General features: G+C 61.9%; 51 protein-coding genes and 1 pseudogene (1 of these 52 cut by a window edge). 25 read left to right on the plus strand and 27 right to left on the minus strand.

Translation table 11 applies throughout. The features are described 5' to 3' along the window. Together CFE428DRAFT_RS17150 and CFE428DRAFT_RS17155 are read right to left on the minus strand one after the other, a co-directional pair. Positions 1-246: the 5' portion of a hypothetical protein gene (locus CFE428DRAFT_RS17150; protein ID WP_006980873.1), read on the minus strand. Its footprint begins 69 nt before the window's first position; 246 of the gene's 315 nt are visible here — the first part of the coding sequence; its start codon is at positions 244-246; the stop codon falls past the left edge of the window. Between the two features lie 17 nt (positions 247-263). Next, positions 264-2081: a glycosyltransferase gene (locus CFE428DRAFT_RS17155; protein ID WP_006980874.1), complete on the minus strand. Its 1818-nt coding sequence runs from the start codon at positions 2079-2081 to the stop codon at positions 264-266. 31 nt (positions 2082-2112) lie between these two features. On the opposite strand from CFE428DRAFT_RS17155, the gene CFE428DRAFT_RS17160 reads away from it, so the two are divergent. Continuing rightward, the gene (locus CFE428DRAFT_RS17160; RefSeq protein WP_006980875.1) at positions 2113-2676 is read left to right on the plus strand and encodes a hypothetical protein; all 564 of its coding nucleotides are present in this window, start codon (positions 2113-2115) and stop codon (positions 2674-2676) included. Between the two features lie 34 nt (positions 2677-2710). On the opposite strand, the gene CFE428DRAFT_RS17165 is transcribed toward CFE428DRAFT_RS17160, so the two are convergent. Next, the gene (locus CFE428DRAFT_RS17165; RefSeq protein ID WP_006980876.1) at positions 2711-3484 is read right to left on the minus strand and encodes a polysaccharide deacetylase family protein; all 774 of its coding nucleotides are present in this window, start codon (positions 3482-3484) and stop codon (positions 2711-2713) included. Between the two features lie 239 nt (positions 3485-3723). Here CFE428DRAFT_RS17165 and CFE428DRAFT_RS17170 point away from each other — a divergent pair, with 239 nt between their 5' ends. From CFE428DRAFT_RS17170 to CFE428DRAFT_RS17180, 3 genes are all read left to right on the plus strand, one after another. Next, entirely contained in the window at positions 3724-4563 is an 840-nt protein-coding gene (locus CFE428DRAFT_RS17170; protein ID WP_006980877.1) for a hypothetical protein, read from the plus strand. A 263-nt stretch (positions 4564-4826) separates the two neighbouring features. Next, a complete protein-coding gene (locus CFE428DRAFT_RS17175; protein ID WP_042725200.1) occupies positions 4827-5546 on the plus strand; it encodes a response regulator in 720 nt (239 codons plus the stop codon). Between the two features lie 78 nt (positions 5547-5624). Beyond that, a complete protein-coding gene (locus CFE428DRAFT_RS17180) occupies positions 5625-7310 on the plus strand; it encodes a glycoside hydrolase family protein (protein ID WP_165920083.1) in 1686 nt (561 codons plus the stop codon). A gap of 62 nt (positions 7311-7372) precedes the next feature. Here the strand turns inward: CFE428DRAFT_RS17180 and can are convergent, their stop codons facing one another. From can to CFE428DRAFT_RS17210, 6 genes are all read right to left on the minus strand, one after another. Further along, positions 7373-8014: a carbonate dehydratase gene (can, locus tag CFE428DRAFT_RS17185; protein WP_042725201.1), complete on the minus strand. Its 642-nt coding sequence runs from the start codon at positions 8012-8014 to the stop codon at positions 7373-7375. Positions 8015-8201: 187 nt separating this feature from the next. After that, a complete protein-coding gene (locus CFE428DRAFT_RS17190) occupies positions 8202-10352 on the minus strand; it encodes a polyribonucleotide nucleotidyltransferase (protein WP_006980881.1) in 2151 nt (716 codons plus the stop codon). Between the two features lie 312 nt (positions 10353-10664). Beyond that, positions 10665-10919, minus strand: a complete 255-nt coding sequence (rpsO, locus tag CFE428DRAFT_RS17195; RefSeq protein ID WP_006980883.1) for a 30S ribosomal protein S15 — start codon at positions 10917-10919, stop codon at positions 10665-10667. 69 nt (positions 10920-10988) lie between these two features. Then, positions 10989-12158: a hypothetical protein gene (locus CFE428DRAFT_RS17200; protein WP_006980884.1), complete on the minus strand. Its 1170-nt coding sequence runs from the start codon at positions 12156-12158 to the stop codon at positions 10989-10991. Positions 12159-12332: 174 nt separating this feature from the next. Then, a complete protein-coding gene (locus tag CFE428DRAFT_RS17205) occupies positions 12333-13559 on the minus strand; it encodes a C39 family peptidase (RefSeq protein ID WP_157447555.1) in 1227 nt (408 codons plus the stop codon). Continuing rightward, complete coding sequence (locus tag CFE428DRAFT_RS17210; protein ID WP_006980886.1) at positions 13552-14022, minus strand: hypothetical protein; 471 nt, start codon at positions 14020-14022, stop codon at positions 13552-13554. The genes CFE428DRAFT_RS17205 and CFE428DRAFT_RS17210 overlap by 8 nt, the downstream gene beginning before the upstream one ends. A 178-nt stretch (positions 14023-14200) precedes the next feature. On the opposite strand from CFE428DRAFT_RS17210, the gene CFE428DRAFT_RS17215 reads away from it, so the two are divergent. Continuing rightward, positions 14201-15421, plus strand: a complete 1221-nt coding sequence (locus tag CFE428DRAFT_RS17215; RefSeq protein WP_006980887.1) for a type II secretion system F family protein — start codon at positions 14201-14203, stop codon at positions 15419-15421. Between the two features lie 9 nt (positions 15422-15430). Here the strand turns inward: CFE428DRAFT_RS17215 and CFE428DRAFT_RS17220 are convergent, their stop codons facing one another. After that, on the minus strand, positions 15431-15994 hold the full coding sequence (locus CFE428DRAFT_RS17220) for a hypothetical protein (protein WP_006980888.1): 564 nt from the start codon (positions 15992-15994) through the stop codon (positions 15431-15433). Between the two features lie 186 nt (positions 15995-16180). On the opposite strand from CFE428DRAFT_RS17220, the gene CFE428DRAFT_RS17225 reads away from it, so the two are divergent. After that, positions 16181-16639 (plus strand): SRPBCC family protein, encoded by a 459-nt coding sequence (locus tag CFE428DRAFT_RS17225; protein WP_006980889.1) that lies wholly within the window; start codon positions 16181-16183, stop codon positions 16637-16639. A 6-nt stretch (positions 16640-16645) separates the two neighbouring features. Here the strand turns inward: CFE428DRAFT_RS17225 and CFE428DRAFT_RS17230 are convergent, their stop codons facing one another. After that, entirely contained in the window at positions 16646-17503 is an 858-nt protein-coding gene (locus CFE428DRAFT_RS17230; RefSeq protein ID WP_042725203.1) for a PEP-CTERM sorting domain-containing protein, read from the minus strand. 96 nt (positions 17504-17599) lie between these two features. Then, complete coding sequence (locus CFE428DRAFT_RS17235) at positions 17600-18484, minus strand: MBL fold metallo-hydrolase (protein ID WP_157447556.1); 885 nt, start codon at positions 18482-18484, stop codon at positions 17600-17602. Between the two features lie 130 nt (positions 18485-18614). Here CFE428DRAFT_RS17235 and CFE428DRAFT_RS17240 point away from each other — a divergent pair, with 130 nt between their 5' ends. Beyond that, entirely contained in the window at positions 18615-20219 is a 1605-nt protein-coding gene (locus CFE428DRAFT_RS17240) for an ATP-binding protein (RefSeq protein ID WP_006980892.1), read from the plus strand. A gap of 6 nt (positions 20220-20225) precedes the next feature. Here CFE428DRAFT_RS17240 and CFE428DRAFT_RS36665 read toward each other — a convergent pair whose 3' ends face one another. The 3 genes from CFE428DRAFT_RS36665 to CFE428DRAFT_RS17250 are packed head-to-tail and all read right to left on the minus strand — an operon-like array spanning position 20226 to position 21692. Beyond that, entirely contained in the window at positions 20226-20426 is a 201-nt protein-coding gene (locus tag CFE428DRAFT_RS36665; RefSeq protein WP_006980893.1) for a hypothetical protein, read from the minus strand. Beyond that, entirely contained in the window at positions 20423-21265 is an 843-nt protein-coding gene (locus CFE428DRAFT_RS17245; RefSeq protein WP_006980894.1) for a polyamine ABC transporter substrate-binding protein, read from the minus strand. Before CFE428DRAFT_RS17245 ends, CFE428DRAFT_RS36665 begins: the two co-directional genes overlap by 4 nt. 1 nt (position 21266) lies before the next feature. After that, positions 21267-21692: a DUF5069 domain-containing protein gene (locus CFE428DRAFT_RS17250; RefSeq protein WP_042725204.1), complete on the minus strand. Its 426-nt coding sequence runs from the start codon at positions 21690-21692 to the stop codon at positions 21267-21269. Positions 21693-21838: 146 nt separating this feature from the next. Here CFE428DRAFT_RS17250 and CFE428DRAFT_RS17255 point away from each other — a divergent pair, with 146 nt between their 5' ends. Genes CFE428DRAFT_RS17255 through CFE428DRAFT_RS17265 form a run of 3 tightly spaced genes read left to right on the plus strand, consistent with a single transcriptional unit; the run spans position 21839 to position 23781 of the window. After that, positions 21839-22324, plus strand: coding sequence for an RNA polymerase sigma factor (locus CFE428DRAFT_RS17255; protein WP_006980896.1), 486 nt, complete (start codon positions 21839-21841; stop codon positions 22322-22324). Next, entirely contained in the window at positions 22321-22752 is a 432-nt protein-coding gene (locus CFE428DRAFT_RS17260; RefSeq protein WP_006980897.1) for a hypothetical protein, read from the plus strand. The genes CFE428DRAFT_RS17255 and CFE428DRAFT_RS17260 overlap by 4 nt, the downstream gene beginning before the upstream one ends. Positions 22753-22764: 12 nt before the next feature. Continuing rightward, positions 22765-23781, plus strand: coding sequence for a S1C family serine protease (locus tag CFE428DRAFT_RS17265; RefSeq protein ID WP_006980898.1), 1017 nt, complete (start codon positions 22765-22767; stop codon positions 23779-23781). Between the two features lie 56 nt (positions 23782-23837). Here CFE428DRAFT_RS17265 and CFE428DRAFT_RS17270 read toward each other — a convergent pair. Together CFE428DRAFT_RS17270 and CFE428DRAFT_RS17275 are read right to left on the minus strand one after the other, a co-directional pair. Continuing rightward, positions 23838-24300 (minus strand): annotated as a pseudogene (locus tag CFE428DRAFT_RS17270) (OsmC family protein). Positions 24301-24482: 182 nt separating this feature from the next. After that, entirely contained in the window at positions 24483-24668 is a 186-nt protein-coding gene (locus CFE428DRAFT_RS17275; RefSeq protein WP_042725205.1) for a hypothetical protein, read from the minus strand. Positions 24669-24795: 127 nt separating this feature from the next. Here CFE428DRAFT_RS17275 and CFE428DRAFT_RS17280 point away from each other — a divergent pair, with 127 nt between their 5' ends. After that, the gene (locus tag CFE428DRAFT_RS17280; protein WP_006980901.1) at positions 24796-26433 is read left to right on the plus strand and encodes an ArnT family glycosyltransferase; all 1638 of its coding nucleotides are present in this window, start codon (positions 24796-24798) and stop codon (positions 26431-26433) included. 14 nt (positions 26434-26447) lie between these two features. Here CFE428DRAFT_RS17280 and CFE428DRAFT_RS17285 read toward each other — a convergent pair whose 3' ends face one another. Beyond that, a complete protein-coding gene (locus CFE428DRAFT_RS17285; RefSeq protein WP_006980902.1) occupies positions 26448-27554 on the minus strand; it encodes a dienelactone hydrolase family protein in 1107 nt (368 codons plus the stop codon). A gap of 117 nt (positions 27555-27671) precedes the next feature. Here CFE428DRAFT_RS17285 and CFE428DRAFT_RS17290 point away from each other — a divergent pair, with 117 nt between their 5' ends. From CFE428DRAFT_RS17290 to CFE428DRAFT_RS17305, 4 genes are all read left to right on the plus strand, one after another. Beyond that, positions 27672-29075 carry a sulfatase-like hydrolase/transferase gene (locus CFE428DRAFT_RS17290; protein ID WP_006980903.1) on the plus strand — a complete coding sequence of 468 codons (1404 nt, stop codon included), beginning with the start codon at positions 27672-27674 and terminating at the stop codon, positions 29073-29075. Between the two features lie 182 nt (positions 29076-29257). Next, positions 29258-32020: a DUF1549 domain-containing protein gene (locus tag CFE428DRAFT_RS33910; protein ID WP_049975673.1), complete on the plus strand. Its 2763-nt coding sequence runs from the start codon at positions 29258-29260 to the stop codon at positions 32018-32020. Positions 32021-32031: 11 nt separating this feature from the next. After that, on the plus strand, positions 32032-33528 hold the full coding sequence (locus CFE428DRAFT_RS17300) for a DUF1501 domain-containing protein (RefSeq protein WP_006980905.1): 1497 nt from the start codon (positions 32032-32034) through the stop codon (positions 33526-33528). Between the two features lie 144 nt (positions 33529-33672). After that, complete coding sequence (locus CFE428DRAFT_RS17305; RefSeq protein ID WP_006980906.1) at positions 33673-34227, plus strand: protease inhibitor I42 family protein; 555 nt, start codon at positions 33673-33675, stop codon at positions 34225-34227. Between the two features lie 12 nt (positions 34228-34239). Here the strand turns inward: CFE428DRAFT_RS17305 and CFE428DRAFT_RS38960 are convergent, their stop codons facing one another. The 3 genes from CFE428DRAFT_RS38960 to CFE428DRAFT_RS17315 form a co-directional block, all read right to left on the minus strand. Beyond that, positions 34240-34620, minus strand: a complete 381-nt coding sequence (locus CFE428DRAFT_RS38960; protein ID WP_006980907.1) for a sensor histidine kinase — start codon at positions 34618-34620, stop codon at positions 34240-34242. Continuing rightward, positions 34586-35845, minus strand: a complete 1260-nt coding sequence (locus tag CFE428DRAFT_RS17310) for a response regulator (protein ID WP_006980908.1) — start codon at positions 35843-35845, stop codon at positions 34586-34588. Before CFE428DRAFT_RS17310 ends, CFE428DRAFT_RS38960 begins: the two co-directional genes overlap by 35 nt. 84 nt (positions 35846-35929) lie before the next feature. Next, complete coding sequence (locus tag CFE428DRAFT_RS17315) at positions 35930-37138, minus strand: Tm-1-like ATP-binding domain-containing protein (protein WP_006980909.1); 1209 nt, start codon at positions 37136-37138, stop codon at positions 35930-35932. 150 nt (positions 37139-37288) lie between these two features. Between CFE428DRAFT_RS17315 and CFE428DRAFT_RS17320 the strand changes: the two genes are divergently transcribed. The 3 genes from CFE428DRAFT_RS17320 to CFE428DRAFT_RS35820 all read left to right on the plus strand — a co-directional run bounded on the left by CFE428DRAFT_RS17320 (position 37289) and on the right by CFE428DRAFT_RS35820 (position 39296). Further along, positions 37289-37705 carry a cupin domain-containing protein gene (locus CFE428DRAFT_RS17320; protein ID WP_157447558.1) on the plus strand — a complete coding sequence of 139 codons (417 nt, stop codon included), beginning with the start codon at positions 37289-37291 and terminating at the stop codon, positions 37703-37705. Between the two features lie 381 nt (positions 37706-38086). Continuing rightward, positions 38087-38494 carry a hypothetical protein gene (locus CFE428DRAFT_RS17325; RefSeq protein WP_131989300.1) on the plus strand — a complete coding sequence of 136 codons (408 nt, stop codon included), beginning with the start codon at positions 38087-38089 and terminating at the stop codon, positions 38492-38494. 421 nt (positions 38495-38915) lie between these two features. Next, the gene (locus CFE428DRAFT_RS35820; protein ID WP_006980913.1) at positions 38916-39296 is read left to right on the plus strand and encodes a hypothetical protein; all 381 of its coding nucleotides are present in this window, start codon (positions 38916-38918) and stop codon (positions 39294-39296) included. Between the two features lie 56 nt (positions 39297-39352). Here CFE428DRAFT_RS35820 and CFE428DRAFT_RS17335 read toward each other — a convergent pair whose 3' ends face one another. From CFE428DRAFT_RS17335 to CFE428DRAFT_RS17345, 3 genes are all read right to left on the minus strand, one after another. Further along, entirely contained in the window at positions 39353-39841 is a 489-nt protein-coding gene (locus CFE428DRAFT_RS17335) for a hypothetical protein (RefSeq protein ID WP_006980914.1), read from the minus strand. Positions 39842-39904: 63 nt separating this feature from the next. Beyond that, the gene (locus CFE428DRAFT_RS17340) at positions 39905-44338 is read right to left on the minus strand and encodes a PVC-type heme-binding CxxCH protein (protein ID WP_006980915.1); all 4434 of its coding nucleotides are present in this window, start codon (positions 44336-44338) and stop codon (positions 39905-39907) included. 224 nt (positions 44339-44562) lie between these two features. Further along, positions 44563-45087 carry a MarR family winged helix-turn-helix transcriptional regulator gene (locus CFE428DRAFT_RS17345; protein WP_006980916.1) on the minus strand — a complete coding sequence of 175 codons (525 nt, stop codon included), beginning with the start codon at positions 45085-45087 and terminating at the stop codon, positions 44563-44565. 94 nt (positions 45088-45181) lie between these two features. Here CFE428DRAFT_RS17345 and CFE428DRAFT_RS17350 point away from each other — a divergent pair, with 94 nt between their 5' ends. The 7 genes from CFE428DRAFT_RS17350 to CFE428DRAFT_RS17380 all read left to right on the plus strand — a co-directional run bounded on the left by CFE428DRAFT_RS17350 (position 45182) and on the right by CFE428DRAFT_RS17380 (position 51012). Further along, entirely contained in the window at positions 45182-46981 is a 1800-nt protein-coding gene (locus tag CFE428DRAFT_RS17350) for a PQQ-like beta-propeller repeat protein (RefSeq protein ID WP_006980917.1), read from the plus strand. An 81-nt stretch (positions 46982-47062) separates the two neighbouring features. Next, a complete protein-coding gene (locus CFE428DRAFT_RS17355) occupies positions 47063-47860 on the plus strand; it encodes a DUF4253 domain-containing protein (protein ID WP_042725208.1) in 798 nt (265 codons plus the stop codon). Positions 47861-47869: 9 nt separating this feature from the next. Then, on the plus strand, positions 47870-48838 hold the full coding sequence (locus CFE428DRAFT_RS17360; protein ID WP_006980919.1) for a helix-turn-helix transcriptional regulator: 969 nt from the start codon (positions 47870-47872) through the stop codon (positions 48836-48838). A gap of 247 nt (positions 48839-49085) precedes the next feature. Continuing rightward, entirely contained in the window at positions 49086-49469 is a 384-nt protein-coding gene (locus CFE428DRAFT_RS17365) for a VOC family protein (RefSeq protein WP_006980920.1), read from the plus strand. Between the two features lie 67 nt (positions 49470-49536). Beyond that, the gene (locus tag CFE428DRAFT_RS17370; RefSeq protein WP_006980921.1) at positions 49537-49899 is read left to right on the plus strand and encodes a VOC family protein; all 363 of its coding nucleotides are present in this window, start codon (positions 49537-49539) and stop codon (positions 49897-49899) included. Positions 49900-50003: 104 nt separating this feature from the next. Then, on the plus strand, positions 50004-50336 hold the full coding sequence (locus CFE428DRAFT_RS17375) for a PadR family transcriptional regulator (protein WP_006980922.1): 333 nt from the start codon (positions 50004-50006) through the stop codon (positions 50334-50336). Then, positions 50329-51012 carry a hypothetical protein gene (locus CFE428DRAFT_RS17380; protein WP_006980923.1) on the plus strand — a complete coding sequence of 228 codons (684 nt, stop codon included), beginning with the start codon at positions 50329-50331 and terminating at the stop codon, positions 51010-51012. Before CFE428DRAFT_RS17375 ends, CFE428DRAFT_RS17380 begins: the two co-directional genes overlap by 8 nt. Before the next feature lie 39 nt (positions 51013-51051). Here CFE428DRAFT_RS17380 and CFE428DRAFT_RS17385 read toward each other — a convergent pair whose 3' ends face one another. The 3 genes from CFE428DRAFT_RS17385 to CFE428DRAFT_RS17395 all read right to left on the minus strand — a co-directional run bounded on the left by CFE428DRAFT_RS17385 (position 51052) and on the right by CFE428DRAFT_RS17395 (position 55106). Continuing rightward, positions 51052-51987, minus strand: coding sequence for a ThuA domain-containing protein (locus CFE428DRAFT_RS17385; RefSeq protein ID WP_006980924.1), 936 nt, complete (start codon positions 51985-51987; stop codon positions 51052-51054). Positions 51988-52082: 95 nt separating this feature from the next. Next, a complete protein-coding gene (locus CFE428DRAFT_RS17390; protein ID WP_006980925.1) occupies positions 52083-52730 on the minus strand; it encodes an SGNH/GDSL hydrolase family protein in 648 nt (215 codons plus the stop codon). Between the two features lie 177 nt (positions 52731-52907). Beyond that, on the minus strand, positions 52908-55106 hold the full coding sequence (locus tag CFE428DRAFT_RS17395; protein ID WP_006980926.1) for a hypothetical protein: 2199 nt from the start codon (positions 55104-55106) through the stop codon (positions 52908-52910). Positions 55107-55316 lie beyond the last annotated feature (210 nt).

The raw sequence follows: 55316 nt of genomic DNA on the forward strand, positions 1-55316 counted from the left end.
AGTGAACCAGTAGTGGGGACGCAGGTAATTTTTGTCCAATGCGTGGACCGGCGCGAAGACGCTCTCGGGAATGCCGCGATAGTCGGCGATGAGTTCGCCGTTGATTTCGAGATATTTGGTTTCGATGACGGCCGAGTTGCTGACCGGTCGGCGGAGATGAAATCCTGAGGGCAACGAAAGCACGGTGAAATAGGCGCCGATGTAGAGGGCCAGGATGAGCAGGACACTCGGGAGGACGTATTTCATGTGCCGGGGGATTCGATCTAGTCGTCCGACATCGCCCAGAACATCCGGGCGGCTTCGCTCCAATCGCGATCCTGCACGGTGCGATGGGCTTCGGCGCTCATTGCCTGGCGCAAATTGGGATCTTCGCTGAGTTGTTGCACACGCTTCGAGAAATCCTCGGCGTCGAGGGCGTGGGTGATGAAACCGGTCTTCCCGTGTTCGATGAGGTCCTTGGGGCCGCCTTGATCGGAGACGACACATGGGATGCCGGAGGCGAGAGCTTCGAGGATGACGTTGCCGAAGGTGTCGGTGGTGCTGGGAAAAAGGAAGACGTCGGATGAGGCGTAGGCGCGGGCGAGTTCCACGCCGGCGAGGTAGCCCGTGAAAGCGGCGTCGGGCACGAGGGTGCGCAATTCCTTGAGATACGGGCCATCGCCGACGAAGGCCAGCGCGGTGCCGTTGCGGCCGAGCTTCGACCACGCTTGCACGATGATATCGAGGTCTTTCTCCTTCGACACACGGCCGACGTAGAGCAGCACGGTTTTGTCGCGCGGGATGCCATGCTGTTGCCAGAACTCCGGATCGCGTCGCGTGGGCGTGAAGAGCGTGGTGTCGAGTCCACGTGGGAGGATACGGATGCGCTCGGGCCGGATGCCGCGATCGATCCATGCGCGGCGGTAGCCTTCGCTGTTCACGTAGAGCAGGTCGAGTTGCTCGTAGAACCACTTCATGAAGCTCCAGGTGAGCGTCTCGAGGAAATTGTCGTCGGTGAGGATGCGGACGTATTGCGGGAAATCCGTGTGATAAATCCCGCTGGTGCGCAGACCGAGGATCTTGCCTGCGAGCAGCGCGGTGAGTCCGATCGGGCCAGGGGTGCTAATGATGAGTTCGGTAAAACCCTCCCGCTGGATGTAATCGATCATTTGCAGGATCGGCGGGAAGCTCAGCTTCTGCAGTTCGTATTCCGGCAGTTCGAATTCGCCGACGGGCGCGAGATTCTTGATGGGGATGCCGGTGATGGTGATCGTCGAACGCGACGTCACGACGGTGAGATCGCTGCCCTGGGCCACGCAGGCGGCGGTGAGCTTGCGGATGGTATTGGCGACCCCGTTCACATCCTCCAGCGTGTCGGTGAACCACGCGCGCTTGCGGTTGCGCAGGCCATCCGGCTTGTCGCCAGTGAGCGCGGTACTCACTTCCGTCAGCCAACGGCGATCCGGCGCCTGGCTGCGGAAGGCGTAAACGTAGGGCGCGAGCGGCGCGAGGATGGGCAGCAGCACGCTGATGTCCTGGATGGCTTCGATGATATTGCCGCTGGAGATCTGCTGGATGAAGGTGGTGAAAAAGCGGAACGCGAGCTGATTGATGAAGAAGTTCGCGATGACGAAGGCGCGGCGCTCCGGTTCGACGATGCCCTCGGTCTCACGGGCGAGCAGCGACTTGATTTCGCTGCCACTGAAAGTCGTGGAAAATTGTTTCCACAGCGAGGCATTGGCGGGCTTGGCCAGCTCGAAGATCTTCCCGCTGGCAATGCCCTCCGCGAGGAAGCCCAGCTTGTCCGTCCATGAAAATTCCGTCGGGTCCTCGCCCTCCATGAAACGCGAGAACGCCTTGCCCAGCAGGCTGGAGCTTTTCGCGCCGGCAACTTTGCTGCCGATGAATTGACGCAGATTGTTGTAGAGACTGTGCGAGGCGGCGAGCGGTGTGCCGCCGGCGCCGTGCATGGTGCAGCGGCCTTCGCGGATGGCGGTGAGAAAATCGGCCACGCCGCGGCCGTCTTCGGTTTCCGTGTAGGCAGACGCGGGATAGATGCCGCCGTGATCGTCGGAGCCGGCGATGAGGATTTTTCTTTCCACGGCTCCGGGGTGCGTCGGCGGGAGGTTTGTGATGATTGGAAAGCTCGGTGATTTTCTCCGGCGTGAGGTGGGTGAAGGCGAAGGTCGCGACTTCGCTGAGCAGCTTGTCGCGCAGTCCATTCAGTCCCTCGAAATGCTGGAAGAGCAGGACGAGTTTCTCGATGTGCGCGAGGGAGAGCCGGTCATCGGCTCGGTAAAACGGATGCGCGACGGCGTGCGTGAGATTTTCCGCGGCGAGATATTTTTGCAGGTCGAAAACGTTGTCCCGCACCGCCTGGATCTCGCGGTGCTGCGCCTCGGTGATGCCCCACACCAGGAGATGCACTTCGCAACGGTCGTCCGGAAAACGGGTGCTGACCTGTTCGCTGATGAAAACGCCCGCCCGCCCGGCGATTTCGAGGCAGCCTTCAATGCGGTTGTGATCGGTGAAGGTGACGAGATCCATCCCGCGCTCGCGCAGCTTCTCGTATTGCCGTCCGGGCTCCGAGTAGCTGTCGGGAAGACCGGCGCGGCGGAAGAGCCATTCCGGGGCGCGGTCGCTGAAACGGGAGTGCAGGTGGAGATCGGCTTTCATGGGATTGGAAAGCGAAACTGAGGAGCGATCGTGGAGATGGCGTGGCGCGGAGGCGTCACGTTCCACCTGCACTTTCACTTCTCACTTTGCCCAGCCAAGCGAGATAGGTGAGTGCCTGGCGGTCGGCAAGAGCACGCATGATGAGTTCACGTATTTGTTGCCAAACCTTCGGATGCCGCCGGTCGACAGGATGGATGGAAATACGCATTAAAGGATTCGGGACGAGCCGCTTAAAGAGCAGGGCGTTCCAAGCGAGGCTCATTTGCCGGCGCCATGCGCTGCGGACACTCCAGACGAGGGATTGCGAGGGAAAGGTGCGGCCGGTGCGGAAGTCCAGGACATGGGCCAGCCGGGTGGTGTATTCGCAGTGCAGACCGCGCAGCGCGGTTTCGGCTTCTGCACCGAGCAGCCACGCAGGCGCGATAAAGCCGGCTGGGATGAGGCCGAGTTGGGAGAATTCCGCGCGCGCTTTCGTGACCAACTCGGTCGTGGCCGCGCCGCCGAGGTCGTAAAACTCGCCTTCATCCGCGGTGTAGAAACGCGTGGTGAGTTTGGTGCTCCATTTTTCACCGTCCCGTCGCGGCCGCTGATGATGATAGCCGTGGATGACGACCTCGTGCCCATTGGTGGCCTGCTCGCGCAACCACGCGCCGAACGCGGGATCCGCCAGCATGTGTCCCTTGTGGTGATGATCCGGGATGACGAGCAGGGAAGTGCGCGCCACGCCGAGCGCACGCAGTTCCTCGAGAATCGCCGCGCATTCCACATGGGTGAGAGGCGAGACGTCGTGCAGCGACACGACCAGCGAGCGATGGGGCGTCGTCATCATAGGCGCGAAGCGTTCCCTACCGGACCTGGGCCTGCCGCGGGACCGGAGACGTGCGTGACGCCGGGATGTGTCATACAAAGATTAGCCCTTGCATAAGTATATCGGAATAGTAGAGAAATAGCGCAGCAGGAACGATCCTTGTGCTCGTGCCCAGCCTCCCACCAGTTCGAACTGGAGGTCAACGCTCATGGCGACCGATTTACCGCAAGCGCGGACGGGGTCGCGACTTATTTGCCTTCATGTCCCGTATTTCGATCCACACTTCTCCGCACACTGCTCACCCCGCTTCTCGTCCAGCCACCGCTCCGGCGGATTCCGCTCTCACCGTCGAGGAAATCCTCGCCCCGCTGCACGCCGCGGCGCGCGATTCCTTGAGCCTCGTCGCCAGCCGGCAGCCTCTTCAATTGCGCGAGGCCAGCGTCGACGTCTCGAAATTTCTCGTCCTCGGCCAGCGCGGGAGCGGCCAGCCTATCCGGCTCGGGCTCTTCGCCGGTTTTGAGGCGGGTAATCTCGAAACGGTCCAAGCCCTCGCGCGGCTGTTGCTCCTGCTCAAGGAGAGCACACACTCGAGCCGCGATTTCGCGCTCTTCGGATATCCGGTGGTCAACGTGCGCGGCTTCACGGCGGATGCCGCGCCGCTGGCGGATTTCGAGGCCCGCTTTGCCCGCGATTCAGCGGAAGCCGACGTGCAGTTCTTCAAACACCAACTGCACAAGTGGAGATTCAACGGCCTGATCTCGCTGCGCACCGATTCTTCCGCGCGCGGCTTTTACGCGGCCGTGCACAGTGAACTCATCGCCTCGGAGGTCGTTGAACCCGCTCTGGCAGCCGCGGCCGCGGCCTTGCCGCTCGCCACGCAGGCGGTGAAAGTACGCCCCGGCGATCGCTATGCGCGCACGGCGGATTATGCGACGGGCCGTTTCAGCCCGCCGGCGGACGTGCGGCCCTATCCGTTCGAGATCGAACTGTATTCGCCGCGCGGGCCGGTCACCGAGGACCACACCAACGGTCTCTTCGTGGCGCTGACCGAAATCCTGCGACTCTATCGCACCTTCATCGCGCACAAGCAGGATCTGTAAATCCGGGTTTGGTCGGGCAGCGGCGGTCGCATTTGGCCGCCGCTGCTATCGTTTTTGCGAGAGTAACTGGAAATCGACGGGGCGAGCTGGCGGGAGTCGACATGGGTAAAAATTATATCACGGAGTTCGTTTTGTTCTGTTCGATCAGAGTAACCAAGGCCGCTTTCTGCGGCGGCAAGAGTGGAAAGTACGTAAAAGTGCCGGGGAACATGCCTTTGGTGGCATCGAGCCTGCTAATGTCACACAAGCGATTTACAACGCCAATGGTCCCGAAACATCCCATCATCTTTCTGCTCGAGGACTGCCCCACCACGGGGTTGCTCATCGAGCGTGCGGTGATGCATGAGATGCCGAACGTGCGCCTTCTCTGGGCGCTTAGCGTGGAGGAAGCCAAGGCGCGAGCTGAGGGGTTGCTGATCGATCTCTTCATCGTCGATATCAACCTGCCCGATGGGAATGGGCTCGATTTCATGTGGAAAATGGCGGTCGAACATCCCTCGGCCCGGGCCATCGTCATGACCTCCTCGCCGCTGCCGGAACACGCGGCGCTCACGGCGGCGCTCGGCGCACTGCATTTTCTCGAAAAGCCGCTGCACATCCCGACCTTCATTGATCAATTGCGGTCCGCGCTCGACCTGGTCTCGATCGATGATGGGAAAGGGGACTTCCACGCGATCCTGAAGAATGTGACTCCCTCGGACATTCTCCAACTCAAGTGCCTCACGAATGCCACCACGGTCGTGGAGTTTGTCTCCGAGCAACACGTTGGCCGCGTGCGTTTCGAGGATGGCGAGATCGTCGATGCTTCCGCGGGAGCACTGCAGGGAGTCGAAGCGGTTTACGAAATCATCGGTTGGAAACGGGGCCAGGTCATCGAGCATCCGTGCGTCGGCTTTGCCAGGCGCACGATCGAGTGCTCGTGGGAAAGCCTGCTCATGGATGCCGCGCAACGTCTCGACGAGCGGCGCTCGGCGGCGGCCTAAGCGGCTGTTCAACGCGGCTTGTTTGCTGAGGCCGACAAACGTCGTGACGGCAAGCGGGGAAGGCAGGCAGAATTCGCCATGCTTCCCCCGCGCTCTTTGTTGCCGAAAATGGATCGTCGCTGCTTTCTCGCCACCGGCGTCGGTGCGTGGCTGACGCGGAGTTGGCTTCGAGGGGCTGAGCCGGAGCCGGTGGTTTTGCCCGACGACCATCAGGCGGCCGTGCGGCAACGTCGGCGGCGCATCGTGATGCAATACGATGCGAACGACGTGGTGATGAGCTATTGGAAGCTCCACCCCGACGGTCGCGCTGCGTTTGAGCCATTTCGCGAGGCGCTCTTTGCCTATGTGGACGAGCCGGGCAGCCAGGTCGATGCGATCTGGTGGGACATCGAGGGCAGTCCGTTGGGATCAGCCTATCCCAGCAAAGTGTTACTGCCGGTGGATGATCCGCTCGTCCGGCAATGGCTGGACGCGGGAATCGATTGGGTAGAGCAATTGGTCGCCGAGACGCGCCGGCGCAAGCGGGAGGTCTTTTGGAATCATCGCATTTGCGAAGTGGAGTTCGTGCCGGGAGTCGGCCATTCGAAGACGCCGCATCCGCTCAAGGTCCAGCATCCCGATTGGGTCGTGGCGGCCGATTGGTGGCCGCACGGGACGTGGAATCTGGCGGCGGAAGGGTTGCGCGCCTACAAGGTCGCCATCCTGCGCGAGTTGACCACGCGTTATGATTTCGATGGGTTGCAGATCGACTTCTCGCGTCACATTCCCTGCCTGCCGGTGGGACGGCAATGGGAACTGCGGGAGAGCGTCACGGAATTCCTGCGCGAGGTGCGGCGGATGACCTTGGAAGTGGCGGCGCAGCGTGGCCGGCCGTTGTTGCTCGCGGCCAAGGTGCCACAAACGATCGATGGCTGCCACGCGGATGGTTTTGACGTGCGCGCGTGGGCGGAGCAGCGTCTGGTGGATATCCTCACCCTCGGTTCCCGCACCATGGACGTGGATGTCGAAGGGGTGCGCGCGGCGGTGGGGAAGGACGTGCAGTTGCAGCCCTGCTTTGACGATCATCACGCGACGGATGGCTATCGCCATGGGCCGATCGAGTTTCTTCGCGGGGTCTTTGCCAACCACTGGCAGCGCGGAGCAAACAGCGTGGTGACTTTCAATTGGTCGATCGGCACACCCGAGGTCTGTCGTGCGATGGGCAGTGAGGTGGCGCCGCTTGCCCAGGGCGAAGCCTATCGGGAAGTGGGCGATCTGGCCACGATGGCCGGCAAGGACAAGTTCTTCGCCGTGGAACGTCGGGGTGGCTATCCGTGGGCGCAAGGGTTCTTCAATCGCAACGACACCGCGCCGCTGCCGAAGCGGCTGGAGCAAGGGGAAACGCCGGTGCGGTTTACGGTGCATATCGCGGATACGCCTGCGTCGAAGTCCAGCCTCCTCCTCCGCTGCGTCCTGTTTCAGGCCGAGGAGAACGATTCCTTCGTGGCCCGTTTGAATGGAGTGAATCTGTCTCTGATCACGCGGGATCCGGAATGGAAGGACGCACAGATCTTCTCACCCAAGCCGCAACCGAACTCGGGAGGAGCCGGCGAATATCGAATCAATCCGCAGCAGAAGCTCCTGCGGCTGGATTTCGCGGTTCCCGTCGAAGCCTGGAAGCAGGGCGCCAATGTGGCGGAGGTGCAACTCGCGAGCCGCAAGCCGGAGTCAGGAAAAACCGGCGTGCAACTCGAGAAGCTCGAGGCGCACTTGCACTACGGGTGACGTTATAGCCGGCCTCAGCTCAGTGAAGCCGAAGCGGGTTCATTGAACCCGGCGATAGCGCTTCAGCGCAGATTCTCGAGCGCGCTTTGGTAGGCGGTGGCGACTTCGCCGGGGCCGGAGACGCTCATTTTGAGATCCTGCATGAGGCCGTCCTGCAAAGCGTAGGTCCAGCCGTGGACGTTCAACGCCTGGCCGCGTTCCCAGGCATCCTGGACGATCGTGGTCTGGCAGACATTCACGACCTGTTCGATGACGTTGAGTTCGCAGAGGAGATCGGCGCGGCCTTCTTCCGCATGAGCGTCGATGAGGACGCTGTGCTTGAGGCGGATGTCCTGAATGTGGCGCAGCCAGTTGTCGATGAGGCCAAGGCGGCGATTGGCCAGCGCGGCGGCGACACCGCCACAGCCGTAATGGCCGACGACGAGCACGTGCTCGACCTTCAGGACTTCGACCGCAAATTGCAGGACGGAGAGGCAGTTCAGGTCGGAATGGACGACCACGTTGGCCACGTTGCGATGCACGAAGATTTCCCCGGGAACGAGGCCGAGGATTTGATTGGCCGGAACGCGGCTATCCGCGCAGCCGATCCAGAGGTATTTCGGCTCCTGGGCCTTGGCGAGGCGTTGGAAGAATTCAGGGTCCTCTTGCTTGAGCTGGTCGGCCCAGGCGCGGTTGCGTTTCAGTAGGTCGGTAGGATCGGACATGAGCGCGGAGGATGTAACGTACGGAAGGCTGAACATCCAAGGGGGAAAGGGAGAACATCCAACATCCAATGGCAGAGTTCGCCTGTGCAGACGCTTGCGCCATTGGATGTTGGGTGTTGGGTGTAAAAAAAAACCGCCACCCGGAAATCCGAGTGGCGGTCTGTTGAGTTTTTGCTGAAGTGGGTGCTTAGCTGTTCACCGGGGCCGCGGGAGCGGCGGCGGCGGCTTCACCGCGCTCTTTCATCGCGGCTTTGCGCGAGAGCTTCACGCGGCCTTTTTCGTCGACGCCGATGCACTTGACCCAGATGACATCGCCCATCTTGACGACGTCTTCGACCCGGTTCACGCGGAAGTCAGCCAGTTCGCTGATGTGGACCATGCCATCCTTGCCGGGCAGCACTTCCACGAAGCAACCGAATTCCTTAATCGTGACCACGCGGCCCTGATACATCTCGCCGACGGAGATCTCCTTGGTCATGCCTTCGATGATCTGCTTCGCGCGCAGGAGCGAATCGCCATTGTTCGAGTAGATGTGCACGGAGCCGTCGTCCTCGATGTTAATCTCGGCGCCGGTCTCGGCGACGATGCCCTTGATGGTCTTGCCACCAGGCCCGATGATGAGGCCGATCTTGTCGGGATTGATGCGGATGGTCTCGATGCGCGGAGCGTACTTGCTGAGCTCGGTGCGCGGCTGGGAGAGGGCGCTGTCCATCACGTCGAGCACCCTCATGCGGGCGTCGCGCGTGCGGTAGATCGCTTCCTCCATCATCTTGAGCGGGATGCCGGGGAGCTTGAGGTCGAGCTGGAAGCCGGTCACGCCATCGCGGGTGCCGCAGAGCTTCCAGTCCATGTCGCCGAAGTGATCTTCGCTGCCGATGATGTCGGTGAGCATGGTGTAGCGGTCGAGCTGGCCGTCCGCGCGGAACTCGGTGACGAGACCGCAGGAGATACCGGCCACGCTCTTCTTGAGCGGCACGCCGGCGTCGAGCAGGGCGAGCACGCCCGAGCAGACGGAAGCCATCGAGGTGGAACCGTTCGATTCCATGACCTCGCTGCTCACGCGGATGGCATACGGGAACTTGGTCACGTCGGGAATGACCGGCTCGACGCTGCGCTCGGCGAGCGCACCGTGGCCGATTTCGCGGCGACCGGGCGAACCGGTGCGGCCGGTTTCACCGACGGAGAAGGGCGGGAAGTTGTAGTGCAGGATGAAACGCTTGGTCGTCTCGCCGCCGGTGTAGCCGTCGAGCTCCTGGGCTTCGTCGGCGGGCGCGAGAGTCGCGAGAGCGACCGCCTGCGTCTCACCACGCTGGAAGAGTGCGGAACCGTGGGAACGCGGGAGCAGGCCGACTTCGGCGCTGAGGTCGCGGATCTGGTCGAGGCCGCGTCCGTCGCAGCGGGTCTGCTTGTCGAGAATGGAAACGCGGAAGGCTTTCTTCTGCAGGTAGTCGAAGGCCTGGCTGATCTCGAACTTCGTCGCTTCGGGATACTTGGCGATGATCGCGGCGCTGACTTCGTCCTTGAGCGCGGCGATGGCCTTTTGGCGGGCGACTTTGCTCTTGTTGTAGATGGCGGCTTCGATGCGATCGCCGGCGACTGCGTAGGCGACTTCCATCAGTTCGTCCTTCACGGTGAAGAGTGCGGCCTGACGCTTCGCCTTGCCCACCTTCTGGGCGAGTTCCTGCTGCAGCGCCACGATCTTGCTCACTTCAGTTTGAGCGAAGTGGAGAGCGGCGATGAACTGTTCTTCCGGGACTTCGTCGCCGGCGCCTTCGATCATGATCACGTCCGTGGCATTGCCCACGTAGACGAGGTCGAGATCGCTGTCGGCCATCTGGGAGTGAGTCGGGTTGGCGATGAACTGGCCGTTGACGCGGCCCACGCGCACGGCGCCCACCGGTCCGGCGAACGGAATGTCGCTGACCATCAGGGCGGCGCTGGCGCCGTTGATGAAAAGGATGTCGGGATCGACTTCACCGTCCGCGCTCAGGAGCACGCCGATGATCTGGGTGTCGTAGAGGTAACCCTTGGGGAAGAGCGGACGCAGCGGGCGGTCCGTCATACGGCAGGTGAGGATTTCTTTTTCCGAAGGACGGCCCTCGCGCTTGAAATAGCCGCCGGGGAATTTGCCGACCGCCGCGGCCTTTTCGCGGTAGTCGACGGTGAGTGGGAAGAAGTCCTGGCCTTCCTTGACCGTGGTGGCCGAAACGGCCGAGATGAAGACGATGGTTTCACCACTTCGGACGGTGACGGCACCGTCGGCGAGTTTTGCGAGCTTGCCGGTCTCGATGGTGATGGGGTGGGCGCCGATGTGCGCCGTGACGTTATGGATACTCATTGCGTTTTGCGTATGGCATCCGACACCGCATTCCCGGAAATCTCTGGTGTCCCTGCGGCGGTCTTACTCTTAATCTTACTCTTAATCTTAATCCCCTGCTTACCAAGGGATTAAGATTAAGATTAGGATTAAGATTAAGAGAACGGCGGAGGAGAGAACTCAGTTGAGATACGGTGCCGGGGGAGCCTTTTTTTATTTGTGGTTAATTCGTCCGGCCCTATTGCCGGGCGAAAGGGGTTAAAAAATGAAAGGGTGGAAAGAGTTCGCCCGCGAATCTGAGTCGCGGGCGAACGTTTCCGAAAATCCGTATGGCTACTTGCGCAAGCCGAGTTTCTCGATGGCCGTCTTGTAACGGTCCGGCGAGGTGCGCTTGAGATACTCGAGCAACTTGCGGCGGCGGGCGACGAGCAAGAGCAGGCCGCGGCGGGAAGAATGGTCTTTGACGTGCGTCTTGAAGTGCTCGGTGAGCTGGTTGATGCGCTGGGTCAGCAACGCGATCTGCACATCGGCGCTGCCGGTGTCTTTTTCGTGCAATTGCAGCGCCTTGATGTCCTTGGTATCAGTCATATCAATCAAATTCTTTAATGTAGGGCCGCGCAGTATGGGGGAGATTTTCGTCTTGGCAAGTGGAACTTTTCATTTTGCGTGTGGCGCTTCAAATGGGCGGATCTGGACGGGCGCCTCGATCTTTAGGTTCAGGCCCAGTTTTCGGCCGAAATTCTGCAGGTTCGTCCCCAGGTTTTCCCGGGTACGCCCGCGCAGAAGATGTTCAGCTTCAGCCTTTTCCGTGTCAACGCCGCGGCGGATGTCGTCGAAGTAGGCGGCGAGGTTGGCGCCGTCGCCTTTTCCATCCGCATGCAGGAAGTAGTAAGTGAGCAGGGCGGCGGAATTGTAATAAGGATAGGCCGATTGCGCGGCCACCCCGGCGTTCCATTGGTCGCCATCCAGGGTCATGAGTTGGGCGGGCGGGATCAACTGGAGGTCCCGCTGATTGGGGTTCGTGCGCCACTTCAGGACGTAATCGTGCATGGCGGCATCGAGGCCCTCGAAGGAGTAGCGGCCCCGGGTGTAGGGCGTCGCGGCCAGGCACTCGCTCAACCCTTCCTTGAGCCACATGGGGAGGAAGGGTTGCCAACGGCCGAGGATTTGGTGTGTGACCTCGTGCTTGAGGACGAAGAGGTTGCGCTGGAAATCGAGTCCCAGGCCGTTGGTGCCGGGCTTGATCCCGAGATTGGGCAGCAGGATGAGCATCTGCCGGGTGAAGGGATTGTAGGTGCCGCCGCTGCCACCATTGCCTCCGGCGTGTCCGTAATCGTTGGCATTGGAAAGCATGAGCACGGAGTATTTGCGCGACTCGTGCCCGAGATGGAGCCCGAGCGGGATGGCGATGAGCGCCTTACGCGTGGCCTCGAAGACCGCAACGATCTCCCGCACCACGGCGACGGGCAGCTTGAGGTCAGATTCGATGATGAAATGGGCGCTTTCGTAAGTGTAGTGCGAGGTGGCCGCATCATCGCCGGTCATCTGCACATCGATACTCTCCGCCGCGGCCGCGGTCGGCCACGGGGCGAGTCGTTCGGGATTGACGAGCGGCGCCTTCGGGTTCGCCTTGCGCCAGTCCTGGACGTAGGCGGCGTCTTCGGCGCTCATGAGGGTAAAGGGGATGACGGTTTTACCTCGGCCCGGTACCTGCAGCGTGGCGCGGAGGCCATCGGCGGCGATGATCTCGGCTTGGAAAGGAGCGACGCCGTGGAGGGTCCATTGGTGGAGGTCCTCGGCGTGGAGAGGAAGGAGGAAGAAAAACATCCAACTTCCAACACCCAACACCCAACCTCCAATGGACCGCCGCTTTGCCGCTCCAGAAAGCGCGCCGCCTCGGTGATTGGATGTTGGATGTTGAGTGTTGGACGTTGGATGTTCTGCCTTTCCCCCTCTGGATGTTCTGCCTTTCCTCACCCGCAACGAACGCCCGTTTTCCATCTAAAAGTGCGGGTAGTAAGCCAGGTAGCTCGTCCCTTCCAATTCCTCCACGCGCATCCGGCGATTGCGGACGTTCTCGCCCCAGCTCTCGCTGAAAATGACTTCGCGCCGCTTTTCGTTGTAGCCATTCACTACGGATGCGTGGGCAAAGCCGTCCTTCGTCGGCCAGAGCTTTTGGTCGTTGAGATCGGGCTTCGGTAGCTCGAGCGCCGGATTGGCGGCGAAGTTCCGGGCGAAAGTCGTGTGCAGGTAATCGCGCTCCTGGCTCCAGCGACGAAAGACGATGACCGGCAGCCCGGCATCGAGGCTCTGCTTGGCCTTCATAAAATCGAACTTCGTCGTCTTCGGTAGATGCAATTCGGCGGTCTCGCCCGCGGCGTCGTAGGTCTCCTTGATCTTCGACCGCACCGTACTGCCGAAGTGGATGCCTGCCGCGGCTGCGTAATCCTCCGTGTCGAGCCCGACCCCGAGATACCGCATGACCATGGCCAGGGTGGAGACACCGCAATAGGCCCGATCGCCCTGCGGGATGACGGGCACGGTCTCGATGAGCCGATCGCCATCCGGCAACGCATGCACTTCCCCGACGAAGGCCTTCGCCGCCTGATCGCGTTTCAAGGCGCGCCGCTCCGGACTCAGCAGTTGGGCGGCGATTTCTTCATTGGGGAAGATGCTGACCTTCACCAGTTGATCCTGGTCGAGCGTGAGCCGCGAGGCTAGGTCGCCTTGGTGGAAGACTCGGGCAGGATGCTTGAGCAGGCCGAGGCCGATCGTCACTTCCTTGCCCTTGTTGCCGGCCAGTTGCTCCAGGCCTTGCGCCACCGCCATGGAGACTTGCTTATAGAGCGTGATGAAAGTGGGGCCTTTGGTTTGCGCTACGGTGCGCGCTTCGGCGTCGGGCACGTAGCCAAACCACGCCCCGGAATCGAGGAAGGTGATGGTGATCGAGGTCAGCTTTCCATTGTCGAACCAGCCCTGAATCGCCTCCGGTTGGACGCCGAAGATTTGCGGGTTGCCCTTGTAGCGCAGGCACACGCGAGTTTGTCCGGAGGGCGGCCTCGACCACAGGGCGAGGAATTCCGGCGAGGTCCATGTGGCGCTCTTGGTGAGCGCATCGACGATCGGCGCCGGCGTCTCCTCGGCTCGCGCCACGACCAGAGCCAGGCAACCCAGGATGGCCAGCGGGCTGCGGCGCAGGAGACGACGCATGAGGGCAGGCTCAGGCACGGGTAAACTCCGCCACGACTTCATGCGCCGCGCCGGAACGCAGCGTGATCGTCACGCCCTTGTATTTAAAAACGGTGGTGTCGCCGGCTTTCGTCCCGGCGTTTCCGGTGAAGGCCCGCACATTGGCCGCGACCCGGCTCAGCAGATTGCCGGTACTTTTTTCCTTGGGGCGAAAGACAACGCGAAAACTCTGCACCTGCCCGTCCTGCTGCCGCGCGGTGATTTCATCCGCCGCAATGCCGAAGACCGCGACCGGATCGCCGAGCGTGAGCGTGTCGCCCTGCGTCTTCCAGTTTCCCTTGAGCGAACTGGTTGCGCCCCAGGAGCCCGGATCGGTGGCGAGTTGCTCGAAGGTGAGGTTCGTGCCGACGACCAGCACGGGTGATTGAATCGTCTGCGGGATGCCAAGAGCAGACAGACTGGGCAACCCGAGGGCGACGCCGAGAGCGAGGAGCGTTTTCATAGTCTGGATGGGGTAAATGGGCTGACGTCGACGAACCGCTGGCTCGCGAATTTGAGAGCCAAACCCGGGTCCTTCTCTGATCCGAAAATGGGCCGTCCGCAAGAGGAAAACGGGGCGTATTCCCGCCTCGGGACATTTCCCCAGACGCTTTGGCACCAAGCATGCTTTTTTCACCGGTATGCTCACTTTCGCCTATCAAGCCCGCGACGCTTCCGGAAAGACCGTTTCCGGCGTGCAGGAAGCGCTCAACGAAGACAATGCCATCAATACGTTGATGTCCCGCGGCCTGATGGTGCTCTCGCTCCAACAGAAGGCTGGCGGCAAGGCGGGCGCGCCCCGGGGCAAGATCACCGAGACGGATCTCGTGCTCTTCACCCGCCAGCTCGCCACGATGGTGGACGCCGGTCTCCCGCTCGTCGCCGGTCTGACCGCGCTGTACGAGCAGGCCGATCCGAAGCGCCAGGCGGGCCTGCGCCGCATCATCGGTGAGGTCAGCGCGCTCGTGCAACAGGGCGACTCTTTCTTCGAAGCCATTTCCAAGCACCCCAGCGTCTTCAATCGTCTTTATGTGAGCATGGTGAAGGCGGGTGAATCCGGCGGTTTGCTCGCGGAGATTCTCGATCGTCTCGCCACCTTCCTCGAATCCGCGGCCCGCTTGAAGAAAAAGGTGAAGTCGGCCATGACCTATCCGGTCATCGTGCTCTGCATCGCGCTCTGTATCACCACCTTCCTCATCGTGAAGGTCGTGCCGGTCTTCGGTGAAATCTTCGCCGACTTTGGTGCGAATCTCCCGGCCCCGACCCAATTCCTGCTCGATCTCTCGTCCTTCATCCGCGGCAACTGGTACTGGATCGCCGGCGGCATCGGTGGTGCGATCTTCGGGGTGCGCGCTTTCCTCAAGACGGAGCGCGGCCGCCAACTCTGGGATACCTACAAGCTCAAGCTGCCGGTCTTCGGCCCGCTGGTGCACAAGATTTGCATGACCCGCTTCGCCCGCACCTTCGCCCAGCTCATCCGCGCCGGTGTGCCGATCCTCGAGGTTATGTCCATCGTCGGTGATACTTCCGGCAACTACGTCGTCGAAGAGTCGATCAAGAAGGTCTCGGCCGACATCGAGAGGGGCGATCACCTCGCCAGTTCGCTGGCCCGCGAGAAGATTTTCCCGCCCATGCTCGTCCGTATGGTGGGCGCCGGTGAACAGACCGGCAAGATCGACGCCATGCTCGAGAAGATGGCCGACTTCTGGGACGAAGAAATCGAGGCGATTCTCAATGCGCTCACCTCCCTCATCGAGCCGCTCCTCATCGTTGTCCTCGGTGTGATCGTCGGCGGCATCGTCATCGCGATGTTCCTCCCGATCTTCAAGCTGAACGACGTCGTCTCCTCGGCGAAGGGGTAAGAAAAGAAATCAAGCCACCGGCTTCGGAAGCGTCAGCGCCAGCCCGAGGAGGAGCACTCCGTAAACGACGCCACCGATGGCGGCGAGACGCCAGCGCTTTTCCGCGGCGGTGACCCAATTGATCTGGTCACGCAGTGTATAGGGAGTACCGACCCAGAACATCGCGAAAACGATCCACACATAGACCAGCACCCGCAAAAATTGCGCCGACGGTTCCGGACGCAGGAAGGCGGATTCCAGAAGGGGCTCCGCCGCCAGCAACACAACCATCCCAAGAGCCCGCACCGCGAGGAATTCATCGACGTATTTCCACGTCAATACCCAGGCAATCGGCGTGGCGATGAGCACCGTCGGTCGCCAGTTGGAGAACTCGCCGAGATCCATCTTGGCCACGAGGAAAAAGAACCAGACCGCGGCCACGCTCGCCAGCGCGATGCCCCACTTTTTCGAGCGGGGGAAAGTGCGTAACCAGCTTTTCGCGGCGGCAGATTTGAAGAGCGCCAGTCCGTGTGCGACGATGAGCCACACACCGACCAGAATAAAGGCGGTCTCCAACTTGAGGGAATAAATCATGAAAGGAGAGGTCAAGACAACCGGCATTCCTCCGCTCGCTCAAGCGAAAATATCGATGGAACCTCAGGGAATCGCCTTCGCTCGCACCGGTGGGGTATATGGCTGTTTAACAAGATAGCCATCGCATTCGTTTGGTGGATACACGTTTGAGAGTCCACTTTTCCCGGCGATGCGTAGAATGAAGCGATGCCCGTTCACACTCTCCACCGCACGCAGATTGTGCCGGCCAGCCTGGAGGCCTGCTGGAGCTTTTTCTCCGACCCGCGAAATCTCGAAAGGATCACGCCGCCATCGCTGGACTTCGATGTTCGCAGCGAAGTGCCCGCGAAAATCTATCCGGGCCTGATGATCTCCTACCGGGTCCGGCCACTTTTTCACATTCCGGTGTCGTGGCTGACGGAGATCACCCACGTGGAAGAACCGCATCGGTTCGTCGACGAACAACGCGTCGGCCCCTATGCGATCTGGCATCACGAACATTTTTTCACCGCGCTCGATGGCTGCCGCACGGAAATCCGCGATCTCGTGCACTACGCGCTGCCCTTCGGTTGGCTCGGCGAACTCGCGCACGCCCCGCTGGTCGCCCCGCAACTCGAACGCATCTTCGCCTTCCGCCACCAGGCCGTCGCTGAAATCTTCGGCTAAACCGCTTTAACGCCTCCGGCACCGGGCCAGCAGCAACAACGAGGAAGCCGCCAGGAGAGCGGCGCTGCCCGGTTCCGGCACGACGTTGCTCACCACCTGGACATTATCGAGGTTGAATTGCACGGGCGAGGTCACGAAGCCGTCGCCAAAGGCGATCTCATCGAAGGTCGTGCGGATATTCGTGGTGCTTGCATTGGTCTGCACCGTGGTCGTGCCATCCAGTACCATGCTGAGCTTGATACTCGTGGCGGAAAGAAGGGTGATGGTGAACGAGGCGGTGTGAATGAGGTCGTCGTTGATGGCGACGCCGCTGGTCGTCGCGTTGATGACCGCGCGATCCGTTCCGCCGAGAATCGGGGCGGTGCCGCCCGCTTCGTTGTAGAAAGTGTTGCCGCCCGCAGGCGCGGTGGTTCCGACGCCGTTCTGGATGTAGTACCCCAGGTCATCGTCCGCGGTGGTTCCATGGTTATCGCCGGTCAGCACTGTGCCATTGGAGGACTCGATGCCGAAACGGAATCCCGCGCTATTTGCCGAGGCCGTGGCCACGTTCAAATAACGGAAGGAGAAATTCAGGGTGATGAAATCGTTGGGATTTACCAGGGTGACCGCAGTGGGCAGCAGACCAATGATCTCCTCGCCCGCGGAGCCGGTCGTGCTGTCATTGTTATTGAGGACCAGCGAGCCAAAGGTGGGATCGGAAACAATGCCGGGGCTGTAACTGGCGCCGGTAGAATTGTGCGTATAGAAAACAATACCGTCGGTTCCTCCCGTCGTGACGGTTCGATTTCCCGTGGGATGATCGCCGAGCTCAAAGGTATCGCTGGCAATCGTGGTTTGCCCACGGCCCGGCACGGACGTGAGCAAAAAGGCCGCACTGCAGATACCGCAAAGAAAATAAGGAAACGGGATTCTCGAACAAGCCATGGGGGAGCCCAAATAAAGGCGCATCCGTCCGCGCCTTCAAGCCGTTTTCACCGAGCCGGGCAGGACGAATGTCTGGCCGATTTCCGTGAGCGCGATCCGGTCCGGCGCGTTCTGCAGTGCACGGGTGAAACGCTGGATCGGTTCCTCCATCGGCTCCCAGCTCAGCTTGAATGTCTGGTGATGAATGGGCATGAGGTAACGCGCCTGGGCTTCATCGGCCATGGCCACGGCTTCCTCCGGCGTGCAGTGCGCATGAATCCACGGTTGATAGGCGCCGATCGGGACGCAGAGCAGATCGATCGGCCCACGCGAGGCGAGGTGATGCGCGGGCGTGCGGGCAGTGTCGCCCGTGTGCCCGAGTCGCTTGCCGCCGCGCTCGAAGAGGTAGCTGTTGTAGCCGCGATAGTTGTCGTACTGCATTCGCGCGCCCCAGTGGCGGAGCTGAAATGCGCTCACGGTGATGCCGCCATGCACCGTCTCGATCTCGCAGGATTGGCTCCAGTCGAGCTCGACGACTTTGCGAAAGCGAATCCCGCGAAAGATATCCGCCGTTTGTCGCGCCGTGACGACGACGGCATCGCGCGAAACCTTGCGCAGGGTGCGGAGATCGAGATGATCGAAGTGCGCGTGGGTGAGCAGCACGAGGTCGATGCGCGGGAGGTCATGGGGTTTCAGCGCGCTGTCGATGTAGCGCTTCGGGCCGACGGTGAGGGGAGGTACGCGAATGCCGCAGCGGTCGAAAAGGACGGGATCGATGAGGATGTTCACGCCGAGAAAGTTAATGAGCACGGTGGCGTGGCCGAGCCAGGAGGCGGTTACGGAATCGTCGTGCCAGTCGAGCGGGCGTGGGCGATGAGGTGCGGGCAGGATGGCGCGCTGGCTGTCTTGCACCATCATGGTCAGGAAACGGAATCGGCTCACCAGGCAGAGAAAATCGGAGCGGAGCGTGAAACGCATCATTTTTCTCCGCGCCCGGGGGAAGAAATGGCGAAGCGTGGCACTCCATTTGCGACCAGACGCGTAGTCACCAAGCCGCCTTTGCCCCCGAGGGATGAAACGGGAAACACCCACCAAGATCAAATCCAAGCCGACCCACGGAGAACTGCTCATCTCCGAAGAGCAGCGCTATCGCGGCATCTTTTTGCATGCGATCGAAGGCATTTTCCAGACGACGCCCCAAGGCCGCTATCTGGAGGCCAATCCCGCGCTGGCGCGCATCTATGGGTACGCGTCGCCGGAGGAGTTGCAGGAGCAATTGCGGGACATCGGCCGCCAGCTCTATGTGCAGGCCGGGCGGCGCACGGAGTTTCTCGAGATTATGGAGCGGGAGGGCAAGGTCACGAATTTTGAATCCCAAATCCGCCGCAAAGACAGCAGCATCATTTGGATTTCGGAGAATGCGGTGGCGGTGCGCGATGACGTCGGGCGGCTGCTGTATTACGAAGGCTTCGTCGTCGACGTAACGGCGCGCCACGAAGCGGAGACCACGCTCAAGCGGACGCGCGACGAGTTGCAGCAGAGCCTCGTCGAATTGCGCACCACCCAGCAGACCGTGGTGCAACAGGAACGCTTGCGCGCGCTCGGCGAAATGGTGACGGGCGTGGCTCATGACTTCAACAACGCGCTCTCCATGATTCTCGGCTACGCCGAGTTGCTCCAGCACGAGTGCCGCAAGCATGTCGCGGCTGACAAATTCGTGGACTACGCGCACACGATTGTTACGGCGTCACTGGACGCCGCGGAGATCGTCAACCGGCTGCGCGAATTCCATCGGCCCACGGAGCCGGGCGAATCGCGGGAGCCGCTGCCCTTCAATGCCATCGTCGAGCAGGCCGTGACCTTCACCCGGCCGCGCTGGTCCGCGGAAACGATCGCGCGCGGGATGCCGATCGAGGTCATGATGGAGCTCTCGCCGATCCCGCCGCTCCGCGGCAATGCGCCGGAGTTGCGCGAGATGCTGACGAATCTCATCTTCAACGCGGTCGACGCCATGCCGCAGGGCGGCCGGATCCTGCTGCGCACGCGCGCGGTGGGGGCCCGCATCGAACTCGCCGTCGTGGACACCGGCACGGGGATGACGGAGGAAGTGCGCCGCCGTTGCCTCGAGCCGTTCTTTACCACCAAAGGGGATCGCGGTTCCGGGCTCGGGCTGTCGATGGTCTACGGCATCGTCGAGCGGCACGAAGGAACAGTGACGATCGAAAGCACCTTGGGGCGGGGGACGACTTTCACTTTCTCTTTCCCGAGCGATACCAGCGTCGCTGCTGCCGAACAGCCGTCAGTCGCTCTTTTGAAATCGCGGCCGCTACGGGTGTTGGTGGCGGATGATCAACCCATCCAATGCGAGCTGATCTCCGATGCCTTGCAACGCGACTGGCACAAAGTGGACGTGGCGAGCAACGGCCGCGAAGCACTGCGGCTCTTCGAGAAGCGCGAATACGATCTCTTGATCACCGACAAAGTGATGCCGGAGATGAACGGCGATCAACTCGCCGTCGCCGTGAAGTCGCGCGAACCCGCCACCCGGGTGATCATGCTTACCGGCTACGGCGTGTCGGATGATCCTGAGGATCAATCGGAGTTTGTCGACCTCACCGTGGGTAAGCCGGTCTCGCTGTTGGAACTGCGCGCGGCGATCGCGAAGTTGATGGCGTGATCCGGCCTAGCGCCCGACTTCGTCGCGAATCTTCTTCACGAATTGATCCACCGCCTTGGTGTCGTTCCCCACATTGCGCAGCGGGAGCAGCCGCTCGTCGAGATGCGGATAGCTCGCTGGATTGGCGAGCTGTTCCGGCGTGAGCAGTTTCCGCGCGGCGAGATTGGGATTCGTGTACGGGTATTCTTTGCTGATCAACACGCTCACCTCGGGCTCCAGGCAGTAGTTGATGAAATCCTCGGCAATGCCTTTGTGTGGTGCACCGGCAGGAATCGCGAGGCTATCGAGAAACATGTGCGCGCCTTCCCTTGGGTAGGACGTATTGGAATTGGTGATCCTTCTGCCAGAGCAAGCGCCGCCTCGCCACTCCACACGATGCCGATGACAGCGCGGCCATCGAGCAGCGCGGTGTGCGGGCTGTCGGAATCGAACACGCTGATTTGCGGCAGCCACTTCCGCAACACGGGCTCCGTGCGCGCGAGCGAGGCATCGTCGATTTGCGTGATCGGCATCCCTAGCGAGGCCAGCGCCCAGGCCACCATTTCGCGCTGATCGTTCACCGCCACGATTTTCCCGCGATACTTTCCCGAGAAGACGTCCGCCCACGTGTGAATCGGCTCCTGCACCGCGTTCGTGTTGACCACGATCCCCACCGTCCCCGACATCCACGGCACGCTGTATTTTTCCTCCGGATCATGCGGCAGCCTGCGAAATTGAGGGTCGATGTTTTGCAGATTCGGAATGCGCGCCGCATCGAGTGACTCGAGGCCACTGCCGTGAATCAGCGTCTCCACATAGGCCTGGCTCGGCTGCACGAGATCGTAGTGGTGCGGCTTGTCGCGCAACATCGCCAGCATCTGCTCGTTGGAATTGTAATTCTCCATCACTACGCGCACGCCAGTCTGTTTGGTAAAACTTGCCGTTACCGAAGTGGGCACATACTCCGTCCAACAGAGGAGATTGAGCACCTTTTCCGTCGGTTCCGCGGCGCGACAGGCCGGCAGGGCGAGCGACGACAGGAGCAGGAGAAAGGTCCGCCGGCGCATGCTAAGGCTTTCGTCCTTCGTCGACTTCGAAGTATTCCATCATCGTTTGAATGTCGCCGCGGTCGGCGAAGCCACTTTGTGTCTTGAGCACTTCGAGCCGCGGAGTCGCAAAATCGTTCCAGCCGAGTTTTTTGATGAATTGATTCCAGACCAGCCGGTCCACGTCGTTGAGGGAGCGACCTTTCGCGTGGCACCAGTTCAGGACTTCTTCATCGCTGCCACCCTCGAGCACGCGGTGCGTCAGGGTTTCGTAGTCGACGTGCAAAAAGCCGACGCACCAGTGGTCGGCGCCTTTTCCCAGATTGCCGTGAAAATCCTCGCGCAATTCACCACGGGCGTGCAGGCGGATTTTGTCGAGCATGCGGGCGAAATAGAGCAGGCCGTCGACCTGATCATAAGCGCTGCGGGGGACGGAAGGGGCAGTCATGTGGGGCGGGCGCAGCATTACGCACCTCCACGAAATCGCGAAATACTTTTCGGTGAAAAACGTGGCGGCAAAAATTTCTTCAGAGAGCCACAGACAAAAACCGTGGCCGGTGTCGCTTTCCCCTGCGAAACTACAATGCCCCTCGCGTGGATCCCCAACTGCCCTCTGAACCCTGGCGTACCTGGCTCGAAGCCGGCGCGCGTCGTTTTCTGCTCTTCGCTCGCGACCAGACCCGGAGCGAGGCGGATGCGCGCGACGTCCTGCAGGAAGCGCTCTTCGAAAGCTGGCGGCGCCACGGCCACGCGCCGCCGCCCGAGGCGCTCGTCTTCGCCACCATTCGGCGCCGTGCCATCGATCTCGCCCGCCGCGAACAACGCCGGGAACGGCGTGAGCTCGCCGCGCCGGAGTGGTTCGGCACTCAATCGGAGGAGCCCGGCCTCGACGCCGAGCTGGAGCACGCGGTGAAAGCGTTGCCGCCTCATCTGCGCGAAGTCGTGGTGCTGAAAATTTGGAGCGCGCTCACTTTTCAACAAATTGCCGATACCCTCGGCATGCCTTTGAATACCGCGGCGTCGCGCTATCGCTACGCCCTCGAACACCTGCGCGAGTCGCTCAAGGAGCTGCGCCCATGAGCGATGAACTCGAGCGCCGTCTCGCCGCGTTGCGTCCCGCCGAGCTGCCGGCTGATTTGCAAACACGCCTCGCCACTCCGCCGCCGGCGCGTGGAAAAATCCGCTGGCTGTGGGTCGCCGCGCCCCTGGCTGCCGCCGCGGTGTGGATGCTGATGCCGGCACTGCCGCATTTGCCCGTGTCCGCGCGGCCAAAGTTGCAGGCGGCGCAGCCGTCCGATTTTCACGTCTACCTGCCCATCCGCAAGACGAGTACGTTGGTCAATGTCGAGGACCTCGCCGTCATCGACACGGAACCCACGCACCCGATCCGGCTCGTCCGCGCGACCTGGATTGATGACGTGACCTATGCCGGCGACGATGGCCATTCGACCATCAGCCACCGCACGCCGCGCGCCCAGATCATCCCCATCACTCTCGAAACCTACTAACCGCTCCATCGCATGAAATCGTCCCTGCTCCTTCCTGCCCTCGCCGTCCTCAGCACGGCGGCCATCGCTGCCGATCCCGACTCCCAGCCAGCCAGGCCGGACGTCGCGCCCTCCGTCACGGGCAAGGCCACGATCGTCATCGATGTGAACGGGAAAAAGGAAACGCGCGAAATCGATCTCGGTAAACCCGGCCTGGCGCCGAAGGGCGCGGGAGACGGCGTGGAGTTCACGAAAACCGCGCCGGCGCCGCAGCGCACGTGGCTGGGGGTGGCCACGGAAGAGCCGTCTGATGATGTGCGCGCGCAGCTTCCCGTGGCCGATGGCACGGGGCTGCTCGTGCGCAGCGTCATCGCGGATAGCCCGGCAGCAAAGGCCGGGCTGGAACAGAACGATGTGCTGGTCCGCTTCGACGACCAGATCCTCGCGAATTCCGATCAACTGCGCAAACTTGTGGGCACGAAAAAGGACGGCGATGTGGTGCATTTCACCTACCTGCGCAAAGGGCACGAGGCGACCTTGGAGGTGAAGCTCGGGACCCATGCCGAGGATATTACCCTGTCCGGCGGCGTCCTGAGTTTTGGCCAGATCATCGGCAAGAGCGTCGTCGGCGAGATTCAGGACAAGCTAAAGCCGCTAGTCCTGAGTCTGAACCGCGATGGGAAAGGGGATCAGATCTACGTCTTACACGACTCGGCCAAGGCGGAGGTCGAGAGCAATGAGCAATGGCGGCGTCTCTTCCACAATGGCCTGCAGGTCGATGTCACCGAGGCGATGAAGCAATTGGACAAAGCCCTGCGCGACGCGCATGTCGACGAGAAGACCATCCTGCAAACGGAGAAAGCCGTGGGCGAAGCCATGGCTGGCGTCCAGAAAGCGATTAGCGACGCTGACGCCGCGAAAGGCAGCATCCAGCGGGAATTGCAGAAAGCAGTCGAAGAAGCCCGGCGAGCCGCGGAACAGGCCACCCGTGCCGCCGAAGAAGCCGCGCGCAAGAGTCAATCCGCGCCGCCCGCCGAAAAGCCGCAGTAGAGCGCGCGTAAATAGCAGAGCCTGGAGGGCACCGCGCCGTCGGTGCCGGGAACGCTCTATCCTGCCACCACGACCTCGGTCTTCACCGAATTGGCGATATAACATTCCTCATGGGAACGATGGTGCAGCTTGTCGATTTCCTCCGCCGTTGGCTGCTTCTCGCCGCTCCACACGATCTGCGGATGCAGCGTCACCTTGCTCACCCAGGAAGAGCCGCGCTCGTTTTTGGCCATCACGCCCGCCGCCTCATCCCGATAGCTCTCCACGAGAAACCCCGCCTTCCCTGCCAGCCAGAGAAACGTGAGCATGTGGCAGCTCGAGAGTGACGCCACGTAGGCTTCTTCCGGATCGATATTCGCCGGATTTGACCACGGCGTGGGCACGACCTGCGGCGACGGCGAAGCCGGCACCGTCAACCCGCCGTCAAACACCCACGTATGCTCCCGCGTATAGCGCCCCCTTGAGAAAGTCGGCGCCGTTCACGTTCTTCCAATCGATAGTCGCTTTGTATTCGTGCATAGGGCGGGAACCTACATCAGAGCGGTTTAAACTGTAGCCGCTTCTGACATTCTCGCGCCTAGCGGCAGCGCCCTATCCCAAGGGTGGGGAACGCTCGCCGCCCGTTCCCTACCGGATATGGACGGCGCTCGCGCTAGAATCACGACAGCCACAACGACGACACTTTTATTTTAAACGGTCACTTACTGCACTGACCAGGCGGGCAGTTCGCCTTCGATTTCTTCGATGGGAATTCGCTCTCCCCATGTCACCTCATCCAAGCCTTGTCGCACTGCTGCCAAAAACTCGATCTTCTGCGCGATTTCATGAAGTGAAACATTGTCGGGAAGACGCTCCAAAAGGTCTCGGACGATTTCTTTTCCACTCATCGTTGCAGTGTGCCTGCGGTCGGTTTGAATTCAAACCGGATTCTTCCGGCGGCTTCCGGTACTCTGGGGAAAGGGGCTGCCTGCGATTTTTTCTGGCGGGAAAGCGGGGGCTTGCCGAATCTCCCGCGTGTTTCAATCCCGTCGCATCGATCTTCTCGTCCTCCTTTTCGTCTGTTTCGCAGCGTTTTGGTGGCGGCTGGGCGCGCTTGGGCTCATCGATCCGGATGAACCTTTCTATGCGCAGACCGCGCGCGAGATGGTGCAGACCCACGACTGGCTTACGCCGCAGATCTATGGCCAGCCGCAGTTTGAAAAGCCGATCTTTTATTACTGGCTGGTTGCGGGTTCGTTTGAACTTTTTGGGGAATCGGAATGGTCGGGACGTGCGCCCACAGGCGTCTTTGCCACGGCGCTGGTGCTGCTCGTCTGGGTTTTTGGCTCCCGTGTCTGGAATGCGCGGTCGGGCTTCCTGGGCGCGCTAGTCCTCGCCACCGGTCTGGAGTTTTGCGTGATGTCGCGGCTCATGCTCACCGATGTGCCGCTGGCCTTTTTCCTCGCCGGTGCGCTCTTTTGCTACTGGATGGCCGGTGAGAAAGAAGAACGCCGCAATTTCTGGATCGCGCTCTCGCTGGCCTGCAACGGCCTCGCCGTGCTGACGAAAGGGCCGATCGGCTCGCTGGTGCCGTGGTTTACCACCTTCGCCTTCGCCTGGCTCGCCGGGCGCAAAACGCTCTATCGCGGTCCCGGCCTTTGGTGGGGGCTCGTCCTCTACGCGGTCATCGTGGTACCGTGGTACTCGGTGATGTTCGCCTGGCACGCCAAGCCGTTCTGGAATGAATTCTTCGTCCGCGACAATTTCCTGCGCCTCATCCGCGCCGAGCACCCGGCGAACAACCACATCTGGTATTACCCCGGCTTGCTGCTCCTCGGCTCGATTCCCTGGATGCCGGCGGTGGTGCTCGCGGTGCGACGCGCCTTCGCTAATTTCCGTGGCGATCCCACGCTGCTTTTCCAATGGTGCTGGCTGCTCACCAGCCTGATCTTCCTCACCCTCGCGCAGTCGAAGCTGCCTTCCTACGCCTTCTATCTCTTCGTCCCGCTGGCGGTGATCGTCGGGCGCACGCTCGACCAGTTGCTCGAGCGCGGTTTTGCCTCGATCGGCGAGCGGCGCATGGTCATCGGACTGGCTATTTTTCAATGCGTGACGGTGCTGGTGCTGGCCTTCGTCAAGGCGGCGAAGGCGTTCACGTTCCCGATTATTCTCGTGGCTATCTGCCTCGCGGTGGCCCTGGTATTCCTGCTGCTGAAGCGCCTGAACATCTGGCTGCTGGCCAGCGCCACGGCCAGCCTCGCGCTCCTCGCCGGTGCGCTTACCCAGGCCCTTTCCGCGGTGGAGGCGGAAAGCTCCGCGAAACCGCTCGCCATGGCCCTGCTCAAGGAGCGGCACGACGACGAACCGCTGGTCAGCGGCAAATTCCTCGTGCGGGGAATCATCTATTATACGCACCTGCCCGTCACCGTGTGGGCCAGTAAGCCGAATCCATTCTGGGCTCCTCACCCGTTGCCGATCATCGTTGGGCAGAAAGGCATGCGTCTCTTCGCCGAGCAACACCCCTCGGCGCTCTGCGGCTTCCGCAAATCCGACTGGTCCTCCGTGGACGAAATCGATGCCTTCGCCGGCCGCGAGGCTTTTGAGCAACTCGGGGAAAACGTCGTCGTCCGCGCCGTGAAGCCACCGGAAAAGCAGAAGTCCGCCCAACGGTAGGGCTTCCCAAAACTTCACTCCCCTTTGAGCAGTTTGGCGAGCAGCGGAACAGCCGTGTCTCCGACCCAGACGTGTCCGCCATCGTGGTGGTGGATTTGCAGGTTCGCCGGCATTCCGGCGGCGTTGTAAGCGCGTTGCAGACGCTCCGCGGCCTTTTCCGCCCAGGCCGGCGGGATGAGAGGATCCCTGCGGCCCACTTCCCAAATGGCCGGGCGTGGCGCGATGAGCGAACCGATTTCCGGAGTGTCGCCATACTTCAGCAGGCCGGGAATGACTTGCGCGCCACAAGCGTAGGCGGACTCCTCGATCCGCTCCTGGAACAGATTGAGCGCGCCGGAGATCACCGCCACGCGGACGCGCGGATCGAGCGCGGTGACCAGCATGGTCATTCGCCCGCCGTAGCTCAGCCCGATGCAGCCGATGCGATCCGGACGCGCATCGTCGCGCGCGCAGGCGTAATCCAGCGCCCATTTAGCGTCGCGCAGATTTTCGCCGATGAGAGTGCGGCCGAGGAATTGGAGACGAATGAATTCCACCCCGCAGGCGTCGGTTTTGCTCGCGCGCAATGCGGGATCGCACCGGCGCCCGAAGGGATTGAAGCACGGCACCACGGCGAGATAGCCCTCGTGCACCATCTGCCGGCCGTAGTCGTAGTTGGACTGGCGGATGGCCTTTTGCCTTTCCGGCGTATCGTCCACGCCGGCCACGGAGTCGTTGCCGAAGTCGCCGTGGCCGTGCAGGCAGAGAAGGATGGGAAAGCGCGTCTGCCCGGCGCGTTTCGGGCGAAGGACGTAGAGAGGAAGGCTCTGCGTGTCAGCGGCTTCGAGCAGCAACTCCTCGCGCGTATAGTCGGGGAATTCGCGCGTCGAAAGAGTTTTGATCGTCCATTGTTTGGGCGGCGTCGAAGGGCCGACCAATTCGTTCAACTTCGCCGCAAAGCTCTGCTGCCACGCGGATAGATCCGCGGGTGTGGAACCATGGAATTGCATGGCCAGGGGCGCGGCCGCTGTCGCGCGGAGGATTTCGTCGTTCGTGGTCGGGACAGCCGCCAGGGCGTCATCGGCCCGGGCCGCGAGAGTGCCCAGCGTGCACAGAGCGGCGATGAGGAGTTTGGTTTGCATTGGGGGGTACCCAAAGGGAGGTTCGCGGACGCGCTTTCCTTTGAGCTTTTCGTAGTTTCCATCCCACCCGAAACCGCCAAAGATTCCCGCAAGCCCGCGCTTGTCGTTTCAAACCCCATGAACTCCCCCCAATTTGCAGGATTCCTCCTGCCGTGGCGGCGTGCCGCCGCTGCCTTTGCGTTCAGCCTCTTCGGCTTGGTGGTATCGAGCCTCGCGGCGGACACCGCGCCTCTCCGGCCGAATTTCATCTTCATCCTCGCCGATGACCTCGGCTGGGGCGACGTCGGCTTCCACCACGGCAACGTTCCGACGCCCAATCTCGACCACCTCGCGGGCGAGGGGCTCGAATTGATGCAGCACTACGTCTACCCGGTCTGCAGCCCCACGCGTTGCGCCTTTCTCAGTGGCCGCTATGCGTCGCGTTTTTCCGTTACCACGCCGCAAAATCCGCGCGCCTTCCGCTGGGACACCGTTACCCTCGCCCGCGCGCTCAAGTCCGTCGGTTACGACACCGCCCTCTGCGGCAAATGGCATCTCGGTTCCAAGCCCGAATGGGGTCCGCAGAAGTTCGGCTTCGATCACAGTTACGGCTCGCTCGCCGGCGGCGTCGGCCCTTGGGATCATCATTACAAAATCGGCGAATTCACCCAGACATGGCACCGCGACGGCAAACTCATCGAGGAGCAGGGCCACGTCACCGACCTGATTACCAAGGAAGCCGTGGAATGGCTCGAGTCTCGCACCGACAAACCATTCTTCCTCTATGTGCCGTTCACCGCCGTGCACATTCCCATACGCGAGCCGGACGAAATCCTCCAGCGCGTTCCCGCATCCATCACGAAACCCAGCCTGCGGCATTACGGCGCCAATGTGATGCACCTCGACGACTCCGTCGGAAAGATTCTCGTCGCGCTGGAAAAGACCGGCAAAGCCGGCAACACGCTGGTCATCTTCGGCAGCGACAACGGAGCCATTCCGGGCGTTGAGAACAATGACCCGCTCTATCCGCCGGATCATTACCCGCCTGGTCCGGCCGGCGGCAGTAACGAACCGCTGCACGGCATGAAAGGCGAAGTCTACGAAGGGGGCATCCACACCGCGGCCGTGGCCCGCTGGCCTGGGCAACTCAAGCCGGGCAAATTCCTCGGTCTCGCGCACATCACCGACTGGATGCCCACGTTCTGTGCGCTGGCCGGTTACAAGCCCGAGAAGGATTTGAAATGGGACGGGCAAAACATCTGGCCGCAACTCACCGGCGCCGAACCCGTCAAGCCACGAACGATTTACGTCGCCGGCCCCGGCTTCCGTTCCAAGGCGTTGCGGGACGGCGATTGGAAGCTGGTCCTCAGCCAGACCAAAGGCAGCAAAAACAGCCCGCCGAAGGTGGAATTGTTTAACATCGGCGCCGATCCCACCGAGCACACTGATGTCGCCGGGCAATTCCCCGACATCGTCGGCCGCCTCCGCATAAAACTCGAGCAAGTCTCCGCCGCCGATCACGACGCCGAGGCGAATGATTGAGGTGCTTTAACCAGTCCGAAGGGATGGGAGGCGCCCTCTCGTCTCCTTGGCGGAAGCGCGGGAGAATGCCGCAGGGGAAGCCGCGGCTCTCAACTATCAACTATCAGCTCTCAACTGTTCCACCGCGCCTCCGCCCAAAAGTTGGCAAGATTTTTACCCCGGGCCGGGTTAGTCTCATATCAATGAAGCTAATCCCCCCGCTGTTCTTCGCCCTCGCCTCTATGGCGGTGGCGGCGACGGATGCCAAACTGCCGCCACCCGCCAACCGTCCGATTGATTTCGAGAAAGAGATCAAACCGCTCTTTGAGGCGGCGTGCATCAAGTGCCATGCGAAGGGCAAGGACAAGGGCGGCTTCTCCCTGGAGACGCGCGATTCCTTTCTCAAAGGCGGCGACACCGGCGCGGCGGCGGTGATCGGCAAGAGCGGAGAGAGCAATATCGTGGAACTCGTGGCCGGGCTCGATCCCGACAGCGTGATGCCGAAGAAAGGTTCGCGCTGGACGGCGGAGCAGGTCGGCATTTTGCGCGCCTGGATCGACCAGGGCGCGTCGTGGCCGAAGGGCATTACTTTCGCCAAGCCGCCGCCGCAGAATCTCAAGCCGCGCGACGTCGCGCTCGCCGAGCGCCCGAGTGTGAACCCCGTCGACAACCTCCTCGCCGGTTACTTCGCGGCCAAAGGCGTCGAATTCCCCACGCCAGTCGAGGACCGCATCTTTGTGCGCCGGGTGTATCTCGATCTCGTCGGCCTGCTGCCTACACCGGAGCAGCTCGAATCCTTTCTCCATGATCCGGCGCCCGACAAGCGCGCCCAGCTCGTCCGCCGGCTCCTCGACGACAAGCGCAACTACGCGGATCACTGGCTCACTTTTTGGAACGACCTGCTGCGCAACGATTACAAGGGCACCGGCTTCATCGATGGCGGCCGCAAACAGATCTCCGGCTGGCTGTACCGGGCGCTGCTCGAGAATATGCCCTACAACCGCTTCGTCGCCGAACTGGTGAACCCGACGACGGCCAGCGAAGGCTTTTCGCGTGGCATCATTTGGCGGGGCACGGTGAACGCCTCAATGCTGCCGCCGATGCAGGCCGCGCAAAACATCTCGCAGGTTTTTCTCGGGGTGAATCTCAAGTGCGCGAGCTGCCACGATAGCTTCGTCAATGACTGGTCGCTGGCCGACGCCTACGGTATGGCCGCCGCGTATTCGGACCAGAAACTCGAGCTGGTGCATTGCGACAAACCGACCGGCAAGATCGCCTCACCGCGCTTCCTTTATCCCGAACTCGGCGCGCTCGACCCGGCGCTGCCCAAGCCCGAACGGTTGCAGCGGCTGGCGGAGATCATCACCAGCCCGAAGGATGGCCGGCTCGCCCGCACGCTGGTCAATCGCCTCTGGTCGCGCCTGCTCGGGCGCGGGCTTGTCGAGCCGCTCGATGACATGGAAAAGCCGGCGTGGAATCGCGATCTGCTCGATTGGCTGGCCGAGGATTTCGCCGCGCACGGCTACGACATCAAGCATACCATCGAGGTGATTGCCACGTCGCGTGCCTACCAGGCGCCGACTGTGGAAGGGCCGGGCGAGAAGGAAGAATACGTCTTTGGCGGCCCGCTCACCCGCCGGCTCGATGCGGAGCAATTCGCCGATGCCATCACCTCGCTGGCGGGTGATTGGGGCCGGCTGCCGTATTCGCTGGAGTTCGATTTCACCGCGGGTGGAATCGTGACCGGCCTGGATATGCCGCAATGGATCTGGACCGACGAACCGGTGCAACTCGGGCCGCAACGCCTGGCGATCAAGGCGGCGAATTCCGCGCTCGCCGAGGCGAAGAAAGCCGCCGCTGCCGCGCAGAAGAAAGCCGGCGAGGCCACGGCACAGGGCAACACGCCCACCGATGAGGTGAAAGCCGAAGTCGATCGCGCCACCGCCGCCGTCGCCGCCGCGCAGGAACGACTGACCGCGGCTGAGCAACCGCGTGAGGCCTCTCCGGGGCCAGTGCTTCCCGAGACGGATCGCCATCGGGTGGTCTTCCGCAAAGCCTTCCATCTCGATGCCTTGCCCGCGGAAGCCTACGGCGCAATCCTCGTGAGCCAGAGTTGGCAGGTGCAGGTGAATGGGCGTGAGGTGAAAGCAAAACAACGCGATGGCTTTCGCAACGGTCGCATCGCGCTGCTCGATCTGCGGCCGATGCTCAAGGTGGGCGACAACGAGATCGTCATTGATGTTTCCAGCCACACCGAAAAGCAGATGAACGACATCGAGCGTTCGAAATATCCCGGCTCGCTCATTCACCTGAACAAGCAGAGCGGCCTCGCCTTTTACGCGCGGCTCGTGCCCGCGAATGGCGGAGCGCCACAGCAGATCGTGACCGATGGCGACTGGCGGGTGCGCCGCGCGCCGGAAGGTCGCTGGGGCGCGGTGGACTATGCGGATGCCGGGTGGGCCCACGCGCAGGCGTTGCCGGCCGGCGTGACGCCGGTGGATGAAGGGCCATCGCTGGAGCCGATTCATCGCGCCGATTTCGCGAACCTGCCCGTGGAACTCGGCTCGCAGCTCATCCCGGTGATCAGCACCGTGGCGCAGCCCGGCCACATCCGCGCATCGCTGCTCGTTTCCGATCCGCTGCAAGTGGCGCTCGATCGCCCGAATCGCGAAGTCGTGATTCCCGAGCGTTCCACCGCGGCCACCACGCTGCAGGCGCTCGAACTGACCAACGGCTCCACGCTCGATGGCCAATTGCGCAAGGCTGCCGCGCGTTTCGCGCCCGAAGCCGTGCGCGATCCGAGTGCTTGGGTCGACCGCATCTATCGCTCCGCTTTCAGCCGTCCGCCGAGCACCGAGGAACGCGCCGTTGCCCTGGAGATGCTCGGTAATCCCGCCACCGCCGACAGCGTCGCCGATTTCCTCTGGGCCATCGTCAACCTGCCGGAGTTTCAACTCATCAACTGACCGCCTCGCTCATGTATATCCGTTCTCATAGCCGCCGCGATTTCCTGAAGACTGCTTCTGCTGCCACCCTCGCCGCACTGACTGCCGGCGCGCCGCGCGTCTTTGCCGAGCCGGAGGAGAAAATCACGCCGACGGCGGATTGTGTCATCGTGTTGTGGATGGCCGGCGGCATGGCGCACACCGAGACGTTCGATCCGAAACGTTACGCGCCGTTTGAAAAGGGCATGGAATCGAAGGGCGTGCTCTCGACGTTCCCGAGCATTCCGACAGCGGTGGATGGCGTCCAGTTTTCGCAAGGACTGGAGCAGATGGCCAGTGTCATGGATCGCGGTACGCTCATCCGCTCGGCCATGGCGGAGGACCTCGGCTTCATCCTGCACTCGCGGCATCAATACAACTGGCACACCGGCTATGTGCCGCCGCAGACGGTGGCCGCGCCGCACCTGGGCGCGTTCATCGCCAGGGCGCTCGGACCGCGCAATCCGGCGGTGCCGCCGTTCATCAATATCGGGCAGCGTTTCGATCTCGGGGAAGGGGAAGAGTTGAAGGCGTTTACCACCGCGGGATTCCTCGGGAATGAATTCGGCCCGTTCAATATTCCGTTTCCGCACGAAGCGGCGCGCGCGGTGCGTCCGCCGGCGGGGATGACGGTGGGTCGCTTTGAAAACCGCGACCGCTTTTACCGGCGATTGCTGGATGCGAGCCCGATCGGGCAGGTAGGCAGCGAGTATCAGAAAGATTCGTTTCTCCGCTCGATGGACAATGCGCACCGGCTGCTCAGTTCGTCGGCAGCCAAAGCATTCGACCTCACGCTCGAGCCCCCGGCGAGCCTCGCGAAGTATGTCCCGGAGGGATTCGATGTAACGAAGATCGATGCGGCGAAGCAAACCCGCGATGGCGATTACGAAGCGGCCACGGTGGGACGTTTCGGGCTCGGTTGTCTGCTCGCACGGCGCCTGGCCGAGGTCGGCGCGCGCTACGTCGAGGTGACCACGGAATACATTCCTTTCCTCAACTGGGACACGCACGAGAACGGCCACACCCGGTTGGTGAACATGAAGAAGATGATCGATGCGCCCATTGCACAGCTCATCCGTGATCTCGAGGAGCGCGGGTTGCTCGATCGCACACTGGTGGTGCTGGCCAGCGAGTTTTCGCGCGACATGATGATCGAGGGCAAGGAAGGCGCCCAGGTGCGGGCGCAATCTCGCGTGCCCGATCGCATCGAGGAACTGAAGTACTACGGCATGCATCGCCATTTCACCGAAGCCGGTTCGGTGCTGATGTGGGGCGGTGGGATGAAGCGCGGCTATGTGCATGGCGCCACTGCGGATGAACGCCCGTGCCGGACGGTGCGCGATCCGGTGACCATCACCGACCTGCACGCCTCCATCTTCCGCGCGGTCGGCATGTCGCCGAAGCTCAGCTACATGATCGAAGAGCGGCCGTTTTACGTGACCAAGGATGGCAAAGGTAAGCCCGTGATGCCGCTCTTTGCGCGAGGGTGAGGGGCGAGGACGCCATTCTGGAAATTATAAGTGGAACGGTTACGCAAAATTGAAGCGCCCACCCGACCACGGGTATTCGAATTGACTTCGTGAGGTTGCGTACCGCAACCATTCGTTTGTTAGTCGAACCATCCACACCTACCTATGAAGCTCTCATTGGCCGCATACAGTTGTCTCCTCGTCGGAATCGTCGCCTGTGCTCCCGTGGGCAAGAAACTGACTGCGAACAGCAGTGCCACCGGACTCGCGCCTGTCGCCGAAGGTCCCAGTGGCGAAGGACCAACCGACATTCTCGCTACGAAGGCCGCCGAAGTGACGGCTGCGCAGCAAGGGAGAACGATCGGTATTTACAACCAAGGCACCGTCACGGTGACCCTCGATGCCGCCCAACAGGATGGGTATCAATGGCGGCTGTCCGAGACTCCCGATCCGACCGTCCTCAAGCTCGTTTCTCAAGACTTCGTTCCACCGGCCTCCGGCACGGGGCGCGGTCAGGAGAAATTTGTCTTCCAAGCGGTTGGTCCCGGCGATGTGAAGATCAAGATGTGGTATGGCAACCTGCGCGTCGCACCGACGATCGGTAATCCGGAGTTCAACTTTATCGCCTCCGTCTCAGACTCCACCGGTCCGCTGCAAAAGACGAAGTTGGAGAGCAAGCCGAAGAAACAGAAGAAGCCCGATATTGCCCAGGCTTTCTAAAGCGGATCGGGCTCAAGCGGTCTGCCCGAGCGTGAAGTAGAAGGTCGCGCCGCGCTCGACCGCGCTCTCTGCCCAGATGCGCCCACCGTGGCGGTGGAAGATGCGCTGGACGGTGGCGAGGCCGACGCCGGTGCCGGGAAATTCGCTGTCCGCATGCAGGCGCTGGAAGACGCCGAAGAGTCGATCGGCATATTGCATGTCGAAGCCCGCGCCGTTGTCGCGAACGTGGTAGACCCACTCGCCGTTGGCGTCGGTGGCGCGGCCGAATTCGATCCGCGCCTCGACGCGCTTGGAGGTGTACTTCCACGCGTTGGAGAGCAGATTCTGCAGCGCGATGCGCATCAGCCCCGGGTCCGCATCAGCCAACATTTTCCCCTCGATGAGCAGCTTCACCTGGGTGCGCGGCGAGGAGGGCGTAGAGCTCGTCGAAAATCTCCCGGGCGAGCGCGGAGAGGTCGATGGTGGAGCGATGCAGCGCGACCCGGCCGAAACTCGCGAGGTTGAGGAGATCCTCGATGAGCTGCCCCATGCGCTTGGTCGAGCCGAGGATGCGGTGGAGGTAATTGAGCGCGGAGCCATCGAGACGATGAGCGTGCTCGGTGAAGAGCAATTGGCCGAAGCCCTCGATCGCCCGCAGCGGCGCGCGGAGATCGTGCGACACGGAATAGGAAAACGACTCGAGATCGCGATTGGCCGCTTCGAGTTCCGCGGTGCGATTGCGGACCGCCTCGTCGAGATTCGCATACATCGTCACGTTCTCGATGGCGATGGAGGTGCTGTCGGCGAGCGTTTGCAGAATGCGCACTTCCTCTTCGGTCGCCAGATGGCGGGTGGCCCAGTAGTTGCCGATCGCACCGATGGGCGACTCGGTGCGGATAGGCACCATGACGAGGCTCTTCACAAATGTCGGCCGGTAGGCGTCGGCCGGAATGCGCGCGTCGGCGTAGATGTCTTCGATGACCGCGGATTGCCGGTTCAGCATCGCCCAGCCGCTGATGCACGCACTCATCGGGAAGCGGCTGCCTTTCCAGAGCGGACTGATCGCGTCTTCGTCGGCGTAAAAGCATTTGTCACCCTCGCGGAGGACAAAGGTCGCGCCATCCGCGCCGGTGAGGTCGCGCGCCGCGCGGCGGACGATCGCCATTACGGTATCGAGAGTGCGGGCCAGGGAAAGCTGCTGGATCACCGAGACGAGTCGGTCGACGACCGGGGAGAGGAGGATGCCGTTTTGCTCCACCTTGGCCAGGGGAGCTTCCATCGCGCGCCGGACGGTCGGAACGAGATCCGTCAGCCGGCTCTTGGGAACGTAATCGGTCGCTCCGGCGGCCTTCAGGCGGTCGACCTGCTCAGGTCGGCGATCGCCGGAGACGAAGATAAAGGGGATACTGTGATCCCGTTCGCGCACCAAGCGGAGGGCGGCCATGCCGTCAAAGCCCGGCACGGCGCTATCGGAAATCACGAGATCGAAGACCGTATTCAGCATCGCCTGGCGAAAGTCCTCGCCGGTCGTCGCAGTGCGGATCTCGCAATCCCACTCCGGAGTCTCCAAGGCAAAGTGGATCAGGTCAGCGTCGTTTTGGTCATCCTCAAGGTGAAGGATGCGAAGATTTTCTCTCATCGGGAAGAATGAAGTCGCCTGTAGACACAGCAGGATGCGGACGAGTTCTTGTAAACAAGGGATGAAATTGAAGAGAGATGATCTTCAAGGTTGTTTAACTAAAGACAACAAAGTGGCGGCGCAAGTCTCGGCGAATATCGGATCGTTGATCGTCGCATCGATTTCCACCACGGGGATGTCCCGGCGCAGGTGCATCTTGATGGCGCCGAACAACGCGGTGTCCGCGGCTGGATCGTGAAAAGGCTGTCCTTCGGCGCTGATCACGCTGATGGCCTTTTTCGGCAGCAAGACGGTCACCGGGCCGACGGATAGGTTTACCTTCTCAGCGAGGATGCGGCCCAGTTCAGCGCATTCCGCGGGGTTGGTGCGCATCAGCGTGGATTGGGGGTTGTGGCGGTAAAAGGTGCGGCCGGCGAATTTGGCGGGCACGGTGTCCGGAGCATGGAAGTTCACCATGTCGAGGCAACCGGGCACGACGATGGCGGGCAGGCCCTTCCGTGCGGCAGCTTCCAATCGGGTCGGGCCGGCGGTGAGGAAGCCGCCCACGAGTTCATCGGCCCATTCGGTGGTCGTGATGTCCAGCACGGCGGTCACCAGTCCGCTTTCGATGAGGGACTCCATGGTACGCCCTCCGGTGCCGGTGGCGTGGAAGACCAGCACTTCGTAACCCGCTGCTTCGAGGGTGGTCTTCGCCTTCTGCACGCACTCGGTGGTGTTGCCAAACATCGAGGCGACGATGATCGGCTTGTCCTGCGCAATGGGTGGTTGGGTTTCGACCATCCCGCAAATCGCCCCCGCGGCGCGGGCGAGGATCTGACGGGAGATGCGATTGAGACCCGCCACGTCCACGATGCTGGGCATCATGACGATGTCTTTGACGTCGACGTAACGCGCGGTATTGCCGCTCGCCAGCGTTGAGACCATGAGCTTGGGAAAGCCCAGCGGCAGCACGCGCATGCCTGCCGTGGCGATGGCGGTGCCGCCGCCGCCGCCGAGCGAGATGACGCCATCGATACGCCCCTCGGCGTGGAGCTTGGAGAGAATGGCCGGCGCGGCTTGCGACATGGCGGCCACGGCCTCACCTCGATCGTGACGCGCGACGAGCGCCGCGAGATCAAGGCCGGCGGCCTTGGCGACTTCTTCACGTGAAATGTCAGGCTGAATCTGCGGCGGCGCAGCGGTGCCGACATCGATCAGCAACGTGCGATGGCCGCGAGCGCGGATTTGCTCGGCGACGAAGCCGTGCTCGGCGCCTTTGGTGTCCATGGTTCCGAGAAGGGCGATGGTAGGCATGGGAGGGAAAGAGTGCGCGTCCTCGGTGGCAGGGAAAGACCGTCGGTGGCAAGCGTGAATGCGCGGAAGGTGGATTCGAGGAGGGAAGAGGTGGAGTCAGGATAGGAAATGGACTTCGACAGAAATCGGGTCGACACTGACACTACTCCGATGCCTGTGCTTTCCGCCCCTCGTCGCTTTGTCGCTGCCTCCGAAGTCGAAGTCGAACGTCTCGAAGGCAAGACGCATCATTGGTATTTCAAAGATGGACTTGGTGATGCGGAGTCGCTCGTTTTCGTGCGCGCTCGCATCGAGCCCGGCGCGGGACATCCGTTTCACACGCATCCCGAAATGGACGAGATTATTTACGTGCTCGAGGGTTCGATGACGCAATGGCTGGAGCACGAAAAGCGCGAGCTGCGTCCGGGCGACAGCATCTACATTCCCCGCGGTTTCGTGCATGGCTGCATCAATCGCTCGACGGCGGAGTGCGAGTTTCTGGCCATCCTGTCGCCGGCGAAGATCAACGGGCCATTCGCCGTCGATGTCTCCGGCGAGGAGCCGTGGTGCTCGCTGGCGGAAAGCTGAGCCGGCTATCGGAGAACGATAGGGAAGCGGCCACGGATTGCATGGATGACACGGATTGAAAAATCCGATGCGCCGCGTTCCTCAATCCGTGCAATCCGCGAAATTCGCGGACAGAAATTCTCTGCTGCACGGTGTCGCCAGACCGTTGATGAGGAAACCTTAACGCTGTCTTCATCGGGTTCGCATTTTGGTTCCGTCCATTCTCATGCCGGGATCAATGACTCGAAATAGTCGCACTTGGGAATCACCGACCGGCGCAGGTGCGGCCGGGCATACAGACCATGCAAATGGACGTACGCCCTAAACAGCAACCAACATCACTCCGCGGAGACGCGGAGGCAGGACCGGCCAGGCCGGTCGGCAAACCAAAAAATCGCAGCAATGAAAATATTTAAAACACTGGCAGTGTGCGGGATGGTGGCCGGAGCATTGGCTCTTACGAATTCAGCCCAGGCCCATGGGGGACACGGTGGAGGAGGACATGGGGGTGGGGGACATTGGGGTGGAGGCGGTGGCCATTGGGGCGGCCATCACGGTGGGGGTGGCGGCTGGCATCACGGCGGCTGGGGACACGGCTACTACGGCGGTTATTACGGCGGCCCGTATGTCAACTACTACGCCCCCTACTCCTACTACGACGACGATCCATATTACGACGGCTACCCCTACTACAGCTACTCCTACGGATCTCCGTTTGCGCTCAGCTTCGGCTTCGGCGGCCACGGGCACTATTGGCACGGCGGACACTATGGGCATGGCGGCTACTATCACCGCGGCCATCATCGCTAATTTCGCAATTCGTTCGGTTGGCGCGGGGTGACCACAGGTCACCCCGCTTCCTTGCGGCCGATATTCCCGTCTCTTCTCAATCCGTGAAATCCGCGTAAATCCCTGGTCAAAACCTCTCCGGATTTCCCTGGGTCGCACCGTCGGTAACGAGGTGACTTTCCCAGCACAGCGTTTTTCAGAACGTCGATGAAAAAACCTTAACACTATCTTCATCGAATTCGCATCTTGGTTCCGTCCATTCTTATACCGGGGTCAATGATTCGAAAAATGGTCGCACTTGGGAATCACCGAGCCGGCACAGGCGCGGCCGAACGCGCGGGCCATGTAAATGGCGTGCGCGCTCTGGACAGCAACTAACATCCCTCCGCGGAAAGGCGGAGACGCGGCCGGCCATGCCGGCGGTAAACTGAAAATTGGAGCAATGAAATCATTTAAAACATTAGCAGTCTGCGGCGTGGCGGCCGTGGCCCTCGCATTTACGAATTCCGCTCAAGCCCGTGGGCATGGTGGCGGTCACCATGGAGGCGGGCATCACGGCGGACATCATCATGGTGGCGGAGGCTGGAGCCATCGCGGAGGCTGGGGTGGCGGCCATTACTATGGCTGGCATCATCATCACCACCATTACTACGGCGGTAGCTATTACACCTACGACTACCCGTACTACGATGAGCCGTACTATTACAACGACTACCCTTACTATTCCTATTCCTACGGAGTTCCGTTTGGGTTGAGCTTCGCCTTTGGCGGCCACGGCTGGCACGGGCACCATTGGCACCACGGTCACTGGCATCACCGCTAATCTCGCATCGATTGGCACAGGGTGACCACCGGGTCACCCTGTTTGCCGTACGCGGTCTAGCGCCAATGATGCCAGCGACCGCCACCGACGACCACGGACACACCCCCGTACGGATAATAGTAGGGGTACGGCGCGTAGTATGGGCCGTAGGGACCGTAATTGTCGTAATACGGATACGCCCCGTAAACGTGCGGACGCTGATCCGGCGCGTAGTTGCCGGCAAAGTCATCCGACGCGGCGAACAACGCATCCATCACCGGACGGCTGACATGCGCGGCTTGGAGCCGTTTCACGTCGTCGCGATTGAGGATGTAGTCGACTCCGGCATCATCGATCTGCCGGATAATGAAGTCATCCGGCACTCCGCGATGGGTCAGTTCGATGATATCCCGCGGTGTGAGCACGCGTCCGCTCTCCATTTTTCCGACCACCGCGGGCGAGACCCCATGCTGACGGATCTGGCTCATCTCCGTGTTGGAGAAAGTGGCGCAGCCGGTAAAGCAAGTGGCGAGAACGACAGAAGCGAGGAGGGGACGAAGATTCATGAAAATGGGAAGGCGGTGGGAATACGTTCCCACCGCCTCCGGTGTTCGGCAAGTCCGGGCCGATTAAGGTTTCTTCAACGAGGACAGATATTCCACGAGGTCGACGAGATCCTGCTGGCTGAGGGCCTGGTTGAGGCCGCTGGGCATCATCGACGTCGGCAGTTTTTCTCGCTTCTTGATGTCGCGCTTGGCGAACTTGTTCGTCGCGCCGCCAGGCAGTGCGAGGACGAGTTCTTCATTGGTGTCGCTGCGCACGATGCCAATCGCCACCGTGCCATCCTTCGTCTCCAACTGCGTGGTCTCGAAGCCCATCGAGATGCTGGCATTCGGGTTGATGATCGCGTCGTAGATGGCTTCCTTCGGCAGCTTCGAGCCGATCTCGCTCAGCGCGGGTGCGAAGTCCACGCCCTTGTCGTTGATGCGATGGCAGGTGACGCACGAGCTTTCGGCGCGTTCGAAGAGATGTTTGCCGTGCGCGGCGTCGCCCTTGATTTTCACGAGCTCCGCGATGGGCGGCAATGCTTGCCCACCGAGCGCCGCCGGAGCGGGGAAGAGCTGCGCGATATCCGCCTTGAGCGACGGATACTGCACGAGGTTCAGCGCCGTGGTGGCCGCGCTCTTGAGATCGGCTGGCAACTCGTTGTTGCGCGCGAGCTGCAGGATCGTCTCCGCGCCGGTCTGGCTGCGGGCCAGCGCCTGCACGGCCGCGGTGCGGCGCGGGAGCGGATTCTCCGCCTTGGTCGCGAGGGTGCGCAGCGCGTGGATCGTGCGCTGATTGCTCGAGGTGCCGAGCAGCGTCACGAGCTTGTCGGCTTGCGGGCCAGCCAGCGCGGCGTCGAGGAGTTGGCCGCTGTTCGGTTCTTCGAGCACGAGCTTGAGGCCATCATTGGCCAGCGGATCGTTGACATTGGCGAGCGCGGCATCGAGCACCGCCTGGCCTTGGTTCTTGAGATGAAAGTCGCGCACGATCTCGATGAAGCGCGGCGTGCCTTTCGACGCGGCGAGCGACTTGTCGAGCGCGGCCTTCACTTCGGGATTGCTCCCAAGGTCCAGACTCTTCAAGCGCGTGAGCGCTTCGGTGGCGAGACCGTTGGGATCATTGGTGAGGCTGGTGAGCTGGACGAGCGCCTGGGTCTTCTCCGGCGCGTTCGGCAGGAAGTCGAACGAGCGCATAAAGCGCGGTTTGTCGTCCGCGGCTACATCGCGATCTTCGATGATCCTGGCGAGATAACCGGCGGCCTTTGCGCTGCGCATGCGCCAGATGATGTCGCGTCCGGCAGGCGTGTTCCAATCGTTGCCCACCGCGGCGAGCCAGGCGTTGAAATACTCGTCCTCGTGGCCGGTGGCGGCGATGCCGAGCGCCTCGAGGTACCAGCGGTCCTTGCCATCGTGTTGTCTGGCTAGCGCCACCCACAGTGGAGTGAAGTCGCGCTTGCCGCGCAGCGAAAGCGCGACCTCGCGGCGCACCTGAGGGGTGTCCTTGAGCAACGCGTCATAGAGAGCGTGATCTTCTTCCAGCGCCTTGGCGTGCAAGCCGCCGGTGGTGGCGAGTTCGCGCACGAGACGAATGGCGGCGATGCGCACATTCGCGTCGCTGTCCTTCAAGCCCATGGTGAGCGCGGGAATTTCATTGCCCGCGATGTGCGCGAGCACGCTGATCGCCCGGGCCCGGAAGCGCGGGTTTTCATTCTTCGCCAGCTTCTCGAGCTCCGGCTTCGCGGCGTCGCCGAGATCGTGCAGCGCGTGCCAGGCGACATATTGGGTCACCTTGTTCGGCGATTGCAGAGCCGCCACCGCACCGGCAGCGGTGGTGAAATCGACCGCCGGCACCTGCGGCTTGGCGCCGTCCCTGGCTACGCGATAGACGCGGCCCATGATGCGGCCCGCGTCGTGATCGGCCATGCCGTGGCCGCCGACCCCGGCGTCGTACCAATCCGCGACGTACAGCGAGCCATCGGGCGCGACGCCCACGTCCGCCGGGCGATACCAATTGTCGGTCGAAGTGAGGATATCCACCATCGAGGCCTTGTAACCCGCGCCGTCATTTTCCACCGGATAAGCGCGCACCGTGCGCGGACCGGCGTCACAATGGATGAGTTGGTTGGTGAATTGCGGGCCGAGCGCGGTGCCTTCATTCACGAGGATGCCCGTGGGCGAACCGGCGCCGGTCTGGAGCAGATTTGGGATCGAGCCCGGATCATTCTGGTGCCAGTGGCGGCGCGGGATTTCCTTCTCGATATTCACGCGCGGCGTCTGCCACGCGCTGCCGGTCATCTCGTCGCTGTAACCGTAGTTGCCGTACTGCATCACGTAATTGATGCGCACGCCCTTGTTGCCGTCGTCGTCGTTGTCGCTCTGCCACATCGTGCCGAACGAGTCGACGCACACTTCGTAGTTGTTGCGGAAGTTCCAGGCGAGGGTCTCGATGTTCTTGAGCTTGCCGTCGATGAGATCGCCGCGAAAGACCATGCCCTGGCGGTACGGCTTGCCATCGTTGGTGACACGATTGCCCGCCACGTCGACCACGAGCGAGCCGTCGGGCCACTTCAACTCGCGTCCTTCGTTGCCCATGTTGAAGTAGAGCTTGCCGTCCTCGCCGAAGCTAAAGGCGTGGATCTGGTGGTCGTGATTCCAGTTGCCGCCAACGGTCATGAGAATCTCCGCCTTGTCCGCGTGATCGTTGCCCTGCGTGTCGGTGAGCAGCCAGATATTCGGCGCCGCGCTGACGATGACCTGAGTGCCCTTCTTCGCGCCGCCCGGCCCGGGCAACACGCAGATGCCGAGCGGATTCGTCAGGCGCGGATCTTGAAAGAACGTCGTCTCCTTGTCGGCAACGCCGTCGCCGTTCGTGTCTTCGAGAATGACCACGCGATCACCGCCGGTGCGGAGGTCGCTGTATTTGCGATAGTTCACACACTCGGTGGCCCAGACGCGGCCGCGATGATCGATGTCGATATTCGTCGGGTTCTGGATCATCGGCTCCGCAGCGAAGAGCGAAGCCTTCAGCCCGGGAGCGGTGGTGAAGGCGGACATATTCGCCAGCGCTTTGTCGAAGCCGTAACGATCCTGGGGCGTCGCGCTGCTCGAATTGGCGAGCACTTTCTCACCGGGATTCTCGGTGTAGACGTGGAAATTGACCGTCGCGCCATTGCTCTGGCTGGTGCCGCCATCGTCAATGGCGCCGCGGCTTTCAAAGCTGACCACGCCGGCGGGTAGATCGTAGGCCACCATCGAGGGAGCATGCGCGCCGAGGCCGTAAGCCACCGATTGACCGCCGACCTTGATCCGCTGCCCGGCTGGATTTTTGTTCACCGCGAGCGAATTCCAGCCGACTTTGGAGGACTTCGGGGTCAGTTCGGTGAGCTTGATCGTCTGGCCATCGGCGGTGTGCAGCGTGGGTTCGAGCCACTCCGCCCAATCGGCGGCCATGCCATCGCCGCCGTCGGTCACCACGAGATAGAGTTCCTTCGCGCCCTTCAGGTCCACCTTGATGCTGACCGGCTTGTCGTGCACGAGCGGCGAGCTGTAGATCGGCTTTGCGCTGGCATTGCCGGGCGCCGCGGGAGCAGGTGCTGCCGGTTTAGCCGGAGCAGGCGCTGGCTTGCGCGGCGGCTTGGAATCGAGATTCGCGGCGAGTTCTTCCTCGGTGACGTGCGAGTCCACGCCATTTGCCGGGACGTCCACTTTCGCCGTCCAGAGGATGGCATTCAGCACCAACTTGCGCTGGTTGTCGTTGCCCCAGTTCTTGTGGAAATGGCCGCCGGTGAAACCAAAGCCGCGCCCGCCATCCGGGCGCTCAAAGGCCCACGCGGTAGTCTGCGGTTTGTGCGCCGCGACCTCAGCGCGCACGGTCGTGTTGCCTTCGTGCGGACCGTCCTTGCGGTCCATCGTCGACTCCGGCGGCACGGCGCTGAGGATGTGCGTGAGCTTGCCGTCCTTGTCGTTGAAACGCATGTGAAAGTACCACTCATCGAGCGTGGAGAAGGGCTTCACGCCATTGCTGATCGGGTGCTTCGGCAGCTCCTTATAATCCGCCAGCCAGTGCGGGTTCACCGACCAGTTCGCTTCGAAATAGCCGCCCATCCAGGCGAGCGCTTCCGGGCCGCCTTTGTCCGCTGGGAATTCGACCGCGTAGTGCAGGCACACGAAACCACACCCGCGCTTCATCTCCTTGGCGACCTGTTCGAGATGATCGTCCTTGAGCAGGAAATGCCCCGGGCCGCCATCGGCATAGAAGACAATCGTGTCGGCCTGCGAGAGCTCATCGGCATTCGGCCAATCGGCGTTGAGGTGCACCTTGGTGACGACATTGGGCGCACCCTCATAGAGGCACTTGGAAAGGAGCTTTACGCCCGCGTTGTGTTCGTGTTCGCCGGGGCCGTGCGACGGCTTGCCCGCGAGGAAGAGCACACAGGGTTTGCCGTCCGGCGTTTTGGCATAAGCCGTGACGCCCAGAGACAGGAAGGCGGCGAAGAGGAGACGGGTGGATGTTTTCATGAAGGAGAAATCAGAAATGATCCTACGAAAAAAATCGCGGATGCCCGGAGAAGAAGACCGCGGCGGCCAGTTTCTTAGTCGCATAGATGGGTGACAGGAATTCGGAACGGGGGATGGGGGACCGACCAGCTGGGCATGGGCAGCCTGAGTCTGACAGGTGGGAAGCCAATCCGTTCGTCAATCGGGGGTGTGTTCCGGATGCGAACGCCCTCTGAAAACCGCCCCTACCGCTTGGAGCTGCCCTCGTCGTCGCAGCTTCCGCTGCCCAGCTTTCGGAATCCGGGGTGCACGCCGGGCGTAATTTGCTGCTGCGTCACGATGCGCGTCAGCAGTTCGGCCAAGGTTGCGCGTTCCTTTGCGCTTAACGATGCACAAATATCCTCCTCCATCTGCCCGGCCTGTTTGCCGATTTTGACCCACATCTCGGTGCCGGCCTTGGTGAGATGCAGGGCGTAGGTGCGCCGGTCCGCGGGCGTCGCACGGCGCTCGATAAGCTTTAGCTTGGCCAGATCATCGAGCAGGGCCACCAGCCGGCTGGGAAAGATGCCCAGCAAATCCGCCAGGCTCTGCTGGGTGAGCCCCGGTTTGTTGGCAAGGACGCTGAGAATGCCCGCGTGGTACGGTTTCAGGCCGAGGGGGGCGACGCATTCGTTGAAACGGGCGGCCACATGGGCGCCAACTTGCGAAAGAAGAAACGCTGCGCCCCCGGGCAGCGTTTGGGGGGATGTCTGAAGAGAGGAACCGGGCATGGTTAAATCAATTAATCGTTATTGACATGAATGATTTAGGTAATTAAATACGCCGAACAGTCAAACTGCCAAACTAGAAAGGAAATCTTTTCCCATGAATGCAGAACCTCGCCCTCAAGAATCGCTCTCTGGCAAGGAAATTTCCCCGACCGATCCGGCCCGCTTTCCGCGGCTCGGATTCCTGCTCGGTCTCGTCGTTGTCTATTGGGCGCTCTACTTCGTCGTCGGCGCCATCGATAAACCCTATTTCTACGGCTTCATCTACGGACTCGCGTCGGCACTGCTCTTCGCGATTTGTTTCTTCACCTGGTGGTGGGGCAATCGCGCCATCCGGCGTTCGGAAAAAATCCTCGGATTCGTGCTTATCGTAGGCGTGGGCGTCCTGGTGGGGAAATTCTCGGATCGGACCGTCAACTTCTTCCCCTTGTGCACCCTCGGCCTACCGCTGGTGGCGACCTTGGTGCTCGGGTGGCTGGCTCTCGTGAAGCGCTCACTCATCTCTTCGCACTGGCTCGGTTTCGCCGCGGCGGTGGCGCTCGGTTTCGGAGTCTTCGATCTCATTCGCATGGATGGCTTCGACTCCAGTTTGAAGACGCATCTCTCGTGGCGCTGGACGCCCACCGCCGAGCAGCGCTTCCTCGCGGAGAATGCGGCCAGTGCGGCCGCGGTCAAGCCGAGTGTCGCCAAGACAGTCCCGCTGCATGCTGACGCTTCGACCTGGACGGCTTTCCGCGGGCCAAATCGCGATGGCGTGGCGCACGGTACGAACGTGCCCACCGATTGGAATTCCAACCCGCCGCAACAACTCTGGAAGCGCGCAGTGGGTCCGGCGTGGTCTTCGGTGATCGTGATCGGGGATCGGGTCTACACCCAAGAACAGCGTGGTCCGGTGGAATCCGTGGTGTGCTATGACGCGGCGACGGGTCAGCAAGTCTGGGCGCACGACGACGAGACGCGTTTCGATGAAGCGGTCTCCGGTGCCGGCCCGCGCGCGACACCGACCTTTGCCGAGGGGCGCATCTACGCCTTCGGTGGCACGGGCATCCTGAATTGTCTCGATGCCGAGACGGGCAAGGTCGTGTGGTCGCGCGACACGAAGAACGATTCGCAGGGCAAGCCGCCGATGTGGGGACTGGCGAGTTCGCCGCTCGTCACGGACAAGAACGTGATCGTGTATGGCGGCGGCGAGGCGAACAAGAGCCTGCTCGCGTATCATCAGGACACCGGCAATCTCGCCTGGACGGCGCCCGCGGGGCAGCAGAGCTACAGCTCGCCGGAGATCGTGACCATCGCCGGGGTGCGCCAGTGCCTCATGTTTCATGACTTCGGCCTGACGTCCGTCGACCCGGCGACAGGCAGGAAACTGTGGGAAAGCGGCGCGGTGATGAAAGGCGCGCCGCGGACCGGCCAACCGCATCTCGTGGATGGCAACAAGCTCGCTGTGGCCGTGCTCGATGGCCCGGGTGTATCGCTCGTCAGTGTCACCAAGGAAGGCGATCAGTGGAAAGTCGCGCCGGTTTGGGCGTCGAAGGATCTCAAGCCGGAGTTTCCCGATTTCGTCGTGCATGACGGAAGCGCCTACGGCTTCGACTCCAGCATCTTCTGCTGCCTGAACCTCGCCACCGGCAAACGTTCGTGGAAGGACGGGCGCTTCGGGCGTGGGCAGGTCATCCTGCTCGCCGACCAGGGCCTGCTGCTTGTGGTCTCCGAAAGCGGCGAAGCGATCCTGCAAGCCGCCGATGCCCAGGCGCGCAAGGAACTCGGCCGCTTCCAGGCGCTGAATGGCAAGACGTGGAACAGCCCGGTCGTCGCCAATGGCCGGCTCTATCTCCGCAATGCCGAGGAGATGGCCTGCTACGATCTCACGCCGCGGCGGCAGGCTTCGATTCGGTAGGTGGAAAATTTACCTCTCCGCTGAGCTTGGCAATGCGCGGCAAGTGTGGCCGATATAGAGGGCGTTTTTCGCCCTCGGCACATGAATTTCTTTCAACGTCTCTTCGGTCGCCGCCCCGCAACTCCGCCGCAGAAAACATCGACGCCTGCTCCGGCCGCAACCTCGCCCGTTACCCTGGCGGCGATGCCGCAGTTTCCCTATCCCTTGTACGCCGCGCGGGGCGCAGAGGCGGTGCGTCAGTGGCGGACCTTGCAAGCGGAATGGCGGAAGGAGGGATGCTCCGCCCTGCTGCTTGGAAACGAAAAGGAAGTCCGGCGTGTTACCGAGAGTTTCGAATGCAACGAGACGCCGGTCGAAAGAGTGATCGAGAATGCAAGGTCGCAGAAGCCCTTTCGCTTTTTCCGGCAGCAGCTTGCGGGGATTCGGGAGTATCTCGATCCGGAGGATGAATACGATCCATGGCAGGCCGGCGAATGGCCGCGGCAGCCGGTGGAACCACAGGAGCTCGGTGCGCATCGGGATGTGCTGACGCGCAAGCCGAAGGAGACCGTGTATTTCGCCAAAATCCCGACAGTGCATGCATTCGAGATTCCGGCGTATCTTCAGTTCGGAGGTTGGAATGCCTGTCCCTGGCCGCAGGAGCATGTCGCGATCCTGCGCCGGTGGTCCGAGCGCTATGGGTTGGAGATGTATGCTTATACCGGGGACGTGATCGAATGCGAGATCGCGCGCCCGCCAGCCGGCCGCAAAGAGGCTCTCAAACTGGCTCGTGAACAATACCTCTACTGTAGCGACATCGTCGACCAAGGCGTGGGCAGCATCGCCAGTCTGGCGGCGATTCTCGAAGTTTCAACGCACTGGTATTTTTGGTGGGACTGAGCTGCTTCCATGAACCGCACCGATCGTCTTGTCGCTCTCGTGATGCTGCTGCAGTCGCGGCGGGTGACGACGGCAGCGCAGATGGGGGAACATTTCGAGGTGACGGAGCGGACGATTTATCGCGACCTCGCGGCGCTGGGGGAGGCCGGGGTGCCGATTCTCGGCGAGGCCGGCGTGGGTTACAGCCTCATGCGCGGATATCATCTGCCGCCGGTGATGTTTTCGCCCGACGAAGCGATGGCGCTGGTGACCGGTTCGCTGCTCACCGAACGCATGACCGATGACACCACGCGCGCGGCGATTCGCTCGGCGCTGGACAAGGTGAGCGTGGTGTTGCCCGCGGATCTGCAGCGGCGCGTGCATCGGTTGCGGGAGTCGATGCAGATCAGCGGGCGCAAGCCCGGGGTGGGGCCGGTGGCGTTGAGCAGTCTGCAAATGGCGCTGGCCGATGCGCGGGTCCTGCGGATGCGCTACCATGGTCTGAGACGCGATGAAACGACCACGCGTGAAGTGGAACCGCTCGGCCTTGTATTCTATCTCGACCACTGGCATCTCATCGCCTGGTGCCGGCTGCGCGAGGATGTGCGCGACTTTCGCGTGGATCGCATTCACGCGATGGAAGTGTGCGCGGAACCGGTGACGCCGCGTCCGGATTTCGACCTCGCGGCTTTTGTCTCGAAAAGCTGGATGCCCGACCCGCGCGAAACGGCGGAGATTGAAGTGCATGCACTGCTGGCGGAGACGGTGCGGCGTTATTGGGGGCCGTCGATTTTGGAAGAGAATCCGTCCACGCGCGGGGTGCGATTTGCGTTCACCCACGCGCCGCAGGAGTTGGGACATGTGGCGCGCTGGCTGCTCGGCTTCGGCACGCATGCGTGGGTGCTGGGCCCGGCGAAATTGCAGAAGGAAATCGTCGCCCAGGCGAAGGCGGCGCTGGCGCATCACGGCGACGGAGGCGAGAACATTTCTCGGAAGTAATTTCCGTTTTGAATCGATGAGCCAAGTATCATCGCCGGCAGATAAGAAAGAAGCATCCTTCTCGCTAGAAAAATTGCCCTCTAGCGAGAAGGATACTGAAATATACGATCTTTCGTCAAACTGATTCGCTGTTCCGACACGCCCTGTAGAAACCTTCATGCGGGGTTAAAAAACACTCCTGACATAGGGTTGTCAGTGGCCGGGACGAGGATGCGGATGTTGTTCATTCAATCCATTGCACCACACCATGACCTTCTCAGAAGTCGCCGTCACCAACTACCCCGCCACCGATCTCGCCGCCTCGCGCGCCTTTTACGAAAAGGTACTCGGACTCAAACCCTCGCGTGTCATCGCGATGGATGCCGAGCATGGCTGGATCGAATACGAGGTCGGCCAGCACACCTTCGGCGTCGGCAAGATGCCCGGCTGGATCTCGAGCCCGAATTGCGCGCTGGAGACTGATGATCTCAACGCCGCCGTGGCCGCGCTGAAGAAAGCGGGCACGCCTTTTCACAAGGAACCGTTTGAAACGCCGGTCTGTCGCATGGCGATGGTCATGGATCCTGGCGGCACGGTGCTCACGATTCACCAGCGCAAGCCACGCGCTTCGGTGCAAACGCTCCTGACATAACGCTGTCAGCACGCCGCGCGAAACTCTCTTCACACCCAAACAAAACCTAAACCACGAAACAAATCCTATGACCTTCACTGAAGTTTCTTTTACCAGCTATCCCGCCACCGACCTCGCCGCTTCGCGCGCCTTTTACGAAAACGTTCTCGGCCTCAAGCCCGGAATGGTGATCCCGATGGAGAACGGCGCTGGCTGGGTCGAATACGAACTCGGCTCGCACACCTTCGGCATCGGCAAGTCCGATAGCTGGGATCACGGCGTCTGCTGTGCGCTGGAGACCGATGACTTCGACGCCGCCGTCGCCGCGCTGAAAAAGGCAGGGACCCAATTTGTCATGGAGCCCTTCGATTGCCCCGGCTGTCGTATGGCGCTGGTCCTCGATCCCGCGGGCAACAAGCTGATGATCCACCACCGCAAAACGCAGCAATGATCCGGGCTGATGAAGCAGATCGGAGCGCGTAGGCAGCCGCAAGGTCGCAAGCTGAGATGTGAGAATGCACTTGCATACATAGAGGAGCAATGCATTGTTGATCTATGATTCGCAAGGAGCTCGTCGCCGCGTCTGCTGAACCGCTGATCCTGTCTTTGCTCGCCAGGGGAGAGAGCTACGGCTACGCGATCATCCAGGAGATCAAGACACGCTCGGGTAACCGGATGGGATGGACGGATGGAATGCTTTACCCGGTGCTGCACCGGCTCGAACGCAAGGGGCAGATCAAGTCGCGCTGGGCTGAGGCTGAGAACGGCCGGAAACGGAAATACTACTTCCTCAAAAAGGACGGTAAAAAGGCGCTGGAAGAGCACGATGAGCATTGGGCCATGGTGCACGCCGCGCTCTCCGGTCTCCGAAAGGAGCGATATGTTTGACCTCGAACGCGCGATTGCCGAATGGCGGGAGCAGATGCGGACCGGTGGGCTGGGAAAAACCACGGTACTGGACGAACTGGAGGCTCATTTGCGCGACGACGTCGGTGCTCAGAACGAAGCTGGCGTCGCCGTGGAAGAAGCATTTGCCGCGAGCGTGGCCCGTCTCGGACAAGTGGATGCGCTCAGGAGCGAATACGCCAAATGCGAACTGCGCGGTCGCGAGCGCCTTTGGGAAGCTTTTCTTCTCCTCGTTGGAATTCCCACCCATCAACCCGCCATGAACATGAATCCTGCCCACTCAAATCTGAACATCGAACCTCGCTGGACCACTTACACCAAGGCCGCCGTTTTCCTCGCCCCGGCCGCGGTCTTTTGGACGTTCGCCGTGCTGTTCCTTTATCCCAAGCTCAACGTGATCTGCCAAAGCACCGGCCTCGCCATGCCCGGGGCCTACGGCATGGTGTCCTTTCTGGCGGATCACTCGCTGGTCTTCTGTGGCTTGGGCATCGCGCTGCTCGCCTTGTTGGAATGGCGCTGGAACGGATGGGAGAAATACCGCCGTGTTTCGCTGAAGAGCACTGTCTTCGTGCTCAACACGGCGGTTTTCGCGGTCTTTGCGCTGATGCTGATCCTGGCCCTCGTGGCAGCGCCGATGATGTCGCACGCAACGCGGTGATGGCCGAAAACGCGAAGGCGTTTCGGCGCACACGCGCCGCTACTTCTTCGCGGGTTTCGGATCGAGGTTCGCGTTCAGGTCGTCCTGAGTGATGTGCGACTCGATGCCGTTCGGTGGCACCTCGCCTTTCGCCACCCACACGAGGGCGTTGAGCACGATCTTGCGGAAGTCATCGTTGGCCCAGTTGTCGTGGTAATGCGCGCCGGTGAAGCCGAAGCCGCGCCCACCATCGGGACGCTCCACGGCCCACATCATCGCTTCCGCACGGCCGCTCGCGGCCTGGATGTGCGCATATGGGCCTTTCGGTGCGACATACGGACCGTTGCGCACGGCGTCGCTCGGCTTGGCGACGAGGATCGGGACGAATTTCGTGCCATTGTTTTCGGCCGGACCATCGGCGGTGAAGCCATCGGTAAAGCGCATGTTCATGTACCACTCGTCCTTGATCTGGAAGGGCTTCACGCCGCGGGTGATGGGATGCACGGGGAAGCTGGTGAAGTTCGGTTCCCACATGGGATTGCACGAATACATGTTTTCGTAATAGCCGCCGATCCAGCGCTTGAACTGCGCGCCGGCCTGGTCGGCCACGACTTCCACGCCGTAGTGCATGCAGCCGATGCCCACGCCCTTCTTCACCCATTCGTCGACCTTGGCGATGCGCTTGCCGCCGTCCTGCACGACTTCGTGTTTTGCGCCGCCATCCATGTAGAAGACCACGGCGTCCGCGCCGTCGAAGACGCTTTCATCCTGTGGCCAGCCGTTGAGGACGTATTCGACCTTCAAGTCCGGTGCGCCCTGCGCGAGGCACTTGGTGAGGAGCTGCACGCCGGCGTTGAACTCGTGCATGCGCGGCGGGTGCGAAGGCTTGCCGGCGACGAGGACGAGCTTTTGTTTGCCGTCGGGCGTCTTGGCGGAACTGGAAAGTGGAGCGAGCCCGATCGCGAGAGCGAGGAGCGGAAGGAGGGGATATTTCATGTGCGGAAGGAATAGAACATCCAATATCCAACGTTCAACGTTCAACATCCAACACCGAACATCCAATGCCGCAAGCGCGGTTGAGCGGCCGGTGCTTAGAGTTCGCGGAGAGCCTTGGCGACGGCGCGGCCGAGCGTGGCGTGGCTGGCGGCGTCGAGATGCAGCGCGTCGAGGGAACTCGGGGTGGTGTGTTGTTGGGAGTCGAGAAAGGCCGCGCCGAGTTGCGTGGCCATGGTGCGGTAGAGCGCAGGCAAGCGCCGTGCTTTGGCTTCGGCGCCGGCGAATTTTTCCGAGAGATCGGGCAGATGCCCGAGCGGCGCCACGGCCGGTGGGGCAACGACAAGCAGCTTGGGCGGGACATTGCCCGGACCGGCGGTGCTTTGCAGGATCCAGCGGGCGAGCACTCCGGCGCCGGTGGCGATTTCGCCGGCGGGCGCGTTGTGCATGGCTTTCAGGTCATTCGTGCCGAGCATGAGCACCACGACGTCGAGCGGTTGATGGCTCTCGAGACAGGCGGGCAGATAGTCGAGACCGTTGCGCGCCACGTTGAATGGATCGTCGTGCACCGTGGTGCGTCCGCATTGTCCTTCTTCGATGACCTGCCAGTCCGCGCCAAGCTCCGCGGCGAGCACGCCGGTCCAGCGGACTTCGCGTGAATGCCGGCGTGGGAAGGGCGCGCCGAAAGAGGCGTCGGGATCGTAACCCCAGGTATTCGAGTCACCAAAGCAAAGGACGGTTTTCATCGTGAGGCGCGAGCATTTCCCAATGCACGGCGCGGGTGCAAGCGCGGCGAACCCCGAACGACAGTCGGCTGCAGGAAGATGAATGCGTTTTCCTATTCGTGTTTATTGGCGTCCATTCGCGGTTTTTTGCCTCCCAGCCCGTCAGCACTTCTTGTCTGCGTTTCAGCGGCCTCTGCGTTAAAAATTCTGTGATTGCGGCTCCGCCGCGCCGGTGGTCCGATGCTTCCGTTTCCGTGTCTTGCTGACCGGCTTCGCGGTAGTTTCCTGTGCTTCGGTGGTCGCCGTGGGATGGGCGGTTTGGCTCTGCAAGGCGGCGAGTTGCTTCGCGCGAATGTCGGCGGAGGCGTGTGGGGAGTAGTGGTACTTGGCGGGCCAGTGACGGTTCAGTTGCACCGCGGCGAAATCGGCCATGTCGGTCATCTTCACGCGGTTGAACCGCGCATCGCTCAGCGCGGTATCGTCTTGCAATTCGGCCACGAGGAATTCCTCGAGCGCCTGCAGCGTGGAGGCGCTGGCGGGCTGGTTTTTGTAACTGGCCAGGTTGCTCAAGCGCAGGCCGCATTCGTTGAGGATCATGAAACGGGTCTGCACTTCGCAGCGGGGGAGCAACTCCTGTAGCGTGTGGATGGCGTTGGGCGCATCCGAGAAGAGCAGGAACATGAGCAGTTGCGCGGTGGAGTCGGGGTTCTCCGAAATCCGGAACATGTCGGGACTTGGTGCGGCTTTCGTGAGAGGGAGCGGCTCGAACTGCAGCGCGTCCGGGAGCTTCGCGCATTCGTCGACCATCGCCGCCGCGCCTTCGGTGCGATGGCGCTGATTCAGCAAGTAGGCCGCAGCCACGCGATTGCCTAGCGTCGGCCCATTGATCACTTCGCCGAGCAGAAACTCGTTCACCTCATTGGTGTCGGTGTCGCGCAAGCGCATGAGCATTTCGCCACGAGCGCGCGAGTCTGCAGTCTTGGGAATGGCGAGCAGGGTCAGTTTCGCGGCGTCCTCGGGGAATTGTTTGGTAAGTGCGTCAAGACAGGTCGCCGCGCCGGTGCCGCCGGCCTTGACCTCGGCGCAGAGCCACGCTTCCCCGCCTTTTTCTTGCGAGATCTGCCACCAATCTGTGGCCACCGCGATCAGCGCCTTCCAACTCTCCGTCTCGGTCATCGTGGCGGAATTGGGAACGAGCTCCCACAGGCGCACGCCGACGATTTTGTCGAGCGCGTCGGCGGCGAGTTCGCGAATGCTGCGGGAGCGGGCGGCCATGCCGCGCAGCACGTCGCGCGAGGGGCGGTCATCCTGCAACGCCTCCAGGAGCGCGGGCACCGCGGCCCGGCCCAGCGCGGAGAGTTTGTCCACGGCGCCATTGCCTCGCGGCGGATCGGATGGCCACGGCCGCGTCCACGGGTCGAACTCGACGGTATAGTCATCGCGCAACCGGAAAATGAGTTCGCGCGCCTGCTCCTCGGGAGACAAATGCGCGAAGTCACCCGGGTCGACTTTCGCATGCGTGTCGTCTTCCTTGGCCATCTTCCGGAGCGCCTCGGCCCGAGAAGCATCCTCTTCGGGGAAGTAAGCCTTGGGGCAGTGGTCGGCGATGTTTTGAAACAGCGCGGCGAGCACGTGCCGGTTGGTTTGGCGATCGGCCATCGCGAGCGTCGCCCGCCAGTCGAGCGCGCGGCCGACTTGGCGTTGGATCGCTTCGTCCATGGTGAGGTGCTGTTGCTGCCAGATCGGCTCAATCGTGCGGAGGAGGCGCCCGGCAAGATCTTCACGGCCGTGGGAGGCGCAGAAGCGCGCGAGCACGAAAGCCTGCGCCGGGAGATCGAGGCGATCCATGTAGACTTGATGCAGGTCTTCGTATTCGGAATCGCGCGTCTTCTTGGCCAGTGTCGCGAGGAGCGCGTTCACTTCCGTATCGGGCGAAACGATGCGCCAGTCGGCAGCATTGATTTTCGGCGCGTGCTTGCCTTTGCGTTCTACGCTCACGAGGGTGAGATCGTTCAATAGGACGCGGCATTTCTGGCTGCGCTGCCAGAGCAGGAAGCCGCGCGGTTCGTCGGGTTCGTATTTGTTGCCGCCGGTGGTTTCGAGGAAGCGGACACGGACCAATTGCGCGTGGCTGAAATCCTCGAGGCCGAGTTGGTCGAACCACGCGAAGAGCTGCCGATCCTCGTCGGAAAGAACCGTGTGGGAAGCGGGGGTGGACGCCTTGCCGTGCCGATGCGTGGAGCCGAAGGCGGTGGCGCAGAGCAGTACGGGGAGGAGCCAAAGAGCGACCCAGAATCGGATCGGACCCGTAGAAAGAAAGACGATCCGCCGCCAGAAGGCGTGCTGGGAAGCAGCGCCCTGAAAGCCGTAGCGGGAATGGAAGTGGGTGGGGATCATGGGATCGGGGAAAACCCCGATGGCGAAAGCCACATAAAGCAAACGCCGGGCCGCGCTTTCAGGTTGCTGATATTCTTGGAGGCAAATGAGGGGCTTCTGTCGGAGAGCGTCGACAAGAAGCTCCTCGGCAAAAACCAGTTGAGGACGCGGCCGCGAGCTTCTTAATCCTTAATCGTAATCATAATCTTACTCTCTCCGCCGCCCGGAACC

The organism is Chthoniobacter flavus Ellin428 (genome assembly GCF_000173075.1).
Taxonomy (GTDB): Bacteria; Verrucomicrobiota; Verrucomicrobiia; order Chthoniobacterales; family Chthoniobacteraceae; genus Chthoniobacter; species Chthoniobacter flavus.

Excerpts from the sequence above, each read along its gene's own strand:
- CFE428DRAFT_RS17160 (WP_006980875.1), top strand. The coding sequence starts at position 2,113 with ATGATTGGAAAGCTCGGTGATTTTCTCCGGCGTGAGGTGGGTGAAGGC.
- CFE428DRAFT_RS17165 (WP_006980876.1), bottom strand. The coding sequence starts at position 3,484 with ATGATGACGACGCCCCATCGCTCGCTGGTCGTGTCGCTGCACGACGTC.
- CFE428DRAFT_RS17170 (WP_006980877.1), top strand. The coding sequence starts at position 3,724 with ATGTCCCGTATTTCGATCCACACTTCTCCGCACACTGCTCACCCCGCT.
- CFE428DRAFT_RS17175 (WP_042725200.1), top strand. The coding sequence starts at position 4,827 with ATGGTCCCGAAACATCCCATCATCTTTCTGCTCGAGGACTGCCCCACC.
- CFE428DRAFT_RS17180 (WP_165920083.1), top strand. The coding sequence starts at position 5,625 with ATGCTTCCCCCGCGCTCTTTGTTGCCGAAAATGGATCGTCGCTGCTTT.
- can (WP_042725201.1), bottom strand. The coding sequence starts at position 8,014 with ATGTCCGATCCTACCGACCTACTGAAACGCAACCGCGCCTGGGCCGAC.
- CFE428DRAFT_RS17190 (WP_006980881.1), bottom strand. The coding sequence starts at position 10,352 with ATGAGTATCCATAACGTCACGGCGCACATCGGCGCCCACCCCATCACC.
- rpsO (WP_006980883.1), bottom strand. The coding sequence starts at position 10,919 with ATGACTGATACCAAGGACATCAAGGCGCTGCAATTGCACGAAAAAGAC.
- CFE428DRAFT_RS17200 (WP_006980884.1), bottom strand. The coding sequence starts at position 12,158 with ATGTTTTTCTTCCTCCTTCCTCTCCACGCCGAGGACCTCCACCAATGG.
- CFE428DRAFT_RS17210 (WP_006980886.1), bottom strand. The coding sequence starts at position 14,022 with ATGAAAACGCTCCTCGCTCTCGGCGTCGCCCTCGGGTTGCCCAGTCTG.
- CFE428DRAFT_RS17215 (WP_006980887.1), top strand. The coding sequence starts at position 14,201 with ATGCTCACTTTCGCCTATCAAGCCCGCGACGCTTCCGGAAAGACCGTT.
- CFE428DRAFT_RS17220 (WP_006980888.1), bottom strand. The coding sequence starts at position 15,994 with ATGATTTATTCCCTCAAGTTGGAGACCGCCTTTATTCTGGTCGGTGTG.
- CFE428DRAFT_RS17225 (WP_006980889.1), top strand. The coding sequence starts at position 16,181 with ATGCCCGTTCACACTCTCCACCGCACGCAGATTGTGCCGGCCAGCCTG.
- CFE428DRAFT_RS17240 (WP_006980892.1), top strand. The coding sequence starts at position 18,615 with ATGAAACGGGAAACACCCACCAAGATCAAATCCAAGCCGACCCACGGA.
- CFE428DRAFT_RS17245 (WP_006980894.1), bottom strand. The coding sequence starts at position 21,265 with ATGCGCCGGCGGACCTTTCTCCTGCTCCTGTCGTCGCTCGCCCTGCCG.
- CFE428DRAFT_RS17250 (WP_042725204.1), bottom strand. The coding sequence starts at position 21,692 with ATGACTGCCCCTTCCGTCCCCCGCAGCGCTTATGATCAGGTCGACGGC.
- CFE428DRAFT_RS17260 (WP_006980897.1), top strand. The coding sequence starts at position 22,321 with ATGAGCGATGAACTCGAGCGCCGTCTCGCCGCGTTGCGTCCCGCCGAG.
- CFE428DRAFT_RS17265 (WP_006980898.1), top strand. The coding sequence starts at position 22,765 with ATGAAATCGTCCCTGCTCCTTCCTGCCCTCGCCGTCCTCAGCACGGCG.
- CFE428DRAFT_RS17275 (WP_042725205.1), bottom strand. The coding sequence starts at position 24,668 with ATGAGTGGAAAAGAAATCGTCCGAGACCTTTTGGAGCGTCTTCCCGAC.
- CFE428DRAFT_RS17285 (WP_006980902.1), bottom strand. The coding sequence starts at position 27,554 with ATGCAAACCAAACTCCTCATCGCCGCTCTGTGCACGCTGGGCACTCTC.
- CFE428DRAFT_RS17290 (WP_006980903.1), top strand. The coding sequence starts at position 27,672 with ATGAACTCCCCCCAATTTGCAGGATTCCTCCTGCCGTGGCGGCGTGCC.
- CFE428DRAFT_RS33910 (WP_049975673.1), top strand. The coding sequence starts at position 29,258 with ATGAAGCTAATCCCCCCGCTGTTCTTCGCCCTCGCCTCTATGGCGGTG.
- CFE428DRAFT_RS17300 (WP_006980905.1), top strand. The coding sequence starts at position 32,032 with ATGTATATCCGTTCTCATAGCCGCCGCGATTTCCTGAAGACTGCTTCT.
- CFE428DRAFT_RS17305 (WP_006980906.1), top strand. The coding sequence starts at position 33,673 with ATGAAGCTCTCATTGGCCGCATACAGTTGTCTCCTCGTCGGAATCGTC.
- CFE428DRAFT_RS17310 (WP_006980908.1), bottom strand. The coding sequence starts at position 35,845 with ATGAGAGAAAATCTTCGCATCCTTCACCTTGAGGATGACCAAAACGAC.
- CFE428DRAFT_RS17315 (WP_006980909.1), bottom strand. The coding sequence starts at position 37,138 with ATGCCTACCATCGCCCTTCTCGGAACCATGGACACCAAAGGCGCCGAG.
- CFE428DRAFT_RS17320 (WP_157447558.1), top strand. The coding sequence starts at position 37,289 with ATGCCTGTGCTTTCCGCCCCTCGTCGCTTTGTCGCTGCCTCCGAAGTC.
- CFE428DRAFT_RS17325 (WP_131989300.1), top strand. The coding sequence starts at position 38,087 with ATGAAAATATTTAAAACACTGGCAGTGTGCGGGATGGTGGCCGGAGCA.
- CFE428DRAFT_RS35820 (WP_006980913.1), top strand. The coding sequence starts at position 38,916 with ATGAAATCATTTAAAACATTAGCAGTCTGCGGCGTGGCGGCCGTGGCC.
- CFE428DRAFT_RS17335 (WP_006980914.1), bottom strand. The coding sequence starts at position 39,841 with ATGAATCTTCGTCCCCTCCTCGCTTCTGTCGTTCTCGCCACTTGCTTT.
- CFE428DRAFT_RS17340 (WP_006980915.1), bottom strand. The coding sequence starts at position 44,338 with ATGAAAACATCCACCCGTCTCCTCTTCGCCGCCTTCCTGTCTCTGGGC.
- CFE428DRAFT_RS17345 (WP_006980916.1), bottom strand. The coding sequence starts at position 45,087 with ATGCCCGGTTCCTCTCTTCAGACATCCCCCCAAACGCTGCCCGGGGGC.
- CFE428DRAFT_RS17350 (WP_006980917.1), top strand. The coding sequence starts at position 45,182 with ATGAATGCAGAACCTCGCCCTCAAGAATCGCTCTCTGGCAAGGAAATT.
- CFE428DRAFT_RS17355 (WP_042725208.1), top strand. The coding sequence starts at position 47,063 with ATGAATTTCTTTCAACGTCTCTTCGGTCGCCGCCCCGCAACTCCGCCG.
- CFE428DRAFT_RS17360 (WP_006980919.1), top strand. The coding sequence starts at position 47,870 with ATGAACCGCACCGATCGTCTTGTCGCTCTCGTGATGCTGCTGCAGTCG.
- CFE428DRAFT_RS17365 (WP_006980920.1), top strand. The coding sequence starts at position 49,086 with ATGACCTTCTCAGAAGTCGCCGTCACCAACTACCCCGCCACCGATCTC.
- CFE428DRAFT_RS17370 (WP_006980921.1), top strand. The coding sequence starts at position 49,537 with ATGACCTTCACTGAAGTTTCTTTTACCAGCTATCCCGCCACCGACCTC.
- CFE428DRAFT_RS17375 (WP_006980922.1), top strand. The coding sequence starts at position 50,004 with ATGATTCGCAAGGAGCTCGTCGCCGCGTCTGCTGAACCGCTGATCCTG.
- CFE428DRAFT_RS17380 (WP_006980923.1), top strand. The coding sequence starts at position 50,329 with ATGTTTGACCTCGAACGCGCGATTGCCGAATGGCGGGAGCAGATGCGG.
- CFE428DRAFT_RS17385 (WP_006980924.1), bottom strand. The coding sequence starts at position 51,987 with ATGAAATATCCCCTCCTTCCGCTCCTCGCTCTCGCGATCGGGCTCGCT.
- CFE428DRAFT_RS17390 (WP_006980925.1), bottom strand. The coding sequence starts at position 52,730 with ATGAAAACCGTCCTTTGCTTTGGTGACTCGAATACCTGGGGTTACGAT.
- CFE428DRAFT_RS17395 (WP_006980926.1), bottom strand. The coding sequence starts at position 55,106 with ATGATCCCCACCCACTTCCATTCCCGCTACGGCTTTCAGGGCGCTGCT.